59 protein-coding genes and 1 other RNA gene (2 of these 60 cut by a window edge) are annotated in these 57,671 nt (G+C 50.5%); 21 read left to right on the top strand and 39 right to left on the bottom strand.

Annotation, left to right across the window (positions count from 1 at the left end):
- A protein-coding gene (gene secA / locus DU002_RS09695; RefSeq protein WP_114338180.1) for a preprotein translocase subunit SecA crosses the window boundary here: on the bottom strand, positions 1-1,449 show its 5' portion. Its footprint begins 1,275 nt before the window's first position; only the first 1,449 of its 2,724 coding nucleotides appear in the window; the start codon lies at positions 1,447-1,449; its stop codon lies beyond the left edge, outside the window.
- A 115-nt stretch (positions 1,450-1,564) separates the two neighbouring features.
- Positions 1,565-2,410 carry a M23 family metallopeptidase gene (locus DU002_RS09690; protein ID WP_233496465.1) on the bottom strand — a complete coding sequence of 282 codons (846 nt, stop codon included), beginning with the start codon at positions 2,408-2,410 and terminating at the stop codon, positions 1,565-1,567.
- A gap of 161 nt (positions 2,411-2,571) precedes the next feature.
- Between DU002_RS09690 and DU002_RS09685 the strand changes: the two genes are divergently transcribed.
- Positions 2,572-3,021 carry a DUF721 domain-containing protein gene (locus DU002_RS09685; RefSeq protein ID WP_114338178.1) on the top strand — a complete coding sequence of 150 codons (450 nt, stop codon included), beginning with the start codon at positions 2,572-2,574 and terminating at the stop codon, positions 3,019-3,021.
- Positions 3,022-3,096: 75 nt separating this feature from the next.
- On the opposite strand, the gene lpxC is transcribed toward DU002_RS09685, so the two are convergent.
- From lpxC to rsmI, 18 genes are all read right to left on the bottom strand, one after another.
- Entirely contained in the window at positions 3,097-4,008 is a 912-nt protein-coding gene (gene lpxC / locus DU002_RS09680) for a UDP-3-O-acyl-N-acetylglucosamine deacetylase (protein ID WP_114338177.1), read from the bottom strand.
- 103 nt (positions 4,009-4,111) lie between these two features.
- Positions 4,112-5,278, bottom strand: a complete 1,167-nt coding sequence (gene ftsZ / locus DU002_RS09675) for a cell division protein FtsZ (RefSeq protein ID WP_114338176.1) — start codon at positions 5,276-5,278, stop codon at positions 4,112-4,114.
- A 40-nt stretch (positions 5,279-5,318) separates the two neighbouring features.
- Entirely contained in the window at positions 5,319-6,554 is a 1,236-nt protein-coding gene (gene ftsA / locus DU002_RS09670) for a cell division protein FtsA (protein WP_114338175.1), read from the bottom strand.
- A 17-nt stretch (positions 6,555-6,571) separates the two neighbouring features.
- Positions 6,572-7,339 carry a cell division protein FtsQ/DivIB gene (locus tag DU002_RS09665; protein WP_114338174.1) on the bottom strand — a complete coding sequence of 256 codons (768 nt, stop codon included), beginning with the start codon at positions 7,337-7,339 and terminating at the stop codon, positions 6,572-6,574.
- The gene (locus DU002_RS09660; protein ID WP_114338173.1) at positions 7,340-8,263 is read right to left on the bottom strand and encodes a D-alanine--D-alanine ligase; all 924 of its coding nucleotides are present in this window, start codon (positions 8,261-8,263) and stop codon (positions 7,340-7,342) included.
- A complete protein-coding gene (murC, locus tag DU002_RS09655) occupies positions 8,253-9,734 on the bottom strand; it encodes a UDP-N-acetylmuramate--L-alanine ligase (RefSeq protein ID WP_114338172.1) in 1,482 nt (493 codons plus the stop codon). The genes DU002_RS09660 and murC overlap by 11 nt, the downstream gene beginning before the upstream one ends.
- 3 nt (positions 9,735-9,737) lie before the next feature.
- Positions 9,738-10,814, bottom strand: a complete 1,077-nt coding sequence (gene murG, locus DU002_RS09650; protein ID WP_114338171.1) for an undecaprenyldiphospho-muramoylpentapeptide beta-N-acetylglucosaminyltransferase — start codon at positions 10,812-10,814, stop codon at positions 9,738-9,740.
- Positions 10,814-12,025: a cell division protein FtsW gene (gene ftsW, locus DU002_RS09645; RefSeq protein WP_233496476.1), complete on the bottom strand. Its 1,212-nt coding sequence runs from the start codon at positions 12,023-12,025 to the stop codon at positions 10,814-10,816. The genes murG and ftsW overlap by 1 nt, the downstream gene beginning before the upstream one ends.
- 17 nt (positions 12,026-12,042) lie before the next feature.
- Positions 12,043-13,380: a UDP-N-acetylmuramoyl-L-alanine--D-glutamate ligase gene (murD, locus tag DU002_RS09640; RefSeq protein WP_114338169.1), complete on the bottom strand. Its 1,338-nt coding sequence runs from the start codon at positions 13,378-13,380 to the stop codon at positions 12,043-12,045.
- On the bottom strand, positions 13,380-14,462 hold the full coding sequence (mraY, locus tag DU002_RS09635) for a phospho-N-acetylmuramoyl-pentapeptide-transferase (RefSeq protein ID WP_114338168.1): 1,083 nt from the start codon (positions 14,460-14,462) through the stop codon (positions 13,380-13,382). Before mraY ends, murD begins: the two co-directional genes overlap by 1 nt.
- Entirely contained in the window at positions 14,456-15,847 is a 1,392-nt protein-coding gene (locus tag DU002_RS09630) for a UDP-N-acetylmuramoyl-tripeptide--D-alanyl-D-alanine ligase (RefSeq protein WP_114338167.1), read from the bottom strand. The genes mraY and DU002_RS09630 overlap by 7 nt, the downstream gene beginning before the upstream one ends.
- Positions 15,844-17,337 carry a UDP-N-acetylmuramoyl-L-alanyl-D-glutamate--2,6-diaminopimelate ligase gene (gene murE / locus DU002_RS09625; RefSeq protein ID WP_158538018.1) on the bottom strand — a complete coding sequence of 498 codons (1,494 nt, stop codon included), beginning with the start codon at positions 17,335-17,337 and terminating at the stop codon, positions 15,844-15,846. Before murE ends, DU002_RS09630 begins: the two co-directional genes overlap by 4 nt.
- Positions 17,321-19,069, bottom strand: coding sequence for a penicillin-binding transpeptidase domain-containing protein (locus tag DU002_RS09620; RefSeq protein WP_114338165.1), 1,749 nt, complete (start codon positions 19,067-19,069; stop codon positions 17,321-17,323). Before DU002_RS09620 ends, murE begins: the two co-directional genes overlap by 17 nt.
- Positions 19,066-19,380, bottom strand: coding sequence for a cell division protein FtsL (gene ftsL / locus DU002_RS09615; protein WP_114338164.1), 315 nt, complete (start codon positions 19,378-19,380; stop codon positions 19,066-19,068). The genes DU002_RS09620 and ftsL overlap by 4 nt, the downstream gene beginning before the upstream one ends.
- Positions 19,377-20,315, bottom strand: coding sequence for a 16S rRNA (cytosine(1402)-N(4))-methyltransferase RsmH (gene rsmH, locus DU002_RS09610; protein ID WP_114338163.1), 939 nt, complete (start codon positions 20,313-20,315; stop codon positions 19,377-19,379). The genes ftsL and rsmH overlap by 4 nt, the downstream gene beginning before the upstream one ends.
- 9 nt (positions 20,316-20,324) lie before the next feature.
- Positions 20,325-20,783 (bottom strand): division/cell wall cluster transcriptional repressor MraZ, encoded by a 459-nt coding sequence (mraZ, locus tag DU002_RS09605; RefSeq protein WP_114338162.1) that lies wholly within the window; start codon positions 20,781-20,783, stop codon positions 20,325-20,327.
- A 307-nt stretch (positions 20,784-21,090) separates the two neighbouring features.
- Positions 21,091-21,455: RNase P RNA component class A (gene rnpB, locus DU002_RS09600), an RNA gene on the bottom strand.
- A 34-nt stretch (positions 21,456-21,489) separates the two neighbouring features.
- Positions 21,490-22,335, bottom strand: a complete 846-nt coding sequence (gene rsmI, locus DU002_RS09595; RefSeq protein ID WP_114338161.1) for a 16S rRNA (cytidine(1402)-2'-O)-methyltransferase — start codon at positions 22,333-22,335, stop codon at positions 21,490-21,492.
- Between the two features lie 101 nt (positions 22,336-22,436).
- Between rsmI and DU002_RS09590 the strand changes: the two genes are divergently transcribed.
- The 4 genes from DU002_RS09590 to dolP are packed head-to-tail and all read left to right on the top strand — an operon-like array spanning position 22,437 to position 25,865.
- Positions 22,437-24,332 carry a penicillin-binding protein activator gene (locus DU002_RS09590; RefSeq protein WP_114338160.1) on the top strand — a complete coding sequence of 632 codons (1,896 nt, stop codon included), beginning with the start codon at positions 22,437-22,439 and terminating at the stop codon, positions 24,330-24,332.
- Entirely contained in the window at positions 24,310-24,666 is a 357-nt protein-coding gene (locus DU002_RS09585) for a YraN family protein (protein WP_114338159.1), read from the top strand. The genes DU002_RS09590 and DU002_RS09585 overlap by 23 nt, the downstream gene beginning before the upstream one ends.
- A gap of 22 nt (positions 24,667-24,688) precedes the next feature.
- Positions 24,689-25,279: a phosphoheptose isomerase gene (locus DU002_RS09580; RefSeq protein WP_114338158.1), complete on the top strand. Its 591-nt coding sequence runs from the start codon at positions 24,689-24,691 to the stop codon at positions 25,277-25,279.
- 4 nt (positions 25,280-25,283) lie between these two features.
- Complete coding sequence (gene dolP, locus DU002_RS09575) at positions 25,284-25,865, top strand: division/outer membrane stress-associated lipid-binding lipoprotein (RefSeq protein WP_233496464.1); 582 nt, start codon at positions 25,284-25,286, stop codon at positions 25,863-25,865.
- A 71-nt stretch (positions 25,866-25,936) separates the two neighbouring features.
- On the opposite strand, the gene DU002_RS09570 is transcribed toward dolP, so the two are convergent.
- The 8 genes from DU002_RS09570 to zapE all read right to left on the bottom strand — a co-directional run bounded on the left by DU002_RS09570 (position 25,937) and on the right by zapE (position 32,027).
- Positions 25,937-26,359, bottom strand: coding sequence for a ClpXP protease specificity-enhancing factor (locus DU002_RS09570; protein WP_114338157.1), 423 nt, complete (start codon positions 26,357-26,359; stop codon positions 25,937-25,939).
- A gap of 3 nt (positions 26,360-26,362) precedes the next feature.
- A complete protein-coding gene (sspA, locus tag DU002_RS09565) occupies positions 26,363-26,992 on the bottom strand; it encodes a stringent starvation protein SspA (RefSeq protein ID WP_114338156.1) in 630 nt (209 codons plus the stop codon).
- A gap of 84 nt (positions 26,993-27,076) precedes the next feature.
- Positions 27,077-27,814 carry a cytochrome c1 gene (locus DU002_RS09560; RefSeq protein WP_114338155.1) on the bottom strand — a complete coding sequence of 246 codons (738 nt, stop codon included), beginning with the start codon at positions 27,812-27,814 and terminating at the stop codon, positions 27,077-27,079.
- Positions 27,814-29,076, bottom strand: a complete 1,263-nt coding sequence (locus tag DU002_RS09555) for a cytochrome b (RefSeq protein WP_114338154.1) — start codon at positions 29,074-29,076, stop codon at positions 27,814-27,816. Before DU002_RS09555 ends, DU002_RS09560 begins: the two co-directional genes overlap by 1 nt.
- Positions 29,076-29,669, bottom strand: a complete 594-nt coding sequence (gene petA / locus DU002_RS09550) for a ubiquinol-cytochrome c reductase iron-sulfur subunit (RefSeq protein WP_114338153.1) — start codon at positions 29,667-29,669, stop codon at positions 29,076-29,078. The genes DU002_RS09555 and petA overlap by 1 nt, the downstream gene beginning before the upstream one ends.
- A gap of 241 nt (positions 29,670-29,910) precedes the next feature.
- Positions 29,911-30,303 carry a 30S ribosomal protein S9 gene (gene rpsI, locus DU002_RS09545; RefSeq protein ID WP_114338366.1) on the bottom strand — a complete coding sequence of 131 codons (393 nt, stop codon included), beginning with the start codon at positions 30,301-30,303 and terminating at the stop codon, positions 29,911-29,913.
- Between the two features lie 18 nt (positions 30,304-30,321).
- Complete coding sequence (gene rplM, locus DU002_RS09540) at positions 30,322-30,750, bottom strand: 50S ribosomal protein L13 (RefSeq protein ID WP_114338152.1); 429 nt, start codon at positions 30,748-30,750, stop codon at positions 30,322-30,324.
- A 191-nt stretch (positions 30,751-30,941) separates the two neighbouring features.
- Positions 30,942-32,027, bottom strand: coding sequence for a cell division protein ZapE (gene zapE, locus DU002_RS09535; RefSeq protein ID WP_114338151.1), 1,086 nt, complete (start codon positions 32,025-32,027; stop codon positions 30,942-30,944).
- A 117-nt stretch (positions 32,028-32,144) separates the two neighbouring features.
- Here zapE and DU002_RS09530 point away from each other — a divergent pair, with 117 nt between their 5' ends.
- From DU002_RS09530 to degS, 3 genes are all read left to right on the top strand, one after another.
- Complete coding sequence (locus DU002_RS09530) at positions 32,145-32,567, top strand: YhcB family protein (protein ID WP_114338150.1); 423 nt, start codon at positions 32,145-32,147, stop codon at positions 32,565-32,567.
- An 85-nt stretch (positions 32,568-32,652) separates the two neighbouring features.
- Positions 32,653-34,008, top strand: a complete 1,356-nt coding sequence (locus DU002_RS09525) for a Do family serine endopeptidase (protein ID WP_114338149.1) — start codon at positions 32,653-32,655, stop codon at positions 34,006-34,008.
- Between the two features lie 113 nt (positions 34,009-34,121).
- Positions 34,122-35,219: an outer membrane-stress sensor serine endopeptidase DegS gene (gene degS, locus DU002_RS09520; protein WP_114338148.1), complete on the top strand. Its 1,098-nt coding sequence runs from the start codon at positions 34,122-34,124 to the stop codon at positions 35,217-35,219.
- A gap of 85 nt (positions 35,220-35,304) precedes the next feature.
- Here the strand turns inward: degS and murA are convergent, their stop codons facing one another.
- From murA to mlaF, 7 genes are read right to left on the bottom strand one after another with little or no spacing between them, the layout of a single operon-like run.
- The gene (gene murA, locus DU002_RS09515) at positions 35,305-36,570 is read right to left on the bottom strand and encodes a UDP-N-acetylglucosamine 1-carboxyvinyltransferase (protein WP_114338147.1); all 1,266 of its coding nucleotides are present in this window, start codon (positions 36,568-36,570) and stop codon (positions 35,305-35,307) included.
- Positions 36,571-36,583: 13 nt separating this feature from the next.
- Positions 36,584-36,841, bottom strand: coding sequence for a BolA family iron metabolism protein IbaG (ibaG, locus tag DU002_RS09510; protein WP_114338146.1), 258 nt, complete (start codon positions 36,839-36,841; stop codon positions 36,584-36,586).
- A gap of 18 nt (positions 36,842-36,859) precedes the next feature.
- On the bottom strand, positions 36,860-37,171 hold the full coding sequence (locus tag DU002_RS09505; protein ID WP_114338145.1) for an STAS domain-containing protein: 312 nt from the start codon (positions 37,169-37,171) through the stop codon (positions 36,860-36,862).
- Positions 37,168-37,827 carry an MlaC/ttg2D family ABC transporter substrate-binding protein gene (locus DU002_RS09500; RefSeq protein ID WP_158538017.1) on the bottom strand — a complete coding sequence of 220 codons (660 nt, stop codon included), beginning with the start codon at positions 37,825-37,827 and terminating at the stop codon, positions 37,168-37,170. The genes DU002_RS09505 and DU002_RS09500 overlap by 4 nt, the downstream gene beginning before the upstream one ends.
- 27 nt (positions 37,828-37,854) lie before the next feature.
- Positions 37,855-38,343, bottom strand: coding sequence for an outer membrane lipid asymmetry maintenance protein MlaD (gene mlaD, locus DU002_RS09495; RefSeq protein ID WP_114338143.1), 489 nt, complete (start codon positions 38,341-38,343; stop codon positions 37,855-37,857).
- Between the two features lie 4 nt (positions 38,344-38,347).
- Complete coding sequence (gene mlaE, locus DU002_RS09490) at positions 38,348-39,124, bottom strand: lipid asymmetry maintenance ABC transporter permease subunit MlaE (RefSeq protein ID WP_114338142.1); 777 nt, start codon at positions 39,122-39,124, stop codon at positions 38,348-38,350.
- A complete protein-coding gene (gene mlaF / locus DU002_RS09485) occupies positions 39,121-39,930 on the bottom strand; it encodes a phospholipid ABC transporter ATP-binding protein MlaF (RefSeq protein WP_114338141.1) in 810 nt (269 codons plus the stop codon). Before mlaF ends, mlaE begins: the two co-directional genes overlap by 4 nt.
- 222 nt (positions 39,931-40,152) lie before the next feature.
- On the opposite strand from mlaF, the gene DU002_RS09480 reads away from it, so the two are divergent.
- The 11 genes from DU002_RS09480 (at position 40,153) to mgtE (ending at position 48,497) form a co-directional block, all read left to right on the top strand.
- Positions 40,153-41,121, top strand: coding sequence for a calcium/sodium antiporter (locus DU002_RS09480; protein ID WP_114338140.1), 969 nt, complete (start codon positions 40,153-40,155; stop codon positions 41,119-41,121).
- A 41-nt stretch (positions 41,122-41,162) separates the two neighbouring features.
- On the top strand, positions 41,163-41,720 hold the full coding sequence (gene kdsC, locus DU002_RS09475) for a 3-deoxy-manno-octulosonate-8-phosphatase KdsC (RefSeq protein WP_114338365.1): 558 nt from the start codon (positions 41,163-41,165) through the stop codon (positions 41,718-41,720).
- Positions 41,717-42,277, top strand: coding sequence for an LPS export ABC transporter periplasmic protein LptC (gene lptC / locus DU002_RS09470; RefSeq protein WP_114338139.1), 561 nt, complete (start codon positions 41,717-41,719; stop codon positions 42,275-42,277). The genes kdsC and lptC overlap by 4 nt, the downstream gene beginning before the upstream one ends.
- On the top strand, positions 42,267-42,797 hold the full coding sequence (gene lptA, locus DU002_RS09465; protein WP_114338138.1) for a lipopolysaccharide transport periplasmic protein LptA: 531 nt from the start codon (positions 42,267-42,269) through the stop codon (positions 42,795-42,797). Before lptC ends, lptA begins: the two co-directional genes overlap by 11 nt.
- 3 nt (positions 42,798-42,800) lie before the next feature.
- The gene (lptB, locus tag DU002_RS09460) at positions 42,801-43,526 is read left to right on the top strand and encodes an LPS export ABC transporter ATP-binding protein (protein WP_114338137.1); all 726 of its coding nucleotides are present in this window, start codon (positions 42,801-42,803) and stop codon (positions 43,524-43,526) included.
- An 89-nt stretch (positions 43,527-43,615) separates the two neighbouring features.
- Positions 43,616-45,112, top strand: a complete 1,497-nt coding sequence (locus DU002_RS09455) for an RNA polymerase factor sigma-54 (RefSeq protein WP_114338136.1) — start codon at positions 43,616-43,618, stop codon at positions 45,110-45,112.
- 31 nt (positions 45,113-45,143) lie between these two features.
- A complete protein-coding gene (hpf, locus tag DU002_RS09450; protein WP_114338135.1) occupies positions 45,144-45,431 on the top strand; it encodes a ribosome hibernation promoting factor in 288 nt (95 codons plus the stop codon).
- An 8-nt stretch (positions 45,432-45,439) separates the two neighbouring features.
- A complete protein-coding gene (gene ptsN / locus DU002_RS09445) occupies positions 45,440-45,889 on the top strand; it encodes a PTS IIA-like nitrogen regulatory protein PtsN (RefSeq protein WP_114338364.1) in 450 nt (149 codons plus the stop codon).
- Positions 45,886-46,758 (top strand): RNase adapter RapZ, encoded by an 873-nt coding sequence (gene rapZ / locus DU002_RS09440; protein WP_114338134.1) that lies wholly within the window; start codon positions 45,886-45,888, stop codon positions 46,756-46,758. The genes ptsN and rapZ overlap by 4 nt, the downstream gene beginning before the upstream one ends.
- Positions 46,759-46,763: 5 nt before the next feature.
- Positions 46,764-47,042 carry an HPr family phosphocarrier protein gene (locus DU002_RS09435; RefSeq protein WP_114338133.1) on the top strand — a complete coding sequence of 93 codons (279 nt, stop codon included), beginning with the start codon at positions 46,764-46,766 and terminating at the stop codon, positions 47,040-47,042.
- Positions 47,043-47,138: 96 nt separating this feature from the next.
- Positions 47,139-48,497, top strand: coding sequence for a magnesium transporter (gene mgtE / locus DU002_RS09430; protein ID WP_114338132.1), 1,359 nt, complete (start codon positions 47,139-47,141; stop codon positions 48,495-48,497).
- 61 nt (positions 48,498-48,558) lie between these two features.
- Here mgtE and pmbA read toward each other — a convergent pair whose 3' ends face one another.
- Complete coding sequence (gene pmbA, locus DU002_RS09425; protein ID WP_407642931.1) at positions 48,559-49,944, bottom strand: metalloprotease PmbA; 1,386 nt, start codon at positions 49,942-49,944, stop codon at positions 48,559-48,561.
- Between the two features lie 92 nt (positions 49,945-50,036).
- On the opposite strand from pmbA, the gene yjgA reads away from it, so the two are divergent.
- Positions 50,037-50,564, top strand: coding sequence for a ribosome biogenesis factor YjgA (yjgA, locus tag DU002_RS09420; protein WP_114338131.1), 528 nt, complete (start codon positions 50,037-50,039; stop codon positions 50,562-50,564).
- Between the two features lie 23 nt (positions 50,565-50,587).
- Entirely contained in the window at positions 50,588-53,431 is a 2,844-nt protein-coding gene (locus DU002_RS09415) for an Ig-like domain-containing protein (protein WP_114338130.1), read from the top strand.
- 122 nt (positions 53,432-53,553) lie between these two features.
- On the opposite strand, the gene tldD is transcribed toward DU002_RS09415, so the two are convergent.
- The 3 genes in view from tldD to DU002_RS09400 are tightly spaced (each overlapping or abutting the next) and all read right to left on the bottom strand, a layout consistent with a single transcriptional unit that may run on beyond the window.
- Positions 53,554-55,002 carry a metalloprotease TldD gene (tldD, locus tag DU002_RS09410; protein ID WP_114338129.1) on the bottom strand — a complete coding sequence of 483 codons (1,449 nt, stop codon included), beginning with the start codon at positions 55,000-55,002 and terminating at the stop codon, positions 53,554-53,556.
- Positions 55,002-55,829 carry a carbon-nitrogen hydrolase family protein gene (locus DU002_RS09405; RefSeq protein WP_199405211.1) on the bottom strand — a complete coding sequence of 276 codons (828 nt, stop codon included), beginning with the start codon at positions 55,827-55,829 and terminating at the stop codon, positions 55,002-55,004. The genes tldD and DU002_RS09405 overlap by 1 nt, the downstream gene beginning before the upstream one ends.
- On the bottom strand, positions 55,826-57,671 hold the final stretch of the coding sequence (locus DU002_RS09400; protein WP_114338128.1) for a YhdP family protein. Its footprint extends 2,243 nt past the window's final position; only the last 1,846 of its 4,089 coding nucleotides appear in the window; the start codon falls outside the window, past its right edge; its stop codon occupies positions 55,826-55,828. The genes DU002_RS09405 and DU002_RS09400 overlap by 4 nt, the downstream gene beginning before the upstream one ends.

Here is a 57,671-nt window from a genome sequence, read left to right as displayed (position 1 = left end):
GAACTTGGCATTAAGCACCTGATGCTTAATCTTGGCCTTGTTTAATAAGCCAGAAAGATACTCAGAGATCTCAATAGAGACGGTACCCACTAATACGGGCTGACCACGCTTCACACAGTCCTGAATATCTTCAATGATGGCGTCAAATTTCTCACCAGCAGTCAGGTAAACCAGATCAGGGCGATCATCACGCACCATAGGTAAGTTGGTCGGAATAACGATGGTTTCTAGGCCGTAAATGCTCTGGAATTCAAAGGCCTCAGTATCAGCCGTACCCGTCATACCCGATAGCGTGTTGTACATACGGAAGAAGTTCTGGAACGTAATCGAAGCCAGCGTCTGGTTCTCATTACGAATATCCACGCCCTCTTTTGCTTCTACCGCTTGATGCAGACCTTCAGACCAACGGCGACCTGGCATTGTTCGACCGGTGTGCTCATCAACAATCACCACTTCGCCGTCCTGAACGATGTAATCAACGTCGCGATGGAACAGCACACTGGCACGCAACCCAGCATTAATGTGATGCATCAATGAGATGTTGCCCGCCGAATAAAGCGAGTCATCCTCTGCCAGCAGACCTTTCTCTTTCAATAACTCTTCAACGCGTTCCTGGCCCTGTTCGGTCAAGAAAACTTGCTTACCCTTCTCATCTACCGTGTAATCACCTACGGCACGAGCTTCTTCACTATCATCCTCAGCTGCTTTTTCTAGCAGCGGGATCAACTTGTTGATCTGACGATACATTTCCGAGCTATCTTCTGCTGCACCGGAAATAATTAACGGCGTACGCGCTTCATCAATAAGGATTGAATCCACCTCATCGACAACCGCAAAATTCAAACCGTGCTGAACACGATCGTCAGGCGCGAAGGCCATGTTGTCGCGAAGGTAGTCAAAACCAAATTCGTTGTTGGTACCGTAAGTCACGTCCGAAGCATACGCCTCACGCTTAGCGGCACTATCCATCTGTGACAGGTTACAACCAACGGTCATCCCCAAAAACTCAAACAACGGACGATTCCAGTCTCCATCACGGCGAGCCAGATAATCGTTCACCGTAATTACGTGCACACCGTTGCCGGTAAGCGCATGCAGATAAGCAGGCAATGTGGCAGTCAGCGTTTTACCTTCACCGGTGCGCATCTCAGCAATTTTGCCTTCGTGTAACACCATGCCACCGATCAGCTGAACGTCGAAATGGCGCATACCAAATACCCGGCGGCTGGCTTCTCGAACCGTTGCAAACGCTTCCGGCAACAACTGTTCTAACGTTGCACCATCAGCGAGGCGTTGACGATATTCTTCTGTTTTCGCCTTCAGGGCGTCGTCAGATAGTGCTTCGACATCGGCTTCAAGGGCATTGATTTGATTAACAACTTTGCGATAACGCTTGAGCACGCGCTCATTCCGGCTACCGAATAATTTGGTAAGTGCTTTTACGAACATGGGTGTGATTACTAATAGTTATAGCGTTCAAACCAGAAGGCGACGCCGGGTTATCCCTAATAAAATAAAAAGCCATGGCAGCCTAGCAACCATGACTAGCGCATTATTATTCTAATTACTTAGCCTTTCGATAGACGTATTTTATCGGGTCTATCTGACGACCATGTTTGAGTACTTCATAGTGCACGTGAGGCCCTGTAGAGCGTCCTGTGCTGCCCATGCGAGCAATCACTTGCCCTTTGGTCACCACATCACCCACATTCACTAGCAGTGTCTGATTGTGACCATAACGCGTGGACAATCCCGCGCCATGATTGATCTCAACCAGCTCACCATAACCCCCACGATGTGCAGACCATGTGACAATGCCAGCACCCGTCGCAACAACGTCACCGCCCTCTTTGCCCGCGAAATCGATCCCTTTATGGTGGGCTGGTTTACGGGTGAACGGATCGGTACGTGTGCCAAAATACGATGATAACCATCCATCGCTGATTGGGCGACCAGAAACATAGCTCTCGTCAGAGATCTGGTGATTCAGTAATAGATTTTCAAGTAGTGCAAGCTGACGAGTACGATTATTTAACTGAGATGAGAGTTCATCGATTTTGGTCAACAGCTCCCCGAGCTGCTCTCCAGGCTCAATCACCTCATCCGCAGTATCAATATTGATTGGACCACCAACAGGGGGCTCCGCCGCAAAATCAAACTCGGTTGAATCCAACTCGTGAAGATCGGTCAATCGGCTACCCAGCGCTTCCAAGCGTTGGGTATGAGCTTGTAATAGCCCGACACGACCAGCTAACTGTTGCAACTGACGTGCGGTCGCTTGACGCAACTCATCCAATTGCACAACTTGAGACTCGTTTTCGATACGCTTTTCAGCAACTTTCAAACGGATTGGGTCCAGCTGGTTAAGCTGGGTGCTCACAAACGTGGCAGCAAGCAACACTACAGCCACAAAAAATCCACCTATGTGCCAGGCACCTAGATTTAAGTGGTACTCGCGATTTCGCGTTTTTAAGGATACTGATACACTCATAACGACTACTTCTATCTATACCTTGTAAATCGGCAAATGCCCGATAAACCATTGGTAACTAGGCAGGTACCTTTATTGTGATGCGCCCTAAACGCCCCAAAGAGCTGGCACAGCTGATAAACCTTAACACAGGTGCGCTGGCGAAACTTCAACACGGCGCACAACAAATCACTCAAATAAACCAAGCTGTGCGAGCCTTGCTGCCTGAGCTAATTAGCAAACAAGTCACTGTCGCCAATTATCGTGAAGGCATTCTTATACTTACCGTTCCCTCTGCCGGGTGGGCTCAACGACTGCGTTTTGCCCAAAGTATGTTGCTCAGCCAGTTACGCAAGCAACATCTGCCGGGGCTTAGCACCATCAATGTGCAAATAGTGCCAAACAAGTCGATAGTTCCTAAAAGAACGCAAGTTACGGGCCAATCGAGAATGATCTCACCATCAACAGCCGAACAGTTGCGCGCGCTCGCCGATCACGCACCAGCAGAGCTAAAAAAACAATTACTCAAGTTAGCCAAGCGCGAAAAGTAGCTTTCGCCAAAAACTATGCTGCTAAAACAACAAAACCAGCCTTACGGCTGGTTTTAATATTAACTCTCTGATTTATCAGGCTAAACTTGGCATCATATATGATACAGGCGCTTCTTCTGTGTCTTCGAAAGTCACAAACTCCCACGCCTCCTGCTGCTTCAACAACGCTTGTATCAACATGTTGTTAAGCGCATGGCCTGATTTATATGCTGTCACTTCACCAATGATGGAATAGCCGCCAAGGAAGAGATCGCCGATCGCATCAAGGATCTTATGTTTCACGAACTCATCATCATAGCGCAGACCGTCTTCATTCAGGATCCGATATTCGTCGAGCACGATAGCATTTTCAAAACTACCACCCAGAGCAAGATTATTGGCTCGTAGGTACTCAATATCCTTCATGAATCCGAAGGTACGAGCCCGACTGATCTCTTTGGCAAATGAGCATGCGCTTAAGTCCATAGACAAACGCTGCTTCTCACCGTCAATCGCCGGGTGTTCGAAGTCGATGGCAAAATTCACGCGGAAGCCATTATGGGGTGAGAACTCGGCCCACTTATCGCCATCTTCCACACGTACCGTCTGCTTAATACGGATAAACTTCTTCGCTGCACCTTGCTCTTCGATACCCGCTGTTTGCAGCAGATATACGAAAGGGCTGGCACTGCCGTCCATGATCGGAATTTCCGGCGCATCCACTTCGACAATCACGTTATCAATGCCGAGACCTGCCAACGCTGAACATAGATGCTCAACGGTAGAAAGTTTAACGCCATCATCCGTGATCAAGCAGGTACACAGCATGGTGTCTCGCACCAAGGCTGGGTCTGCTGGAATGTCTACTACTGGGTCAAGGTCAACACGACGAAATATCACGCCGGTATTCACAGGCGCAGGGCGCAAAGTCAGTGAGACTTTGTTACCTGAGTGCAATCCAACACCAGTAGAACTGACACTCTGTTTTAGAGTTCGCTGTCTGATCATACAGTTACCCGCTATAGCTATCCTTCAAAGTATAGAACAGCCGCTTAAAATGGCCGCATATTTTATCGATATGCTGACTAAATTTCAAGCTTTTACTCTAATCCTAGTCTGCCTGCTTGCGTAAGAAGGCTGGAATATCTAAGTAATCCAACTCTCCCTGACCGCCTGTGGCTGGGCCATTTACAACCTTTTTCTCTGGCATCACCTGATCTGAGACCATGTTTGCAGACAGAGGTTCAATGGTCGGTGCAGGCTTGCTGACCGGTTCCACTGCTGGTGTCGGACGGCTCACCAAAGTGATATCCGGCTTACGCTCTGCACCGATACCAGTAGCAACAACGGTCACACGCAGCTCTTCACTCATCTCTGGGTCAATAACAGCACCAACAACCACAGTGGCGTTTTCAGAGGCAAAGCCTTTAACCGCATTACCGACAGTTTCAAACTCTTCGATACTGATATCTAGGCCAGCAGTGATATTTACCAGAATACCGCGTGCCCCCGCCAAATCAACATCTTCGAGCAGCGGGCTAGAGATTGCCGCTTCAGCAGCTTCTTCTGCACGATCTTCACCGGACGCAATACCGGTACCCATCATGGCGGTACCCATTTCTGACATCACGGTTTTGACATCGGCAAAATCGACGTTAATCAAGCCTGGGCGGGTGATCAACTCGGCGATCCCTTGTACGGCACCATTCAAAACATCGTTGGCAGCTTTAAAAGCATCCAACAGACTGGTACGCGGCCCAAGTACCTTCATTAACTTGTCGTTAGGGATAGTGATCAACGAGTCAACATGGTCACGCAACGCTTCAATACCCGCATCGGCATATTCCATGCGCTTCTTGCCTTCAAATGGAAACGGCTTAGTCACCACGGCGACGGTAAGGATCCCCATCTCACGCGCGACTTCAGCCACTACCGGTGCAGCGCCAGTACCGGTACCACCACCCATGCCTGCGGCAACAAAGATCATGTCAGCGCCTTCAAGGGCTTTCTTGATATTTTCACGATCTTCCAATGCTGACTGACGACCAACTTCAGGATTGGCACCTGCACCCAAACCTTTAGTGATCGCGCCACCAAGCTGAATTTTGTGCTCAGCCGCATTGCTGCGCAACGCTTGCGCGTCTGTATTGGCAGCGTAAAAATCTACGCCTTCAATGGTGTTTTCAACCATATGCTGGATAGCATTACCGCCACCGCCCCCAACACCTACGACCTTAATAACAGCGTCATTACTATGACTTTCCATGAACTCAAACATGATGCGATCTCCGATTTATTTTGTTCTCACCCAGAACGTTTTAAAACTCACCCTTAAACCAACTATGCACTCGCGACCACAGGCCTGAAACACCTTCGCTTGCGCGCTTTTCCCGGCGCTGTCCCAGCAAATCATCTTTGCCGTAATGCAACAAGCCAACAGCTGTGGCATATACCGGGTCATCTACATAATCTGTTAATCCCTTAATTTCGAGCGGTGTTCCCAGCCGCACGGGCATCTGAAACACATCCTCAGCAAACTCGACAGTTCCCTCCATCTTCGCTGTACCTCCGGTCAATACGACCCCCGCAGCAATCTGGTCTTCCATACCACTGCGCTTCAACTCTTCCTTTACCAAATCAAACAACTCGTGGTAACGGGGCTCTACAACTTCAGCCAATGTGTGACGGCTCATAGTACGAGACGGTCGCCCCCCCACACTGGGTACTTCAATACTGTCTTCCAAACTCACTAACTGGCGCAGCGCACAGGCATACTGCACTTTGATCTCTTCGGCATGGGACAGTGGCGTTCTAAAGATCTTAGCGATATCGCTGGTGACCTGATTCCCAGCCACAGGGATCACTGCGGTATGACGGAGCGCACCGGCAGTAAACACCGAGATATCCATGGTACCGCCACCAATATCTACCAGGCAGACTCCCAGCTCTTTCTCGTCATCGGTCAACACCGAATAGCTGGATGCCAACGCCGCGAAAATCAGTTTATCGACCTTCAAGCCACATCGTTCAACACACTTCACAATGTTTTTCGCCATATCGTTGGCACAAGTGATGATATGAACCGTGGCTTCCAAACGCATGCCCGACATGCCTATCGGGCTCTTTATCCCTTCCTGCCAGTCGATAGCAAATTCCTGTGGCAACACGTGTAAAATGCGTCGTTCATCGGAAATAGGCACAGACTTAGCTGTATGGATAACCGCATCGACATCCTCTTGTGTCACCTCTTCCTGATTAATTGACACCATGCCATTTTCATTCTGACATTCGATATGGCGGCCACTGATACTCAGAAACACAGAAGCGATCTGGCATCCGGCCATCAGCTCAGCTTCATCTAACGCTCGCTGCACAGCGCGGGCGACAGAATCAAGATCATTCACACCGCCCTTATCCATGCCCCGAGATTGATGACTACCCAGCCCGATGACACTTATTTCACCATCGGCCATTACTTCACCTACCACGGCGGTCACTTTCGACGTGCCGATATCTAGGCCAACAATCAATCTCGCATCGGTGGTTTTACTCATTCCCACACACTCGCCATCTATTCCGTATCATTTTCGGTAAGCCAACCTACCGCCATGCCTGTGTCGTAACGCGCATCGACATAAGCGATTTTGTTTTTCGCCTCTGCAGGCAATGCCTGATAGAGATCTATAAATCTTTGTAAACGGGCAATCTCATCTTCTCGCCCTAAACGCAATTCCAGGTTGGGTGCTAAAAGCAGTTTCCATGCCTGTCGTGTACTCATGGTTAACTCAAGCAACTCAAGCTGGTGATAAGCCAGCAACGAATCGAAGCGCTTAAAATAATCCAACACCCGTTGCTCGGTACCATCCGGCCCCTGCAACAAGGGCAAAGGCTCCGCCAAAGCCGGCTCTGGCACAGTAAATAGCTCACCCCGTTGATTCAGCAAGCGACCTTCATCCCATTGCGCCAACGGTTGCTGCTCGGTAATAAACAACGTCAAACCATCGGGCCAAGACTTTCTCACCTGCACAGCATCCACCCACGGCAACTCCACAACGCGACGCTGAACATGGGCGACATCTTGCATCATCAACGAATCCAGCCCTGCACCCGATTCGAGCGCGCCGCGGATCTCCTGATCGGTGGTAAAGCGCCGCTCACCAATAATTTTAAGCTGCGCGATCGGTAGCACTTCACGATCTGCCACCGCCTCACTCAATTGATAGATGCCATAGCCCAACGCCAACAGAGTGAGAATAAAAAACACCAAGCCGCCCCAGTGCTTACTGGCCGCCTCATGTTCTGGTGTCATCTCTGGCTCTGTCGTCATCGCTATCGCCATTTAGTCCGCCGTTTGCAATATTCGCAACGTCAATTCGGGAAAGCCAATACCTGCAGCCTTTGCTGCCATCGGCACCAAGCTCTTTTCCGTCATGCCCGGTACGGTATTCACTTCCAGTAGAAACACTTCACCGGCGTCATCAATCATCAGATCAACTCGACCCCAGCCTGATGCAGCCACCGCATCAAATGCCCGAACCGCAATCTCCCCAAGTTCAGCTTCAAACTGCTCATCTAAACCGCAAGGGCAATGGTACTGAGTCGTATCACTCTGATACTTCGCCTGATAATCATAAAAGGTGTTGGGCGTCTCCATCCGGATCATTGGCAGCGCTCTACCCTCCAGGATCGCCACGGTGTACTCTTTGCCAACAACATACTGCTCCAACAGAACCTCGTTGTCGTACGCAAAAGCCGCAGCAACTGCATCTGTCAGTGCATCTGCCGTATCAACCTTGGCCATACCGATGCTGGATCCCTCATTGGCAGGCTTAACCATGACACACCCACCCAACTCAGTAAGATAGGCCGCAAGTAGCTCAGGGCTGCACTGATCTTTTATCGCAACGCGGTAGCCCGCCGTCGGTAGCCCCAAGCTCTGCCATACCTGCTTGGTTCTCACTTTATCCATCGCCAATGCGGAACCCAATACACCACTGCCGGTATAGGGCAGCTGCAACAGCTCGAGCAAACCCTGCATGGTGCCATCTTCACCACCGCGCCCATGCAAAGCGATAAACACCTGGTCGAAACCATGCTTATGTAAGCTGCTAACTGGCTGATGTTTTGGATCAACACCGTGGGCATCGATTCCCGCAGCGTGCAGGCCTTTTAGCACGGCCTCACCTGACTTGAGCGACACCTCACGCTCTGCCGAAGTTCCGCCATAAAGCACGGCCACTTTTCCAAACTGCTTAGAGGCCATCACCGCCCTCCCCGGTTGCCTTCATTGCGGCAATATCCAACTTTAATTCTGCTAAACGCTTGGCGACGGCACCAACGTTTCCTGCACCCTGAGTCAACACCAGATCACCGTCCTGCAGCAGCTCACCAAGTTGTGCTGGTAGCTGTTCCGGCGTCGCCACAAACACCGGGTCGATGTTGCCGCGCTGGCGAATTGATCGACAAAGTGCACGTCCATCAGCTCCTGGGATCGGCTTCTCTCCTGCCGGATAAACATCTAACAACAGCAACAGGTCGACTTGCGACAGCACATCAGCAAAGTCTTCGTAAAGGTCTCTCGTCCGGGTATAGCGATGAGGCTGAAATGCCAATACCAAGCGCCGTTCAGGCCAACCTGCACGAGCCGCCTTGATCGTCATCTGTACTTCAGATGGATGGTGACCATAGTCATCAACGAGCATCGCTTTACCATTGCCTGTATCGAACTCACCATAGTGCTCAAAACGGCGGCCAATTCCTTCGAATGCGCCAAGTGCACGAACAATGGCATCGTCAGCCACACCATCTTCGGTCGCCACAGCAATAGCCGCCAACGCATTCAGCACATTGTGTTGCCCGGGCAAATTCAGGGTCACTTTTAAGCTGCTATGCCCTTTTCTGTTAACCGTGAATTCAGAGCAATGGCCCCGTTGTACAAAATCTACGGCTCGCACATCTGCGTCGTCACTAAACCCATATGTTGTGATATGACGACTAACCCGAGGCAGTAATTCGCGTACCACCTCATCGTCAATACAAAGCACGGCCAGTCCGTAAAATGGCAAATTATGTAAGAACTCAACAAAAGTACTTTTTAATTGTTCGAAATCGCCGCCATAGGTATCCATATGATCAGCTTCAATATTGGTGATCACCGCCACCATAGGTTGCAGATGGAGAAATGACGCATCACTCTCATCGGCTTCCGCGATCAAATAACGGCTACTGCCCAGTCTGGCATTGGTTCCAGCACTGTTAAGCAGGCCACCGATGACAAAGGTCGGGTCAAGCCCTCCTTCGGCAAACAACGTGGCGGTCAAACTGGTGGTGGTCGTTTTGCCGTGGGTACCGGCTATCGCCACGCCGTGACGATAACGCATCAATTCAGCGAGCATTTCGGCGCGCCTTACCACGGGGATCCGCGCAGCATTAGCTGCCAACACTTCTGGGTTATCCGCCGCAATCGCCGTAGAGACAACCACCACACTTGCACCGTCGATCTGTGCAGCGTTATGGCCAATAAACACCTCAGCACCCAAACCAATTAGTCGTTGAGCTGATTGGTTAAGGCCGATATCCGACCCCGTGACTTTATAGCCCTCATTCACCAATACCTCGGCAATCCCGGCCATTCCGGCACCGCCAATCCCAACAAAATGGATGCGACTAACGCGACGCATCTCCGGCACCCATTGCCTAATCTGGCTAATCTGTTGTTCGTTTAATACTGCCATCGCCTAATGTCTCCTAGCCCGTTCGCTGATGATATTTGCCACATCAGCGGTCGCGTTTGGCGTGGCAGCACTTTTTGCTGATTCACCCATTTCAACCAACACTTCCGGTTTATCCAACAACGCAGTTAACTGCTCGTTTAAACTCACTGCATCAAATTGTTTTTGCGGCATCAAAATGGCCGCCTTCGCCGCCACCAAATACTGTGCGTTTTTAGTCTGATGGTCATCAACCGCATGGGGTAAAGGCACAAAGATACTGGCGACACCGGCCATGGCTATTTCTGACACCGTCAGCGCTCCTGCGCGGCAGATCACAAGATCAGCCCAACCGTAAGTCGCAACCATATCGTCAATAAATTCGCTTACCTCTACTTGGGCCTGCGCTGCCGCACGGTAGCGTTCTAACACTTCAGCATGCTGGCCCTTACCTGTCTGATGCTTGATCACCAGTGGACGGTCCAAATTAACCACAGCAGCTGGCACTACTTCATTCAGCACTCGCGCTCCCAAACTGCCACCTACGACCACTATCTGCACTGGACGCTTTGTGATATCCGCTTTACGCTCTCGTGGTGAGGCTAACTCTGCAAACGCAGCTCTCACCGGGTTGCCTACCACCTGCTCAATCCCAGGAAATGCACCGTTGAAAGCAACGAGCAGATCGCTGGCGAAACGGGCGAGCAAACGATTGGTCATTCCGGCGGCGGCATTCTGCTCATGCACCACCAACTTCTTACCCGTGAGCCACGCGGCGATGCCACCGGGGCCGCTGGCGTATCCGCCCATCCCCAAAACCACGTCAGGTTGGCGTTGCTTTATTACCCGGCGCGCTTGGTAAATCGCTTTACCGATCTTAAATGGCGCCGCCAGCAACCGAACGAGGCCATTGCCTCTCACACCCTGAACATCGATATAATCAATGGCATACCCATATTTCGGCACTAATTGCTCTTCCAAACGGCCACGGGTACCCAGCCAACTTATTTGCCAGCCCCGCGCTGCGAGGTAGTCAGCCACAGCCAATGCTGGAAATACGTGACCGCCAGTGCCACCAGCCATAATTAGGAGTCGGCTAGCCATCAGCTTTCCTCCGCTGGGACAGCATCTGCTTTTTTTGCGGGCTTGGCTTTGTTCGGCACGCGCTTGGTTTGGCGCAGTTCCATCCTGACTTCATGCTCAATCCGCACCAAAATCCCGACAGTCACGGCTAAGGTCAGCAAACTACTGCCGCCGTAACTGATCAGTGGCAAAGTCAGTCCTTTGGTCGGGAAAAGCCCCGAGCTCGCGCCAATATTGACCGCACCTTGAAACGCCATCCAAATCGCAATGCCGTAGGCAAAATAGCCCTCAAAGGTACGATCTAAATGCAATGCCTGACGACCAATCAGCAACGCCTTAACCACTAACGCCAACAACAGGCCAAGTACCAGTGCTACGCCAACAAAGCCGAGCTCTTCGGCCAATACAGCAATTACGAAGTCGGTATGGGCTTCCGGCAAATATTCAAGTTTTTGGATACTGTTACCCAGGCCTTCACCAAACCAACTGCCGCGCCCAAATGCCATCAAAGATTGGGTGAGCTGATAACCACTACCAAACGGATCTGCCCACGGATCCATAAATGAAGTAATACGGCGCAATCGATACTCTGACGTCACAGCCAGTACGCCGATGGCCAATATGCCCATCAGCGCTAAGGAGAAGAATTGCCACAATTTAGCGCCCGCCAAAAACAGCATGCCGACCGTGGTCATAAACATCACCACCACGGTGCCAAGATCCGGTTCAAACAACAGCAATACCGCAATAACAAAGAACACTGCCAGAGGTTTAATAAAGCCTTTAAGGTTCTCCCGCACCTCATCACGGCGGCGTACCAAATACCCCGCCAAGTAGCAGAAGAAAAACAGTTTGGCTGGCTCTGCGGCTTGAATAGTGATCGGCCCCAATGCAAGCCAACGGGAGCTCCCGTTCACCTTACGCCCCACGATCAAAACCGCCACCAGCAGCACGATAGCCACCAGCAGCAACATCATGTTGGCCTGCTGCCAGCGTTCCATCGGGATACGAATGATGGCAAACAGCGCTGCCACACTCAGCACCACATACACCAGATGACGCAACAGGAAATGAAATGGCTGACCATACATCCTTTCTGAAATGGGCATAGATGCCGATGCCACCATCACTAAGCCTAATGACATCAAACTGAAAATCAGTACCAACAATGTCCGATCATAGGGCGCATCATCATTGCGGTCGCTTTCAAGCCAGATCAAAGGTAAGCGCATTTGGGCAAGCCACTGACTCATACGGTGGCCTCCTGTACCAACTGGGCAAAACGCTGCCCACGATGCTCAAAACTTTGGAACTGATCGAAGCTGGCACAAGCGGGAGACAATAAAACAACATCACCCGGCTGGGCTATGTGACACGCTTTGGCGACGGCTTGCTCCAACACGGCCACTTCGTGACTATCAGGCTTTAACGCTGCGATCTTTTCACCATCACGGCCAAAGGTGATCAGGCAATCCACCTGCGCCAGTGCCGCTTGCAGCGGGGCGAAGTCTGCACCTTTTCCATCACCACCAGCCAATAGAATTAATTGACCATCAATGCTATCAACTAAACCGGAGATCGCCGCTTCCGTTGCTCCCACATTCGTCGCTTTCGAATCGTTGACGTAAATAACACCATTGCGTTCACACACAAACTCGCAACGATGGGCAAGCCCTTTAAACGAGCGCACAGCTTCTTTCATCGCCGACAACGGGATCCCGGCGAGGGTTGCCAACGCCATTGCCGCAGCCACGTTGGCGAGATTATGGGCTCCCAGCAATTTAAGCTCTGAGACGGCTATCAATGGCTTATCGCCACGCATCAGCCATCGCGCCCCTTGATGCTCAGCAATACCAATGGATTCACTATCTCGTGGCGCGTCCAAACCATAGCTGAAGCGGCAACCATGGGTGAGGAACCGGCTACACCAGGTCTGACTATCGGCACGGTTAAATACGATATTTTCGGCATGGGCATAGACACGTTGTTTCGCCAGGCTGTAGCTGGCCAAATCATCATATCTGTCCATATGATCTTCTGAAACATTGAGCACGGTGGCGGCAATACAGTTCAAACTGGACGTGGTTTCCAACTGGAAACTCGACAGTTCAAGCACATACAGCTCTATTTCAGGCGAAATTTGGTCCAACGCTGGGATACCAATATTTCCTGCGATGGCAACTTTCAAGCGTGCTGCATGGGCCATCTCACCGAGCAATGTGGTCACGGTAGACTTGCCATTGGAGCCGGTAATGGCCACGACAGGTGCAGTCACTTCTCTGGCAAACAGCTCAATATCACCCACCACATCGATACCAGCCGACATGGCTTTACTTAATGCAGGCAGTTTCAGTGACAACCCTGGACTGACAACGATCAGCTCGGCACTCAACAACATATCTTCATTAAGACCGCCAAAGCAAGTAGGTAAGCCTTGCAGATCGGGGGCATTAACGTAAGCGGCAGGCATTTCACGTGTGTCCATTAACAGCGGACAGGCACCGCGCGCGCGCAAAAAGCGGGCACAAGAGACCCCGCTCTGCCCGAGCCCTACGATGACTATCTGTTGTCCGCCGTAATCGATCATTAACGTACCTTCAATGTTGCCAAACCAACCAGAACGAGGATCAACGAGATGATCCAAAAACGCACAATAACGCGAGGCTCTGGCCAGCCTTTTAATTCATAGTGGTGATGTATCGGAGCCATGCGGAAAATACGTTGCCCCCGCAGCTTAAATGAGCCCACCTGCAGGATCACCGACACCGTTTCCATCACGAACACCCCGCCCATGATGATCAACACCAACTCTTGACGCACCATCACAGCAACGGCGCCTAAAGCGGCACCCAAGGTTAACGAGCCAACATCACCCATAAACACCTGTGCTGGATAGGTATTGAACCAAAGAAAACCGATACCGGCCCCAGCAATGGCCGCACAGACCACCACCAGTTCACTGGTATAGGGGATATATGGGATCTGCAAATAAGCGGAGAAGTTAACGTTACCTGTGAGGTAAGCAATGAAGGCCAGCGCAGACGCCACCATGATCGTGGGGACAATCGCCAAGCCATCTAACCCATCAGTCAAGTTCACCGCATTACTGGTACCGACAATCGCAAAGTAAGCGACCACCAGATAGAACAGCCCTAGCTGCGGCAGCACATCCTTAAAGAAGGGTACGACCAATACCGTTTCAGCATCTAACTGCGCGTTATAATAGAGAAATCCCGCAATGGTCAGTGCCGCGACCGACTGCCAGAAATACTTCCAACGGGCGATCAAACCCTTGGGGTCTTTGCGAACCACTTTACGATAATCATCAATCAAGCCGATCAGGCCAAATGACACAATCACAAACAGCATCACCCAGACATAGTGATTGGACAGATCGGCCCATAACAAAACACTGGTCAGTACTGAGCCTAAGATCATCAACCCACCCATGGTCGGCGTGCCCGATTTTGACAAGTGGCTCTGCGGACCATCATCGCGCACGGTCTGACCGATCTGCAGTAACTGCAGTTTTCTGATCACCCAGGGCCCCATCATCAGTGACATTACCAGTGCCGTCAGTACACCTAAAATCGACCGCATCGTTAGATACGAGAAGACATTAAAGCCCGTGTAGTATTGGGTCAGGTACTCCGCCAGCCAAACTAGCATCCTGCAACTCCTATCATCTCTTTTTCTTGTTCCAGTCGTTGCAGAAGATCCGCAACCACTTTATCCATATTTGAGCTGCGAGATCCTTTCACCAGCACAGTCGTCGGACGACCTTGATTGAGCAGCTCCCTCAGCGCATCAACCAAACGCGCTTTATCGTTAAAATGGTGGCCGTTACTGTGACGACCAGCGGCACAACCACTAAGTTCGCCCACAGCGTAAAGCGCACTAATCCCCTGTTGCTGAGCAAATACACCAACGCCTTCGTGTAACTCTTTCGCTTGCGCCCCCAGCTCTTTCATATCGCCGAGCACCAATACCTTTTCACCGGGGTAGCGTGCGAGCAACTTGATCGCCGCTTTGACCGACGCTTCATTGGCGTTATAAGTGTCATCAATCAGGCGGATATCATCGCTGGGGTGATACACATTGAGTCGACCTTTTACCGAGGTCATATGGCCCAAGCCATTGGCGATCGTCTGCGCATCGATACCTAGGCCATAGCAAGCGGCAGCCGCAGCCATAGCGTTACTAACATTGTGCTCACCAGGTACCGTCAAGTGCACCTGTGCCTGCTGCGCTGGCAGATTCAATATAAAGCTGGCACGCCCCTCATTATCAAAATCGATATCGGTGGCAAAAACAGTGGCATCAGGCTTGTCGATGGAGAATCCGAGAACAGGGTGCTCGCCACAGCGCCCCTGCCAATAGGCCAGATCCGGTGAATCGAAATTCAACACGGCATTACCGCCCTGCTCAATACCATTCAGTATTTCGCCCTTTGCTCTAACCACACCATGCAAACTACCAAAGCCTTCCAGATGAGAGGCTCCGGCATTGGTTATCACGGCGACATCTGGCGCCGTTAGCCCAACGGTATAGGCGATTTCGCCAATATGATTGGCACCGAGTTCGATCACTGCGAACTGATCATCTTCAGTCAGGCGTAACAGGGTAAGCGGCACACCAATATCGTTATTAAAGTTGCCCTGGGTCGCCAACACTTGGCCTTGCTCTGCCAAGATCGCCGCGGTCATCTCCTTGACCGTTGTTTTACCTGTACTACCGGTAATAGCGACTACCTGCGGATTAACCGAACGGCGCACCAAAGCACCCAAATCACCCAAAGCGATGCGGGTATCTGTCACCACAATTTGTGGCACAGGCAGATCTAATTCGTGATCCACGACCAAGGCCACAGCACCATCACTCACCGCCTGTCCGGCAAATTCATGGGCATCAAAACGCAACCCTTTCAGGGCAACAAACAGATCGCCTTTGCCAATGGCACGGGTATCGGTACTCACATTATCAATGGTGAGCTCATCACCGACTAAACGCCCATTTAGCGAATTGGCGATCTGGCTCAATTTCAGGGAGATCATAACGCCTCCTCCATTAAGCGGCGGGCAACCAAACCATCATCATGATGCAAGGTTTGCTTACCAACCAATTGGTAATCTTCATGGCCTTTACCGGCAATCAATATCAGATCAGCCATCGCCGCTTGACTAAAGGCTTGTACGATTGCCTGGCTGCGGTCTTCCACGACAGAGATCTGCTCAGGGAAAGCAAATCCAGCCAGTATATCTTGGGTAATTTGGTGCTGCGGTTCGCTACGGGGATTGTCCGCGGTAACCACCACATGATCAGCCAACTGCTCGGCCACTTTCGCCATCAATGGACGTTTGCCAACGTCACGATCTCCACCACAGCCAAATACGCACCATAGTTGCCCATGGCAATGATGACGACAGGCGGCCAAGGCTTTTTCCAACGCATCTGGTGTGTGTGCATAATCAACCACCAGGCCAGGATGCCCCGGTTTGTGTATCAGTTCCATACGGCCAGCGGCAGGTTGTAGCTTTGCCGCCATAGCCACCAGCTGCTGGAAGTCATAACCTTCAACGCACAAAGCCGCGAGAGCGCAAAGAAAATTACGAAGATTAAAATCACCGATCAATGGCAGATATAAACTCGCCTCGCCCCAGTGGCTCGATAACTCACAGCGCATACCATCAGAAAAGTGAGACAGCTCTTGATAAGCGATGAACTGGGCACAACCCAGTTCGGACAACGCGGCGACATCTCCCACCACACAACAGTCCAGCGTCTCGCGCAATTCAGCAAAGAGAACGCGCCCTTCGCTATCTTCCACGTTGATCACCGCCCGCTTTACACTCGGCAGTGAAAATAGGCGCTTCTTAGCGGCAAAATAACTCGCCATATCTTCATGGTAATCAAGGTGATCACGAGACAGATTGGTAAAAATTGCCGTGCTGAAAGGTACAGCATCTGCGCGCCCTTGCATTAAGCCATGGGAAGAAACTTCCATTGCCACCAATGACATCTGTTCGTTTCGCATCGCCGCTAGCATCTGTTGCACAGAAACGCAGTCGGGAGTCGTATTTGCTGTTTGCTGCAACTGATCTACCGCGCCCCATCCCAGCGTACCGACCACGCCACCCTGTTCATCACACAGTTGTGCCAACTGTGCACACATGGAACAAACAGACGATTTACCATTGGTACCTGTGACACCAATCACTTTCATCTGCTGACCTGGCTCACCGTAAAACTGGGCAGCGATCTGTGGCAACCGACGTGCTAAATCAGGCACGCGGATCTCTGGCACCGCACCCGCATCTTTTGCCTGGTGCCAAACCAATGCTTCTTCGTCGCCCGCGGCCAGAATAGCGGCAGCTCCAGCCGTCAAAGCACTCGCAATATATTCACGGCCATCAACCAGATGCCCAGGGATAGCAGCAAACAGATCACCAGGACGAATTTGTCGACTGTCCAGATGCATCTGTGCCAGCGATATCGCTGGCAACGTAATAGAGTAATTTGGGAGCAGTTCAGCGAGCTGAGCCATCAGGCTTTCCTCCACTGAGCACCGCAATGCGGCTATCCCCCACCGCATCAGGGCTAATATTGAGCGCCCTCAATGCGCCCGCCATCACTTTACCAAACACCGGCGCGGCAACATCACCGCCATAATATCTATCTCCGGCGGGCTCATTGACGACCACCACGATCGCTAATCGCGGGTTATCCAAAGGTGCCACTCCGGCAAATGACGCAACATAGTCATCGCCATACCCCCCGGCCACCGCTTTTCTTGAGGTACCCGTCTTACCCGATACGCGATAACCGGCAACTTGTGCGGCAATACCTGTACCGCCCTCTTCGGTCACGGCATTCATCATAGTGAGAACACTGCGGGCAACCTGCTGATCCAGCACACGTTTGGCGGGCAGTGGCTCATCGGTTTTGATAATCGAAAGTGGACGCAATAAACCGCCGCTTCCTAATACCGCGTAGGCTTGGGCTAGCTGCAACGTGGTCACCGTCAATCCATAGCCAAAACTCAGGGTTGCCACTTCAAATTCCGACCAGCGACGGCGCTCATGGATCACACCACTGCTTTCACCCGGCAGCCCCAAGCCGGTATCACTACCGAAACCTAAGCTGTAAAAAGTGCCAAGCAGCTGTTCCACAGGCACAGAAAGAGCCAGTTTGCTAACGCCAACATTGCTAGATTTTTGCAGGATCCCTGCCAAATCCAGCTCACCATAATCACGGGAGTCTCGTACCTGACGACCTCCAATACGCATCCAACCAGGCGACGTATCAACCACAGTATCTGACTGCACTGAACCAGCATCCAAGGCACTGATAACGGCCAGCGGTTTAACTGACGAGCCCGGTTCAAACGTATCTGTCACGGCTCGGTTACGGGTACGGTGATTCTTCAAGCCTTTGCGGTTATTAGGGTTATATGAAGGGGTATTAACCATTGCCAACACTTCACCGGTCCGCACATCCAATACCACCACCGATCCCGATGTTGCGCGATGATATTCCGTGGCTTTCTTCAACTCTTGATAAGCCAGCGCTTGAATCCGCTGATCAATGCTAAGCACGAGATCGTGGGGCGTTTCCGCTTGCTCCAGCACTTCCAAAGATTCGATCACCCGTCCGCCACGGTCCTTACGAACTTTTCGCTTACCGTCGGTACCCGTTAACCACTCATCATAACTGCGCTCAAGCCCTTCAAGGCCCCTGTCATCAATGTCGGTAAAACCAATCAAGTGAGCACTGACTTCGCCTGTAGGATAGAAACGGCGTGACTCGGACTTCAGGTAAACCCCCGGGATCTTGAGATTCTCGACATAGCCAGACATTGCAGGTGACAGCTGACGCTGCAGATAAACAAAACGTTTACCTTTACTCCCCTGCATCCTCGCCATCACTTTATCGAAATCGAGGTCTAACACATCACACAATGCTTGCCAGCGACGGGTCATCGACAAGCCATCTTTTTCAAACAGAATTTTTGGATCTACCCAGACCGCTTCTACCGGCACGCTCACCGCAAGTTCGATGCCATTACGATCTGTGATCAAGCTGCGCTGAACAATTTCAGTCTTGGTGCGCAATGAGCGATTATCACCCTCCATACGCAAGCGATCCGGATCCAGTACCTGGATATAGGCAGCGCGAGACAAAAGCGCAACGAACAACAAAGACACTGCACCCAAAACGCAATAGAAGCGCCAGGCGAAGTGTTGATGTCCCTTATTGGCTTTTGCCTGTTTACTCATGGCAGTCTCACCACTTTTTCAGACTCAGGGCTTGGCCTGATCATCTGTAATCGGCTGCTTGCAAGGCGCTCAATGCGACTATGCTCGGCCAACGAATTCTCTTCCAGCAACAGATGGCGGTACTCGACCTTCAGCTGATCCTGACGCTCCAGTAGCTGCTCCAAAACGATGTTGCCTTGACGGGCGTGGTGCACGGTTAGGATCACCGCAAACGCACAACACAGGTTAATCAGCGCCATGCTGAATAACCCTTTATGCCGCCATAGGTCCTGAAAGACCAATAGGCTGAGGCTGCGCTGGCTATCTGTCATAGCGGCACCTCAAGGCGCTCGGCAATGCGTAGCACTGAACTGCGTGAGCGAGGGTTAGCCTCAACCTCTGCAGCACTGGGCTTGATCGCCTTACCTAATGTTTTCAATTTACAGCGCCCCGCCAGCTGGGCTTCTGTCAGGGGCAATCCCCGAGGGATCGGCTCCCCTTTACTCTGCAAGCGCATAAACTGCTTAACGATGCGATCTTCCAGCGAGTGGAAGCTGATCACCGACAACCTGCCGCAGGGGGCTAACACTTCCATCGCTCCAGCAAGCACTTCGTGGATCTGTTTGAGTTCTTGATTGATCTCAATACGGATCGCCTGAAAGCTGCGGGTTGCAGGGTGTTTATGCTTTTCGCGATTCGGCGTAATACGCTCAATCAAAGAGGCTAGTTGTGATGTCCGTAAAAACGGTTTTTCATCGCGGTCATGGACAATGGCGCGAGCAATTTTGCGAGCAAAGCGCTCTTCGCCATACTCTTTCAACACTCGAACGATCTCGTCTGCTTCCGCGACAGCCAGCCACTCTGCTGCTGTTTGGCCACTGCTGTTGTCCATCCGCATATCCAGCGGACCATCATTGATAAAGCTAAAACCGCGTTCACTGTCATCGAGTTGCGGAGATGACACGCCGAGATCCAGCAGCACACCATCGATTTTACCGCTCAGATCTCGTTCATCCATATAGGCCGCAATTTGGGAGAAAGTGCCGTGGATAATCTCGAAACGGGGGTCATCGAACTGCTCAGCCACAGCGATCGCGGTGGGGTCACGATCGATAGCAAGCAGGCGGCCTTGGGGGCCAAGCTGTGAAAGAATGGCACGGGAATGTCCGCCACGGCCAAATGTGCCGTCAACGTAGATCCCATCAGGTTTAATTGCCAGTCCGTCTACCGCTTCGCGCAGTAATACGGTTTCATGCACCAATGCCATTGCCTCTAGTTAGAGAGAGAAATCCTGCAGTCGTTCACTGAATGGTTCAGTGCCCGACAGCTCGAGTTCTTTATCCGCTTCAACCTGATCTGCCCAGGTCTGTTCATCCCAGATCTCAAATTTATTGAGCTGGCCCACCAGCATCAGCTTTTTATCCAAATTGGCGTGCTGACGCAGTGGTGCGGAGAGTAGTAAACGGCCATTTTTGTCCATTTCTACTTCGGTGGCGTAACCAAGCAGCAAGCGCTGCATGCGCCTTTCGGCGGGGTGCATACTGGAGAGTTGTTGCAACTTGAGCTCAATCGCTTCCCAAGCCGGCAACGGATAGAGCAATAGACAAGGATCTTTGATATCGATAGTGCAAACCAGTTGTCCCTGACAGCGTTGCATAAGGGTCTCACGATACCGAGTTGGCATCGCAAGGCGACCTTTGCTGTCAAGATTGATGGCATTAGCACCGCGAAACATGATCAGATTGGCTCCCTGTTATATTGCCTTTAGATCCACAATTATCCACTTTCCCCCACGGTGCTAAAGTGTAGGGGGGGTAAACAACCCTTGTCAAGCAGTCACTACCATGCTGTGAGGCCAGTCACCATGGGGTTTTTGTAGCAAAATCGAAAGCCGTTGATAAAGTGGATAAAAGTGGTGGTGAAATGCCGTTCCAGCCCAAAAATTATTTTTCCAGTGCTGAAATCAGAGAGAAGAGAGAGGCATCAGGCAAAAAGTGGTTATTTTGCGCCATCACTCGCCCCTGATGGGGCGAGAGAAAAGTTGGGGGAGTTGGCCGATAAGCCGGGTTCTGTCGTGGATGATCATTCCTCTAGGCCTGCAATCGCTCACAGGCTCAAGCAACCTACCCGCTTCCGATATGGGCCATACCGTAAGGAAGCCTATTTGGTCTTGCTCCGGGTGGAGTTTACCGTGCCACGAACTGTTACCAGCCGCGCGGTGCGCTCTTACCGCACCCTTTCACCCTTACCTGTGCGATTATCCGAAGATAAAAGCCATCGGCGGTATACTCTCTGCTGCACTAGTCGTCGGCTTGCGCCGCCCAGGCGTTACCTGGCACCCTGCCCTGTGGAGCCCGGACTTTCCTCCCCCGCTATAAATAACGGCGGCGATCATCTGGCCAACTCCGGCGGCGGAGTCTAGCAGAGTTGCGCGGTTTCAGCTAGCGACCCTGCAACTTCAAACCCAGGTCATAAACCAGCTTCTTCTTCACATCGTACATTTCAGCGACCAAAGCGGCTGCTTTCTTCAATGGTAACTCAGCGATAAGAAGCGCTAACCAACGCTCAGCTTCCGCAGGCAAGCCCTCCCCCTCTGGCACCTGATAGCCCCCAATCACCAAAACAAACTCGCCCTGCTGACGCTCTGGCTCAGCCTCTAACCAGTCAATTAAGCCAGCTAAAGTCGATTGGACAACCGATTCAAAGCGCTTGGTTAGCTCTTTTGCCAATGTCGCCTCACGCTCGGCACCAAAATGCTCAATCATCGCGGTCAAGGTCACTAGCACCCGTCGTGGTGACTCATAAAACACCATGGTGCGAGGCTCTTTTGCCAATCCATCGAGGCGACTGTTCAGTGCACCAGATTTGGCAGGCAAAAAGCCTTCAAAACTAAATCTGTCGGTTGGCAAACCGGCTGCACTTAACGCCGTAATTGCTGCACATGGCCCAGGCAAAGGGATCACATTGACACCAGCATCACGACAAGCACGCAACAAAGGATAACCGGGGTCACTAATCAGGGGTGTGCCAGCGTCAGATATCAGCGCGACAATTTGCCCAGCCTGCACCCTTTCGATAATCGCAGCACTGCGCGCCCGTTCATTGTGCTCATGCAACGACCAAAGATGGCCACTGATGCTGTAAGCATCCAATAAACGTCGGCTATGGCGGGTGTCCTCAGCGGCAATCAGATCCGCTGCTGTCAGCACTTCAATGGCCCGCTGTGTCATGTCTCCTAGGTTACCTATGGGAGTAGGGACAATATAGAGTGCACTCGCTAAGCTCATTGGGCTGTTTTCCGTTGTTTGTTAAGATGAAAGGGTAAAGGTACACTAAGCCCACTTAAATTAAAGTTACGCCTACTAGACGAGACCGGTAACCTAACCTGATGAGTATTCTACCACGCCTAAGCTGGCCACTTGCCATTCTCTTCACCATTGCGGCCTGTGCTCCGACACCAAAACCGGATCCTAAACCCGAAGAGGTTGCCATCGTTGCCGTAGGGGTGCCAACGGCACCCGCTGCCGACTATTTACTCAAAGCACAAGAGACATCAGGAGCGGCTCGCCAAGCCTATCAACTGTTGGCATCACGCGCCCACTTGCTTGAAGGTCAACTGGAGTTAGCCCGCTCAGTCTATGGCAACATTGAGATCCCACTTTCGCGCGATGATCAACGACTGGAGTACACACTGTTAGGTGCCGAGTTCGCTATCTATCGCGGCGCACCAGATCAAGCCATTGAGATCCTAGGCTCAATCAAGAAAGATAAGCTGAGTAGCGAAGATAAGTTGCGCACCTATCAACTGCTAGCTCGCGCTCAATTGGCCCGTGGCAACCGGGTCGAAGCCGCCAGATCACTGGTGCAACTCGATCCTTCATTGGATCCAGAACAGCAGGTGGAAAACCACAGTTATATCTGGAGCTATCTCAAGCCTCTGACCCCCTTCTCGCTACAAACTTTTGAGCAAGCGCCGCCACCAGACGCCTTTACTGGCTGGTTACGACTAATGGCGTTGACCAAAACCATGTCAACCCACCCGGCTGCGATGATCGATGCCCTAGAGCAGTGGCGCATAGAGTTCCCCAATCACCCCGCAGCAGCCAGCCTGCCGTTGGAACTGCAAACCGCACTAGAAACCCGTCCATTCACGCCAAAACGGATTGGCGTTTTGCTGCCACTCACTGGACGCTTTAAGAGCCAAGGTGAGGCGATACGTGATGGCATGGTATTTGGCTACCTGAAGACAGCCATGCCAGACCTAACAGTGACATTTTATGATACGGCAGCGGAAGGCGCACTGCAGGCGCTGGAACAGGCCCAACTCGCTGCAAGCGACTTTATTATCGGCCCGTTGCTAAAAGGTAACGTTGAGACATTGCTCAGCGAAGCCACATTAACCACTCCGCTACTCGCACTAAACCGTATCGACGGTGCAGTGGACAACGCATCGCTATTTTTCTTCCCGTTGGCACCAGAGGATGAAGCCGTACAGGCTGCCCAACGAATGTGGAATGACGGCCACCGTTACCCCTTACTATTACTGCCTAAGGGCGGTTTAGGTAGTCGCATTGCTGCTGCGTTTGAAGAGAGCTGGATGCAGTTAGTCAGCAGCAATCAGCTTGATCCAAATGATGACACCAAGCAGAGTGTTGAGGTGCGTTATTACAGTGACCGCAAAGCGATGCAGAAAATGGTCGAACAAGCGCTCGGGGTTAACGAGAGTCAGGCTCGGATCCGACATATGAAAGGGCTATTCGGCTCTAAGTTGGAAGTTGAGCCGCGCAGTCGCCGAGACTTAGATGCCGTCTACCTGTTCTCCAACCCAATAGAGACACGCCTACTCAAGCCTTTTGTCGATGTCACCGTCAGTCCGTTTGCGGACCAACTGCCGATCTATGCCAGCTCTCGCAGCCATGAAAAAAGCTTGGCACAAGGTCAGGCACGGGAATTAACTGGCGTGATGTTCAGTGAGATCCCCCTGTTACTGCCAGCCTCCGAAGAGCAATCAAGTACCCGTGACGCCAGTAAGGCTCTGTGGCCTCAGCGCAGCGCCTCTGAGCAGCGCCTATTCGCCCTTGGACTCGACGCCTACCAACTGATCGGTCAGTTGGCCCAGATGCGCGCATTCCCAGGTTTTAGCGTGGAAGGTATGACAGGTAGACTGCAAGTCTCAGAAGATGGCCAGATAAAACGGGAATTGAACTGGGCAAAAATGCGCAATGGTAGCGCAGAGCTTATGCCAAGGCAGGCAACAGAAGATGAAATGGTTACTCAGCCATAGGGCGATTGGTGAGGCCTATGAGCAGCGGGCCAGAGCCTATCTAGAGCGCCATCAGTTGAAGTTTGTCACCGCAAACTTCCATTGCCGTGGTGGTGAGATAGATCTGGTGATGCGAGAAGACAACACTTGGGTGTTTGTTGAGGTAAAGTATCGAAAATCTGGCAGTCACGGAGGCGCTTTAGCCGCAATCGATGAAAAGAAAATTCATCGATTAAGGCATACAGTGCAACTTTTTCTGCAACAAAAGGGGTTAGACGAGAGTCTGACCCCATGTCGAATTGATGTGGTTGCCATTACCGGCGACCAGTATGAATGGATCCGTAACGCGATCTAAGTCCAAAGATAAGGGCCAAACAATGTTGAGTCGCATTGAAGAAAGCTTTAAAGAAAGCATACAAACCAAAATAGCAGCGGCAGAAGCGATGCCTCCAGCCATAGAAAAAGCTGCACAGATGATGGTGCAGTGTCTGCTATCAGGAAACAAGATCCTAACCTGTGGTAACGGCGGCTCTGCTGGCGACGCACAGCATTTCTCCTCTGAGTTATTAAACCGGTTTGAGCAGGAACGCCCTAGCCTTCCTGCCATCGCCCTAACCACCGATAGCTCGACCATCACCTCCATCGCTAACGACTACAGCTATGACGAGATCTTTTCTAAGCAGGTTCGTGCATTGGGTAACAGTGGCGATATTCTGCTAGCGATTTCAACCAGTGGTCAAAGTCGTAATGTGATTAAAGCGATGGAAGCGGCGCTGTCACGAGATATGACAATTGTTGCCTTAACCGGTAAAGACGGCGGGGAGATGGCTGGGCTTTTGGGTCCAAACGATGCTGAAGTACGTGTACCATCTACCCGCACGGCACGAATTCAAGAGGTTCACCTGCTGGCTATTCACTGCCTCTGTGATCTCATCGACCGCACTTTGTTCCCGCAAGATGAGGAGTAATCTTATGATGCCACATCGTCGCCTGCTGGGTGTCGTTTTGGCCGGCACTCTCGCCCTCCAAGGGTGTGCAGCAGTGATCATAGCGGGCGCCGCGGGAACCGCAGCAGCCATCGATGACCGTCGAACCTTGGGCTCTCAGATTGATGACAATGCCATTGAAATCAAAGCAGTAGGTCGTCTACGGGAGCGCAAAGATATCTGGGATCACAGTCGTATCAGCATCAGCAGCGTGAATGGCACCTTGCTATTGGTAGGACAAGCCCCGACCGCACACCTGCGAAACGAAATAAGCCGTGTGGTTGAAGGTATACCCAGCGTCAAAACAGTGCACAATGAAGTTAAAGTAGGTACACCGATTAGTCTTACTACCCAAAGTAATGACGCCTGGATAACCACCAAGGTCAAAGCTGATCTCATTGGTGATAAAGAGGTAAACGGCAACCAGGTCAAAGTGGTTACCGAGAATAGTGAGGTTTACCTGCTCGGATTATTAACCAAACAGGAAGCAAGTAAAGCCACCGAAATAGCTCGTAATGTCACTGGGGTTAAGCAAGTGGTGCGCGTGTTTGAGTACACCAGCAAATAGCCTGAACAGCTTTCCTCAAAATACAAAAAAGGAGCCTAACGGCTCCTTTTTTATATCAAGTTCTAACGTGACTACTTCACCACGCGCAAGCTAGGGCGCCCACCAGAAGGTGGTGTCGGCTTATCGTCATCCGTCACCGGGGATGTCACCAGTGTTGGTTGCTCTTCCAGATCAGCCTCTGGTGCAATATCATCTGCAAAAACGGTTCCTGCGCCATTTTCTCTGGCATAAATCGCCGTCACCGACTCAATAGGCAGATAAACAGACATAGGCGTCCCCCCAAAACGAGCACTAAACGATACCGCATCATTGCCCAACTCTAGCTGCCCTACTGCATGGGGCGCTAAGTTCAATACAATCTGGCCATGTTTGACGAACTGCGTAGGTACCTTTACTGCATCTACCGTCGCATCCACGACAACGTGGGGCGTCAAGTTGTTATCAACTAGCCACTCATAGAATGCACGCAACAGATAGGGACGGCTTGGGGTCATCGTTTAAAAACCTACTCGCTGTTCTCTTTCCGACTCAGTCAAAGAAGCCTGAAAGGAGTCGCGTTCAAAAACGCGCTGCATATAGGTTTTGATCTCTTTAGAACCACGCCCTGTCAGCTCAATACCTAAACTAGGTAAGCGCCACAACAGCGGGGCAATGTAGCAATCAACCAAACTAAATTCTTCACTCAGAAAATAGGGTGATTCTGCAAACACGGGCGCCAGTGCAATCAAGCTCTCTGTCAGCTCTTTACGTGCTGCATCAGCATTGTTGCCACTGATGATGTTATCAACCAAAACATACCAGTCATTCTCGATGCGGTGCATCATGAGGCGACTGTTACCGCGCGCAACTGGGTATACAGGCATGAGAGGCGGATGAGGAAAACGCTCATCAAGGTATTCCATGATGATGCGAGCGTTATAGAGTACTAACTCGCGATCAACCAAGGTAGGTACCGTGTTGTACGGGTTATACTCGATCAACTCTTCTGGAAGGTTGCTCGGATCAACCTGATTGATCTCTACACTTACCCCTTTCTCAGCCAGCACGATACGTACTTGATGGCTGTACAGATCGTTCGCACCTGAAAACAGGGTCATCACAGAACGTTTATTGGCAGCAACGGCCATGGGGCCTCCATATTATCTTTTAGCAAAAACAGGAGACAGGGTAACCCCTGTCTCCCGACAAACATTATCTTATCAACAACCTAACTAGTGTAGATCGCGAAAGAACTCTTTCTTCAGCAAGTACGCCAGGATAGTGAAAATCACCAAAAACCCTAACACCCACCAGCCCATAGAGCGTCGCTCAAGGGTCACTGGCTCAGCTGAGTAAACAAGGAAATTGACCAAATCGAGTACGGCATGGTCATACTCATCTGTGCTCATTTCACCAGAACCATCAGCTCTTATACCGACATAAACATCTTGCTGTTCACCGTCAATCAGCCGAGATTCATAGGTTTTACGTGGCACCCCTTGTAGCTCTTGCAGTACATGGGGCATACCCACGTCTTTAAAAACCACATTGTTCACGCCAAATGGGCGAGTCGGGTCTTCATAGAAGCTACGCAAATAGGTGTATAACCAATCAGCGCCACGAACTCTGGCAACCAAGGTTAAGTCTGGCGGTGTTGCGCCAAACCACTTAGCACCCAATTCATCTGACATTGCATTTTCCATCAAGGCACCAATTTTGGTTCCCTCAATAAACATCAGATTTTCCTGCATCAAAGCTGCTGAAATACCCAAATCACGCGCAACACGTTCGTAACGCTGATACTTAGTTGAGTGGCAACCTGAACAGTAGTTCATAAAAAGCTTCGCACCTGTTTGCAGCGACGCCTTATCGGTCAAATCATAATTTGCTTTATCAAGGTGGACGTTACCACCCGCAGCCATTACCAAGCTTGGTAGAAGCGCCACCAGCGCTATGATCATCCTTTTCATCAGGTCAGCCTCTCTGGTAGCGGTTTAGTATTTTCATTTTTGCTATAGAACCAAAGCAGTACGAAAAAACCGAAATACAAGAAGGTAAATATCCGCGCATACATAGTGTAGGTTTCAGTCGCTGGCAGAGCACCTAAAATGCCCAATGCCACAAAACTCACAGAGAATTGAGCAATGTTTAGCTTGTGCAAGCCACTACGGTAGCGAATTGAACGAACCTTACAACGATCAAGCCAAGGCAACAGTGCCAACACGACGATCGCCAGCCCCATGAAAACAACCCCGCCGAGCTTATGTGGGATAGCACGAAGTACGGCATAGAACGGCGTGAAATACCAGACTGGTGCAATATGCTCAGGTGTCTTCAGTGGGTTAGCCGCCTCAAAGTTAGGTGGCTCAAGGAAATACCCGCCCATCTCTGGGTTAAAGAAGATGACATAAGCAAAAAAGAATAAAAACACACCGATACCGATGAGATCTTTCACCACAAAATAGGGGAAGAAAGGCGCCGCATCGATAATATCTTTTTTACTGGTGTAGTACTCGTGGAACTTGAACTTAGGCTTATCAGCGTCAGCAACAGACCCTTTTGGCCGTTTAATTTCGACACCGTCAGGGTTGTTAGAGCCCACTTCGTGGAGTGCGACCAGATGCAAGAAGACCAACACCACCAGTACCAGTGGTAATGCGATCACATGCAGGGCAAAGAATCGATTCAGTGTTGCACCGGAGACAACGTAATCGCCACGGATCCAAAGGGTTAAATCGTCACCGATGACAGGTATCGCGCCAAAGAGCGAGATAATCACCTGTGCGCCCCAATAGGACATCTGACCCCAAGGCAGCAGGTAGCCCATGAAGGCCTCAGCCATCAGGGCAATAAAGATAAACATACCAAACAACCACAGCAGTTCACGTGGTTTTTGGTATGAGCCGTAGATCAACCCACGGAACATATGCAGGTAGACAACGACAAAGAATGCCGACGCGCCGGTGGAGTGCATATAACGCAGCAACCAGCCATATTCGACATCTCGCATAATGTATTCAATTGATGCAAACGCGCCTTCAGCCGAGGGCGTGTAATTCATCGTCAACCAAATCCCAGTCAGGATCTGGTTCACCAATACCAACATCGCCAAAGAGCCGAAGAAATACCAGAAGTTAAAATTCTTAGGCGTCGGGTACTGAGCAAGGTGCATATTCCATACACGTTGCATAGGTATCCGGTATTCAATCCATTCGAGTAATGAGCGGAACATTACACAGTCCCTCCGTCAACGCCGACCAAGATGGTTGTATCGTCTTTAAAATGGTACGGGGGAATAACCAAGTTTAACGGTGCTGGTACGTCTTTATAAACCCGACCAGCCATATCAAACTTAGAACCATGACACGGACAGAAGAAGCCGTAGTTAACGCCTTCAACCTGTTCTCCAAAAGAACCAGGAAGGTAAGTTGGCGAACAACCTAAATGAGTACATAAGCCGACCGCAACAAATAGTTCAGGCTTCACTGAACGGAATTCATTTTTAGCGTACTCAGGTTGCTGATCAACTTCGCTGGACTGAGGGTCCTTAAGTTTATCTTCGTTGGCTTTCATCTCTTGTAATACAGAATCAGGACGCAGCACCACCCAAACAGGCTTGCCACGCCATTCAACACGTATTAGCTGTCCCGGTTCCAATTTACTGATATCCACTTCCACCGGAGCACCAGCGGCCTTGGCTTTCTCACTTGGATTCCAAGATTTTATAAATGGGACAGCAGCAGCTACTGCTCCCACACCACCTACGACAGCTGTCGCGGCAGTTAGAAAGCGACGACGGCTGTTATTGACAGGCGCATTGCTCATCCAGTTATCTCCCACATACCATCCGCTTTTATCTGCGGCTTTGGAGCGCGACGAACCGCCTCATCAGGAGAATTCCCGAAAAAGAAAACGGTACGCTGCAAAAAAGAGTCAAGATTGTAAAAAAAACACCCTGCGCTGGCAAGGATACTCGTCATACAACCCTAATCTAAAAAGGAAAAAAAAGCCCCGAAAAACGGGGCTTTTTTTGCAAAGACGTTGACGAACGCCCAGTACCAGCGAATTAACGCTTGGAGAACTGAGGACGCTTACGTGCTTTGTGAAGACCAACTTTCTTACGCTCAACACGACGTGCATCACGAGTAACGAAGCCAGCTTTACGCAGGTCGCTACGCAGAGTCTCATCGTATTCCATCAGTGCACGGGTGATACCGTGACGGATAGCGCCTGCTTGACCGGTAGTACCACCGCCCTTCACAGTTACGTTGATGTCCAGCTTGCCAACCAGTTCGGTTAACTCGAGCGGCTGACGAACAACCATACGAGCCGTTTCGCGGCTGAAGTAAACATCCAAAGGACGTGCATTGACGGTAATAGCGCCACTGCCCGCTTTGATGAATACGCGTGCTGTTGAGCTCTTGCGGCGGCCAGTACCGTAGTATTGATTATCTGCCATGATGGACTGAACCCCCAATTAAAGTTCTAAAGCTTGAGGCTGTTGAGCAGCATGACCATGCTCAGCACCTGCGTAGACTTTCAGCTTACGGAACATTGCGCGACCCAGAGGACCTTTTGGCAACATACCTTTCACTGCTTTCTCAAGAACACGCTCAGGCGCTCTCTGGATAAGCTTTTCAAAGCTCATCTCTTTCAGACCGCCCGGGAAACCGGTGTGACTGTAATAGATTTTGCCTTTCGCTTTGTTACCAGTTACCTGGATCTTCTCAGCATTCACGATGATGATGTAATCACCAGTATCAACGTGAGGAGTATATTCTGGCTTATGCTTGCCACGCAGGCGAAGCGCTACTTCTGTCGCCAGACGACCCAGAGTTTTACCATCTGCATCAACAACGAACCAATCGCGTTTTACAGACTCTGGCTTTGCGGTAAATGTTTTCATTTATCCAAACCTAAAAAATTCGTTTACACCACGTCTCAACGCATTGAGACATCACAAAAATCACCGCATGGTATCCCTTCGAATACACCTGTCGGTCTATGTCAGCACTGCCGATATGGCAGCTGGCAACGTGGGCGGAGCGGGATTATAGACAAAGCGTGGACAAAGATCACCCACTTTCTCACTTATATTTAAGGAATATGTGGGCGCTTGAGGTACTCATGGGACTGCATTTCCAACAAACGGCTCTGGCAACGCTTAAACTCGAAGCTCAATCGCCCATCGTCGTAGAGTTTCTCCATCTCTCTTTCAGCTGAAATAATCAACTTCACATTGCGTTCATAGAACTCATCAACCAAGGCGATAAAACGCCTAGCGACGTCGTCATTGTGTACGCCCATCTGCTTGACGCCATGTAGGAGTAAAGTATGAAACTCTTTTGACAGCTCAATGTAGTCAATCTGGCTGCGGGCGCTTTCACATAACACCGCAAAATCAAACATCACCACACCATCTGCCAACCATCGCGTGACTAACTGACGATTGTTCACTTCAATTGTCGCCCCAGCCTTACCCGGTTCAGGCGCTAACGCGGCAAAGTACTGTTCGAGATTGACTAGCGCGGCGGCGTCTAAAGGATGGTGATAAATCTCTGCGCGTTCCAGTGTTCGCAAACGATAGTCGATACCAGAATCAACATTGACGATGTCGCAATGTTGGTTCAACAAAGCAATGGCGGGTAGAAAACGTGCCCGTTGCAAACCATTGCGATATAGCTCGTCTGGGGGGATATTAGACGTAGTCACAAGCGTCACTCCCCGCAGGAAGAGACCTTTCAGCAAATTACCTAAGATCATCGCGTCGGTGATATCCGACACAAAGAACTCATCCAGGCAGATCACCCTGGCCTCTGCAGCTAACTGCTCTGCGACACTGTCCAAAGGATCTGATTGGCCAGACAACGCCTGCATCATCTGATGAACCCGATGCATAAACCGGTGAAAGTGCAGCCTTAACTTATTCTCTGCCGGCAGGCATTCGAAAAAAGTATCCACTAAGTAGGTTTTACCGCGCCCAACCCCGCCCCAAAAATAAAGCCCTTTCGCCGTTGATGTCGGTGCTTTTGTTAAACGTTGCCAGAATGAACGTTGCGGCGGCTGACTGAGACGCTGATACAGCTCTTGAAGATGGTTAACCGCATTCGCTTGTGCGCTGTCCCTCACAAAACCACTCTGTTCCAGCGCTTTTTCATAACGCGCCAGCGGCGTATCTGACATCTTCTGCCCACCTTTGACAAATAATTGTTTACACTTGCAATGGTACCATGGTGATTCTGACCGAGGTATATTGTGATCTTGGGCATAGCCTACTGAACGAAACGGAGTACGCGCTGAATGATCTGGTTAGTTGGAATTTTATCTATAGTCGTAGGCTTCTTGGCGGGTTGGTATTTTTCACGCTCCACCAATGAAGGTTCCGGTAAAGCTTCGGTTGAAAAAGCACTGGAAGCGACCCAATTTGAATTAGAGCAATATAAGCAAGAAGTGTCGGATCATTTCGCCGCGACGGCTGAATTGCTTGAACAGGCCAATGACAATTACCGCAAATTATGTGGTCAGTTGACCGAGAGTGCTCATGCCCTGCTTGATGAAAAGAGCCGGGCCGAGTTACCTGAGCTAGAAGCGCTGGAGCAACAAAATAAAGCGTTAACGGCAGAAGATGACGAAGAGTGGCAGCAGCCTCGAGATTACTCTGGTTCACCGTCAGGCCTGATCAGTGGTACGGAAAAAGACAAACAGAAAGAGCCTGTAAGTTAACCAAAGCGGGGAACTTATCCCCGCTTCCCTCTGTCTGTTTGTGATGTAGCAACAATCAAACACCATTAGGGAGAATGAAATCAGTATGAAACGTTTGCTGTCTCTTGCCTCGTTGGCGCTATGCGCCACGCTTATCGTTACCCCAACAGAAGCCGCAGCTTCTCTTCCCCTCTCCGTCGAAGGGCAACCAGTTCCTAGCCTTGCTCCTATGCTGGAAAAAGTCACTCCAGCCGTCGTCGACATTTCCGTATCTGGAACTCATACGGCGAAACAAAGGGTTCCGGATATCTATCAATACTTCTTCGGAGCCCCGCGCGAGCAGGTACAAGAGCGACCATTTCGCGGACTCGGCTCTGGGGTCATTATTGACAGTGACAAAGGCTACATAGTCACCAATCACCATGTTATCGACAGCGCAGATAAGATCATGGTGACGTTGCAAGATGGGCGAGAGCTCGATGCCCGCGTTATTGGTTCAGATGAAGAATCCGATATCGCACTGTTACAGGTAGACCAAGATAATTTAGTCGCGCTGCCCCGCGCCAATGCAAGTCAGTTGCGTGTTGGCGACTTTGTGGTGGCCGTGGGCAACCCTTTTGGCTTAGGACAAACAGCTACCTCAGGGATCATCAGCGCCCTAGGTCGCTCTAACCTTAACATCGGCCAATATGAAAACTTTATCCAAACCGATGCAGCCATCAACTCGGGTAACTCTGGCGGCGCATTAGTTAATCTCAATGGTGAACTGGTCGGGATCAATACAGCGATCGTTGCCCCTAACGGCGGCAATGTTGGCATCGGCTTCGCCATCCCGATCGATATGGTGAATGACTTGGTCTCACAATTTATCGAGTTCGGTGAAGTTAGACGCGGTGTACTCGGCGTATCTGGTGGCGAACTCACCCCAGACTTAGCAGAAGCGTTTGGCTACGACACCAAACACGGAGCCTTTGTTAATCAGGTGTTTGAAGGATCGGCCGCAGAGGCTGCAGGGATAAAAGCTGGTGATATCGTGGTCAGTGTTGACGGTAGTATGATCAAAAGCTTTGGCGAACTGCGAGCCAAAATAGCTACCCGCGGCGCTGGCAGCCAGGTTACGCTGGGTGTGATCCGCGATGGTAAATTGACTGACTTTAAAGTCACCCTGAAAGAGGCAGAGGAAGCACGAGTGCAAGCACAGGCGCTCCATCCCGCTTTCGAAGGTGCGGTACTGCGAAACAGTGAAGATAGCGATAAACAACCAGGAGTGATCGTAGAAAAGGTCGCCCCCCGGTCGCCAGCATCACAAATCGGCTTTAAAGAGGGCGACATCATTCTCGGCCTCAATAAACAGCCAGTAACCAACCTGAAGGGGCTACGCCAAATTCTGGAGCAGCAGCCATCCGTATTGGCCCTGAACATTCAACGGAACGGCCAACGTATGTACTTAGTTGTCCGGTAACACCCGATAATCAACTAAGATCTGTTAAGACACGCTCCACCAGAGCGTGTCTTACTCCCTTTTCTTTAGTGGCAGTGCTATCCTGCGATTGTACCTAAAGGAATTTCATATCCATGATCTCTCGATTTGCCTCTTTCGCCTCCTATTTGGGCAAAAGCATCGTTTTTGGCCTCGCCATTGCGGCAATCTTATTGCTGCTACTACCAAACCTGCGTGAGCAGGGAAGCGGCGGGAGTCTGCTGATCAGCAGTCAACCTGCAGCAATATCTTTTGCTGAAGGGGTTAGGCGAGCGGCGCCTGCGGTCGTCAATGTCTATACCCGCAGCCTACGATCGGTCACCGACTCGCAACCAGCACAACTCCGCCCGCAAGGCTTAGGCTCTGGCGTATTGATGAGCAAAAAGGGCTATATACTCACCAATTACCATGTAATTGCCGATGCCGATCAAATTATTGTGGCGCTGCAGGATGGGCGAATATTTACCGCCGAGCTCATTGGCAGTGATATCTATACCGATCTTGCCGTGCTCTATATTGAATCTGACGATCTTCCTGTGATCCCACAAAATAGAGACACAGTGGCCATGGTCGGTGATGTGGTATTGGCCATCGGTAACCCATACAACCTGGGTCAGACGATCACCCAAGGGATCGTCAGTGCCACAGGGCGCAGTGGTATGGCTTCCACCAGCTATCAAGACTTTCTGCAAACCGATGCTGCAATTAATCGCGGTAACTCTGGCGGTGCGCTGGTCAATAGCCTGGGTGAGCTTGTCGGCATCAACACGGCAGCCTATTACACCAGCCCCAATGTTGAGAGCCAAGGGATCAGCTTCGCCATTCCCTATGCGTTAGCCCATAAGATCATGAACAAATTAATTTCCGATGGGCGCGTCATACGAGGTTATTTGGGGATCACTGGGCAACAAGTTAACCCTGTACACGCTAAGCAGTTAAAGCTAGGTACATTAACCGGCGTTGTAATTGACAACATGGAGCCGGACGGCCCAGCAGCAAGAGCGGGACTGCTCCGTAATGACGTAATGATCAAGATGGACGATATAGCTGTCGCTGGTGTCCATGATGCAATGGATCGGATTGCAGAAACCAGACCTGGTGCCACGGTAAATATCACTGTGGTCAGGCGTGGCGAGCGCCTCAACATCCCGGTTCAAGTGCATGAGCCACCAGCACTGGCGCGCAACAACTAGCCACTTTTGCTCAATTGAATGTGGATAAATAAAAAAGCTGCCATTGAGGGCAGCTTTTTTATTGGTATATCAAGACGAGAATCTATCAGGCTTTGACGCGAGTGATTGTCGCGCCTAAGCCGCCCAACTTCTTCTCTATCGCCTCGTACCCGCGATCTAAATGATAGATACGGTCGACAACCGTTTGCCCAGCGGCCATCATACCGGCTATCACCAAGCAAGCTGACGCTCGAAGATCGGTGGCCATCACTTCTGCACCTGTCAATTCGTCAGTGTGATGACAAATAGCAGTGTTGCCTTCCAGTTCAATGTCAGCACCCATGCGGCATAGTTCCGGCACATGCATAAAACGATTCTCAAAAATCGTTTCTGTCACTTTGCCACTGCCATCCGCCAGAATATTAAGCACAGTAAACTGTGCCTGCATATCCGTAGGGAAGCCAGGGTGTGGTGCTGTACGTATGCTTACAGCCTTGAGTTGGCGAGCACGCATATCTAATCGGATCCAGTCATCAGCAAAAGTGACCTTTGCCCCTGCTTCTTGCAGTTTAGCGATAACAGGTTCCAATAAACGCGCATCGGTATTGCGGCAAGTGACATCACCGCCGGAGACAGCCGCTGCCACCAAAAAGGTGCCAGTCTCTATGCGATCAGGTAACACCGCATAACTTCCACCGTGTAGCGCTTTTACGCCTTCAATCTCTATTCTATCTGTCCCGGCACCACTGATCTTCGCCCCAAGTGAGTTTAGGAAGTTGGCTAAATCTGTCACTTCCGGCTCACGAGCCGCGTTTTCAATTATCGTTTTACCGTTGGCAAGGACGGCGGCAGCCATCAAGTTTTCTGTACCTGTCACACTGACGGTATCGAGAAAAATAGTCGCCCCACGCAAGCCACCTTCAGGTGCGGTGGCATTGATATAACCGCCCTCCACCTGAATATCAGCGCCCATCAACTCTAGCCCATGAATATGCAAATTCACTGGACGCGCACCAATAGCACAGCCACCCGGTAACGAAACCCGCGCCTTACCGCCACGAGCGACCAAAGGCCCCAACGCCAGAATAGATGCGCGCATGGTTTTCACCAGATCATAAGGCGCTTCATGGCTGGTCAAACTCGAGGCATCGATAGTAACTTGATTGTCACCACTCCAGTTCGCATCAACCCCCATACGGCCAAGCAGAGCCAACGTAGTATTGATATCTCGCAAGCGAGGTACGTTGTTAACAACCAGCGGCTCACCGCATAGCAGGGTGGCAAATAAAATAGGCAGAGCGGCGTTCTTAGCCCCAGAGATGGTCACATCACCATGCAGAGGACCGCTTTTTTCAACTAACAATCTATCCATTACATACGACTTACTATGAGGGCATCATCAACTTACGTTCCCGTTGCCATTCATCAACGGTAAACGCTTTAATCGAAACTGCGTGCATGTCACCGGCAGCGATCGTAGCCATCAAAGGGCCATAAACCGTCTGCTGACGCTTCACTGATCGCATACCTTCAAAACAGGCACCGACAGCAATAATTTCATAATGACTACCGTCGCTTTTTACATGTACTTCATCCAGCGACAGTGCATCAGTCAGTAATGACTGAATTTCAGTGTTATCCATTACAACCTCTTGGAAAGATCAGGCGGCTTTAGCCGCTTCAATCGGAAGGATATCGTTAAGATCAGAAACTTCGACTAAACGCATCAATTGTTCTGGCGCATTAACAAAATTAAGCACGCGCCCATGACGGCTTTGACAGGCAAATAACTCGAAAAGAAAGGCCATACCAGCACTATCACAGTGCTCAAGCCCTGACAGGTCGACATAGGTAATGCCTTCGCCACAGCAGAGGCTTTCACGTTTGTCCCAAAGGGTAGGAACCGATAGGCGATCTAGCTTACCGCTAATCTGAAAATGGCTGGCCTTAACCCGCTCAAAGGTTGCACTCATTTGGCCTCCTCCGACTCAGATTGAAACTCGATCTTGGTCTGGTTCTTCTCTATCAGCAAATCGGTGACCGCATCCAACCCTTGCTGTCTGATAAGACCTCGCAATTCAGCCTCTTTCTGGCTCAACATACTGAGATTTTCAGCCACCATGTCATAAGCTAGCCATTGACCTGTTTTTTTGTTGCGGCGCATTTTGAAGTCAACGCTGATATCTGGCCTTCCAGGCTCTTGGATCAGTGTCTTAACCGTGGCGTAGTTTTCATCTGATAACGCGCCAGGTAAAAAAGCAACCTTCTGGCCATTGTACTCAGTAAAAAGCTGAGCATAGGTAACTATAAGGTTCTCTTTAAATGCTTCCACAAAGCGATCGCGCTGCTCTTTGGATGATTTTTTCAATTCACTCTGACCGATCACTTTATATGCGGCAAAACGATAGTCGGCATAAGGGATGAGCTCTTCGCGCACAATCTCCTTAAGCAATTCAGGCTGTGCAAGCAGCTGTTCCTGTTCAGTATTAATACGCCCAAAGGTTCGCTTCGACACTGCTTGCGCGAGCTTAAAAGGATCATCCCTCAGTTCCGTTGGCAGCGGTTCAGCGACAGCAGCAGTAACCAGCAGTAACCATGCTGATAAAAAGGAAGTAAGTTTAAATATCATTGAATACACTGTTGCCATGCTCGCTATCTACTTGGATTGACTATAGAGAAACTGCCCAATGAGGTCTTCCAATACCAGTGCCGACTTGGTATCTGGGATCTTATCGCCATCGGCTAAGTAGATACTCTCTTCTTCAAACTCTTCAAAGCCTGGCTGCAGGCCAATGTACTGCTCGCCGAGCAGTCCAGATGTCAAAATCGATGCGGATGTAGAATCGGTAAAGCGGTTATAGTCAGCATCTAAACGCATCTCCACCACAGGCACCCAATCTGTTGGATCAAGGGCAATGGAAGCCACCCGACCAATAACAACGCCACCAACTTTAATCGGCGCACGTACTTTCAAACCACCAATATTGTCGAACTTAGCAAACAGCGTGTACGAGTTCGTGCTGGTACTTAACTCAGAGGTTGCCACTTTCAGTGACAACATAAGTAGCGCCAGAAAACTGGTCAGAACGAAAAAGCCAACCAATATCTCGATTTTACGCTGATCAAAACGCTTACTATTTTGCATCCATTTACCCGAACATAAGCGCGGTAAGGACAAAGTCGAGTCCTAGCACCGCTAACGAAGAATGAACAACGGTTTCAGTGGTTGCCCTACTTATCCCTTCAGAAGTAGGCACTGCATCATATCCCTTGAAAACCGCAATCCAGGTCACTACCAGCGCAAACGCTGCGCTCTTGATAATTCCATTGCCAATGTCTTCCCGCCATTCAACGGAAGAGTTCATCACCGACCAAAATGTGCCACTATCAACTCCCAGCCACTCTACACCAACAAGGTAGCCGCCAAAAATACCCACGCTACTAAACATCAATGCCAATAACGGCATGCTAATGATGCCAGACCAAAAGCGAGGAGCGACGATCCGCTTCAACGGGTCGACAGCCATCATCTCCAAACTAGAGAGCTGCTCAGTGGCTTTCATTAAACCGATTTCAGCGGTCATGGCCGAACCCGCTCTACCGGCAAACAGCAGTGCGGTAACCACAGGGCCAAGTTCCCTTAAAAGGGCTAGAGCAACCATAGGTCCAATGCTGGCTTCTGCACTGTAGTCCACCAATACATTATAGGCTTGCAATCCCAGTACCATGCCAATAAACAGCCCTGATACTAAGACAATCAACATCGACAAAACGCCGGTGATATAAATCTGCTTAATCAGCAGTGGAAAGCCACGGCGTATAGAAAAACGCCCGAACAGCACAGCGGTCAACAATAAAGTAGCCCTGCCTGCGCCCGCCAAACTATCCAATACGCCGACGCCTAAGAGACGAATTCTCTCAATCACTTCGGATCAACTCCCTTAAGATCCTCTGCAAAACTATTCGCAGGAAAATGAAATGGCACAGGACCATCATGGGCACCATCTAAAAACTGGCGTACCAGCGGCGACTCTGATTGTCGAATCCGTTCTGGTGTGCCCTGACCAATCACCTTTTGGTCAGCAATAATATAAACGTAGTCGGCGATACTCATCACTTCCGGCACATCATGGGTTACCACAATGGACGTCATATTTAATGCACTATTAAGTGACCGGATTAACTTAACCAATATTCCCAGAGAAATTGGATCCTGGCCAGCAAACGGTTCATCGTACATGATCAGGTCAGGATCTAATGCAATTGCCCGAGCGAGTGCGGCTCGGCGCGCCATGCCACCAGAGAGCTCACTCGGCATCAAATCCCTAGCCCCTCTTAACCCCACAGCTTCAAGCTTCATTAATACGATAGAACGAATCAACTCTTCTGGTAGGGCAGTGTGTTCGCGAATAGGAAACGCCACATTGTCAAAAACGTCCTGCTCGGTAAACAAAGCGCCGCTTTGAAAAAGCATGCTCATCCGCTTCCGAGCCTCATAAAGCTGGTGTCGGCTCATGCTTGGAATGTCGTCACCGTCGAACAACACCTCGCCTTTAGTCGGTGTTAGTTGGCCACCAATCAGACGCAAGAGGGTCGTTTTGCCGATACCACTAGGCCCCATAATGGCAACCACTTTGCCACGGGGAATGGTCAAATTCAGATCTTTATAGATAAATCTCTGGCCACGACGAAATGTAAGATTGCGTATATCAACAACGTTTTCAGTTGCCATGCTCCATAACCTCTACCGACTCTCGGGGCCAGTTGGCCGCATTGTCCCTTTAGCGGGCCGCTGATTGTATCCTTTTTACGTCTCGCGACCAAATCGAAAACTATTCAAAAAACTGTTTCTGATTATTGCTATGTTCGACATATCATTAAAAAAATGTCACTCTCTGCCACCAAAATGGCGCTTTCCTTGCATCTTTTATCAACGGTCAAAGATTAAAACCTTATGCTAATTCCGGCTCTCATTGTCATAGTTTCCCTCATAGTGCTGGTTTGGAGCGCAGACAAATTTGTCTATGGCGCAGCCGGGCTGGCTCGAAACCTTGGAATATCCCCCCTTGTCATTGGCTTAACTGTTGTCGCTTTCGGCTCTTCTGCGCCAGAAATGCTCGTGGCGGCATCGGCCTCCCTGAATGGCAACCCCGACACGGCGGTGGGTAACGCATTAGGTTCCAACATTACTAATATAGCCATGGTATTGGGAATTACCGCCTTAGTACGCCCGTTGAAAGTATCCTCTGCCACTCTCAAACGTGAGTTCCCGCTCTTGCTGCTAATCACGTTTGGTGTCAGTGCGATGTTTCTCGATCTCAACCTCAGCATCATTGATGGTTGTTTGTTAGTTGCCGGTCTGATTGCATTTACTGGTTTGATGATGCGTATATCGATGCAGGAAGCCAAGGCTGGAGATCCCCTGATTACGGAGGCTGAAGCAGAGATCCCAAGCGATCTTCCCACAGCCAAAGCCATCTTGTGGCTGGCCATTGGACTTCTACTGTTATTAGGCAGCAGTGAGCTACTCGTCACAAACGCGGTTGAACTGGCCCACTATTTTGGTGTCAGTGATCTAGTCATTGGCTTAACGATCATCGCCATTGGCACCAGCTTGCCGGAGTTAGCCGCCAGTGTGGCCGGCGCCCTGCGAAATGAAGGCGATTTGGCACTGGGTAATATTATCGGTTCAAATATCTTCAATTTGTTTGCTGTACTTGCCATGCCAGCGCTATTGGCACCAGGTAAAATAGACGAGCAAGCCTTGTATCGCGATATACCGATAATGATTGGGTTAACGGTGTTGCTGTTCATTTTTTGTTATGGCTGGCGTGGTAAACGGATATTGGCCAAATGGGAAGGCGGCCTATTAGCTGCCTGCTTTATCGGTTACCAGATCCTTTTATTCAGTAACTTACGCTAAGCTTGGCTATAGCGCACCAAAGAAGCATGTTGAGAGAAGTGATGACAGAAACCGTTCAGACACTTTATGGCCATGTTAAAGCCGACATCTTGGCAAAAGCAGCGCGAATTCGACTACTGATTTGCGATGTTGACGGCGTGTTCTCCGATGGCCGAATTTATCTTGGCAACGATGGCGAAGAACTGAAAGCTTTCCACACTCGAGATGGGTATGGCATTAAAGCACTGCAATCCTCAGACGTCGCGGTTGCCGTCATCACAGGTAGACAATCGAATATCGTTGAACAGCGCATGACCGCTTTGGGTGTTGCTCATATTTTCCAAGGCCAAGATAACAAAGTGCAAGCATTCTCCAGCCTTCTTACCACGACCAACTTAACGCCAGAGCAGTGCGCTTATATTGGCGATGATCTGGTTGATGCCCCGGTGATGCAACAGGTCGGACTCGCCATCAGCGTGCAAGATGCTCACCCCATGCTCCATCGCTTTAGCCACTATAAAACCGTGATCCCCGGTGGACGAGGAGCAGTGAGAGAGGTGTGCGATCTAATTTTGCAAGCACAAGACAAATTAGAGACAAGCCAAGGTTTGAGCATATGAACCGGGTTATTCTTTTTACCGTCATACTGTTTGGGGCTGCCATAGGGCTCTACTACTATCAGAGTTTGCTAAAGTCCGAGATCGATATTAATGCGGAGAATCAGGGACAACAGCGGCCTGACTATACGGCCAAAACACTGCGCAGCAGGATTTACAACCAAGAGGGTCAGCTAGAGAATCAAATCTGGGCCAGCAACATGAAGTATTACAATGGTTCGATGACTCTCACGCAATTTGATGCGCCCAAGTTAGTCGTCTACCCAAGCGGTAAGCGTTCTGGTTGGACCTTAAACGCAAGCCATGGTGAATTAGAGCAAAACAACCTACTGCGTTTATCAGAAGATGTTGTGATCACCATGCTAACAGCACAGAATCAAACCAATACCTTACTGACAGATTATGTTGACATAGACCTGACAACCAATGATGTCAGCAGTGATCAACCAGTCACAGTAAAAGGGCCTGGCTACCGACTCGATGGAGTTGGATTAAAGGGCAACGTCGAACAAGAGCACATCGAAGTGCTAAATGATGTAAAAGCGACCTATGAACCTTAAAAATAGATTCACCTTCAGCTTAGTCGGCTTATTGCTGACCACATCGGCTTCCCTAAGCGCCGTTGAAAGTGACTTTAATAAAGAAGTCCGCGTGGATGCAAAACGCCAAAGTATCGATATTCAAAAAGGCATTATTTCCTTCTTTGACGACGTCACGGTAAATCAAGGCACATTACAGATCTTTGCCGACACTTTGCAGGTTGAGCAATCCGCGGGCGCAGGAAAAGAGGTGCTCATCGCAGTCGGTAAACCAGCGAAGTTCAGTCAGGTCTTGGAAAGTGGTCAAAAAATGCATGCCGAAGCTGCAGAGATCCGTTACCGATTAGCAGATAACACTATCCAATTAACTGGTGCAGCGGTACTGACGCAGCAAGACAGCGTCGTGAAAGGCGAAACTATTCATTACGATATCGCCAAACAAAAAATGGTCGCAGAAAGTGGCACAGATAAAGATGATCGCGTGACAACCATTTTTCTCCCCGAACAGCTGCAACAACAGCTCGGCGAAAGTAAGGAATAAACCATGGCGACATTGAAAGCCAGTCAATTAGCCAAGAGCTACAAAGATAGACAGGTAGTTAAGAATGTCTCTTTAGCGCTGAATGATGGCCAAATAGTTGGCTTATTGGGACCGAATGGGGCCGGTAAAACAACCACCTTCTATATGGTGGTTGGACTGGTACCCAACGATAAAGGGCGCATCACGATTGACGATGAAGATGTGACCCTTTCACCCATGCATATCAGAGCGCGCAAGGGGATCGGTTACCTGCCACAGGAGTCCTCCATCTTTCGTAAACTCAGTGTCGCTGACAACATCATGGCAGTACTGCAAACCCGTCCAGAGTTAAGCCGGTTACAGCGCACGGAAACCTTGGAACATCTGCTAGAAGAGTTTAGCATCACTCACATAAGAGATAGCTTAGGTATGTCACTGTCAGGTGGTGAACGCCGTCGAGTAGAGATAGCCAGAGCGCTGGCTGTGGAACCTAGGTTCGTGCTGCTGGATGAGCCTTTCGCTGGCGTAGACCCTATCTCAGTCACAGATATAAAAAAGATTATTCAACACCTAAGAGACCGTGGTCTCGGTGTATTGATCACTGATCATAACGTGCGAGAAACACTCGATGTGTGCGAATATGCTTATATCGTTAGCCACGGAGAGTTAATCGCCGAAGGAAAACCGGAACAAGTGTTAGCCGACCAAAAGGTACGAGACGTATATCTCGGGGAACAATTCCGGCTATAGTGTAAGTAACCAGCGTTGATACATCGGGCTCTTTTGAGTGCCGATTAACGATGACAGCAACAGCATTATTTTAAATGTCACGGAAGTAGATGAAACCGTCATTACAGTTACGTTTAGGTCAGCAACTCACCATGACGCCGCAATTGCAGCAAGCAATCCGGCTATTGCAATTGTCGACGCTCGACCTTCAGCAAGAGATCCAAGAAGCGCTGGATAATAATCCGCTACTCGAGCAAAACGAAGCGGAAGAAACCAGTGAGCAAGTTAATGGTGAAAGCCATACCGCGACTGACAAGCTGGAACAAACCACGGCTAATGCTGAAAATAATCAGTCGGAAGAGCGCGAAGATGCAGCCATGGAAACATCTGAGGCGCTCAACCAACAACAAATCAATGAAGAACTGCCTACCGATACAACCTGGGATGACCACCTTTCAGCAGCGCCCGTTTCAGGTTCCTCGTTCAGTGATGACGCCGACTTTACCTATCAAGGCGAAACCACAGAGTCGTTGCAAGATCATCTGGAATGGCAGATGCAATTAACCCCGTTCACAGATGTCGACAGAGCCATTGCGACATCGATAATCGATGGGATTGATGAATCGGGTTACCTGACGGTCACCGCCGACGATATTCTTGCTTCTTTAGGGCAGGAAGATATCGAACTTGATGAAATAGAAGCGGTCATTAAGCGAGTACAACTGTTCGACCCTATTGGCGTAGGTGCCCGCACATTGCAGGAGTGCCTGCTGGTACAACTCAATCAGTTTGCCAAAGAGACACCTTGGCTAAAAGAGTGCCGCCAGGTTATTGGTCAGTATATTGACCTGCTAGCCAGCCGGGATTATCGCCAATTGATGCGCAAGACCAAACTGAAAGAAGACCAGCTACGTGAAGTTCTGCGGGTGATCCAGTCGTTGAATCCGCGCCCCGGCAGCGCAGTGATCAGCGGTGATGAGCAATATGTAATCCCCGATGTGTCGGTAATGAAAAAAGCTGGACGTTGGGTGGTTGAGCTAAACCCTGACTCGGTACCCAAGCTGAAAGTAAATCAGCAATACGCAGCGATGAGCCGGACGGTAAAGAACACTACTGACAGTCAATATATACGCTCTCATCTGCAGGAAGCGAAGTGGTTCATCAAAAGTCTGGAAAGTCGTAACGACACCCTACTCAAGGTCGCCAACTGTATCGTACAGTTCCAACGCGACTTCTTTGAGTACGGCGATGAAGCGATGAAGCCAATGGTACTCAATGATATTGCCTTAGCGGTTGATATGCACGAGTCCACCATCTCTCGGGTAACCACACAAAAATATATGCATACCCCGCGGGGTATTTTCGAACTCAAGTATTTCTTCTCCAGTCATGTCAGTACTGAAAGTGGCGGAGAATGTTCTTCAACGGCAATTAGAGCGTTAATCAAGAAACTTGTGGCGGCAGAAATCCCTAATAAGCCTTTGTCAGATAGCAAGATTGCTGACCTACTGGCAGATCAGGGAATTCAGATAGCGCGGAGAACCATTGCGAAGTATCGGGAATCCTTGTCTATTCCACCGTCAAATCAGCGAAAAAGCCTGCTATAGCAGGCAATAAAACTAAATAAGGATGAGGTCTATGCAAATCAATCTTACCGGCCATCATGTAGAAGTAACAGACTCTCTGCGAGAGTATGTCGACGGAAAATTTAGTAAATTAGAGCGCCACTTTGACCACATCAACAATGTCCACGTGATCCTCAATGTTGAGAAATTAACCCAAAAAGCCGAAGCCACACTGCACCTAAATGGTGGAGAGATCTTTGCGAATGCAGAGCATCGTGATATGTATGCAGCTATTGACTCGTTGATCGATAAACTCGATCGGCAAGTAATAAAACACAAAGAAAAGCTAAATGCTCACTAGAGATGTCTATGGATATATCATCCATACTTAGCCTGGACTGCACCCGAAGTGCAGTCCATGGTTCAAGTAAGAAACGAATATTAGAAATGGCCAGTGAATTGGCAGCCAAACACTTGCCAGAACATGGCCACAAAGCCATTTTCGAAAGTATTCTAGAACGTGAAAAGAAAGGCAGTACCGGTATAGGTAACGGCATTGCCATTCCCCACGGTAGGATCACTAACGCCAATAAAGCAGTCGCCGTGTTATTGCAGTGCGATGAGCCTATCGCCTTTGATGCAATTGATAACAAACCGGTGGATCTGATTTTCGCCCTCTTGGTTCCAGAACAGAGTTGTCAGGAACATCTGAAGACCTTGTCGGCTATCGCCGCCAAATTGTCAGATAAACAAGTCCTCAAACAGCTCCGTTGTGCCGCTAACGATCAACAATTATACGAAATTATCACCGATTCATGACCAGCACTGACGTGGCCGCAAAACCCAAACTAACGATTGTCAGTGGCCGCTCAGGCTCAGGCAAAAGTGTTGCGCTTCGCGTATTGGAGGATTTAGGTCACTACTGTGTCGACAACCTGCCGGTAGCCATGCTACCGACACTGGTTGCTCAAGTAAGTGGGCACTATAGCGATATCGCCGTCAGCATTGACGTCAGAAACCTGCCCGAAGACCCTCATACGCTGGAAACAATTCTCGACCTTTTATGTCAGCAATGCCGCTGTACGGTTCTGTTTATGGATGCGCAGCAAAGTGCATTGATCCAGCGCTTTAGCGAAACTCGACGGCTCCACCCACTCTCCAAACATGGTGTATCTCTGGAGCAAGCGATTGAAGCAGAGCAGCGCTTACTTGAACCGCTTATCTCCCGTGCCGATCTTCAGATAGACAGCTCTCAGTTGTCGATACATCAGCTCAGCGATCTGGTGCGAGAACGGTTACTAGGCAATGCTGATCGCCATCTGGTTTTAGTATTTGAGTCCTTTGGCTTTAAATACGGTATTCCGCAAGACGCTGATTATGTGTTTGATGCACGATTCTTGCCCAACCCCCATTGGGAACCAGAACTACGCCCCATGACCGGATTAGATGCCCCTGTTGAGCAGTTTTTTAGCCGCCAACCTATCGTGGCCAAATTCATCTGGCAGATAAACAACTTACTCAATACCTGGTTGCCACATCTGGAACTGAACAATCGAAGCTATGTAACCGTCGCTATCGGTTGCACCGGTGGACAACACCGTTCTGTGTTCATTGCCGAAACATTGGCAAAACAGTTCAAAGAGTTACGTAACGAAATTCAGATCCGTCACCGAGAACTAGGTCATTAGTCTTTATGACACAACGCATTGAAAAGAAACTACTGATAAAAAACAAACTGGGTTTGCATGCCCGCGCAGCAACCAAGTTAGTCATGCTGGTCAACAAATTTGATGCCGAAGTGATGATTGAGCATCAAGGAAAATCCGCTTCCGCCGCCAGTGTCATGGGACTGCTGATGATGGAAACCTGTATGGGGCAAGAGATCCAGGTCGTTGCCGAAGGGGATGAAGCACAGCAGGCATTGGATGCTGTTGAGTCCCTGATCAATGACAGATTCGACGAAAACGAATAATCCTCACCTGTTAAAGAAAAATTCTCTCTATTTTTCTGGTTGTTACGATACAATTCCGCTATCGAACTTTTTTAATCGATTGGAGGGCTTAAGGCGATGGCTGAAACTTTAGAGCAAGACCTTACCCAACAAAAATTAAAAGAGGTAAAAAGTGCCCTAGATAGCGGCATGTTTATCCATGTTCGCCGCATTTTGCAGGAGATGGATCCTTCTGATGTCGCCCTTCTGTTTGAGTCAACCCCCACTAAGGGCCGTGCGGTCCTATGGCAGCTGGTCGATCCTGATCTGCATGGCGAGATCCTCGAAGAGCTGTCGGAAGATGTAAAAGACAGCATTATCCGCTTAATGGACCCGGAACTGGTCGCTGCGGCCACCGAAGGGATGGATACCGATGACTTAGCCAACCTGTTACGGGGTCTCCCAGACAGCGTCTATCGCGAAATTTTGGCACAAATGGACGCGCAGGACAGGCACAGGGTTGAAGCCGCCCTCTCCTATCCTGAAGAGACCGCTGGCGCGATCATGAATACGGATACCGTCACTCTGCGCCCTGATGTCACTGTCGATGTGATATTGCGTTACCTGCGTTTGAAAGGCGAACTGCCAGAAGCCACCGATAACCTCTATGTGGTTAATCTTCGAGACGAGTTACTTGGGCAAGTTTCACTCACCACCTTAGTTACCGCCAACCCCAGCGCCACCATTGCCGATGTGATGGACACGGGGGCAGAAAAGATCCCTGCAGACATGGAGGAAACGGAGGTTGCCCAGATGTTTGAACGTTACAACTGGATCTCCGCGCCCGTGGTTGATGACCGAGGTGTCCTGCTGGGCCGTATCACTATTGATGATGTCGTCGACATTATCCGCGAGGATGCAGAACACTCAATGATGAGCATGGCGGGTCTGGATGATGAAGAAGATACCTTTGCTCCAGTCCTCAAAAGTACCAAACGACGTACAGTATGGCTGGGGATCAACCTCCTGACCGCACTCATGGCGGCCTTTGTCAGTAACCTGTTTGAAGACACCTTAGCGCAGATGGCCACATTGGCCGTATTGATGACCATCGTTCCCAGCATGGGCGGGATCGCCGGCAGTCAGACCCTAACACTGGTGATCCGCGGCATGGCATTAGGCCACATTGGTGACAGCAACTCGCGCTGGCTGCTAGGCAAAGAAGCATTAATCGGGCTGTTAAATGGTCTGATCTGGGCACTATTGATCGCCGCAGTAGTCGCAGTATGGAAACAGGATATTAGAGTCGGGGCGGTGATCGCGTTTGCCATGTTGGTGAATATGGTTTGTGCTGGAGCCAGTGGTGTAATGATCCCACTGCTAATGAAGCGAATGAATATCGATCCTGCACTGGCCGGTGGCGTGGTGCTCACCACCATTACCGATGTCGTCGGTCTGTTCGCTTTCTTGGGTGTTGCCACCTGGTTATTGCTCTAGCCGCTAGAGGCAGCGTTACCGACAAAGGCTGCTGCCAACAGCCTTTGTCATGCATAGCCGATTAGTTACCCGCTACCCGCATGTTCTCCAGCAGAATAGAGCCTGAGTGCATCGCGCCGCGATAATCGACATCGTTACCCACTGCGACGATCTGTTGGAACATATCTTTAAGATTTCCAGCGATAGTGATCTCTTCCACCGGGAACTGGATCTCACCATTTTCGACCCAAAAGCCAGCGGCACCACGGGAGTAATCACCAGTCACTATGTTGACGCCCTGCCCCATCACTTCTGTCACCAACAAGCCTTTGCCCATCTTTTGCAACAACGCTTTTTGATCACCATCGGTACTGGCCACTTGCCAATTGTGGATCCCGCCAGCATGGCCGGTCGACGCCATTCCCATTTTGCGAGCCGCATAGCTGGTCAACAGATAGCTCTGCAATACACCATCACTGATAATATCGCGTTCAACAGTGGCAACCCCCTCCGAATCAAATGGACTGCTACCAAGTGCCCTTGGCAAATGCGGACGTTCGGTGATATTGAAAAACTCAGGGAATATCTTCTCGCCCAGCTGATCCAGCAGGAAGCTGGATTGACGATAAAGGTTACTGCCAGATATAGCGGCTACCAGATGACTGACAAAGCCACCCGCCATCTCGGGCGAAAACAATACAGGCACACTGCAGGTATCCAGTTTGCGGCCACCAAGGCGCTCGACGGTCTTGCGGGCGGCTTCCTCGCCAACCTTTTCTGCACTCCATAACGCTGCCGGATCTCGGGCGACAGAATAACCATAATCTCGCTGCATCTGTTCGCCTTCAGAGCCGATCACCACACAGCTCAAGCTATGTCGCGAGCTTCGATAGCCATGCAGAAAGCCATGGCTATTTCCGTAAACCCGGGTGCCATTGTGCGTACCAAAAGTGGCACCATCACTATTGACGATGCGAGGGTCATGGGCCAGAGCAACCGCTTCTGCACGGCTTGCCACCGCAATCGCATGTTCCACATCCATCGCTTGTGGGTGATAGAGATCCAGATCCGGTACCTCTGTCGCTAACCAGCTTTTATCAGCAGGACCATTACAGGGGTCTTCAGACGTATGACTTGCGATATGTACGGCTGCTTTCACCGCCTGAGACAACGCCTCTTTACTGAGATCAGAGGTAGATGCAGATCCTTTCTGATGCCCCATATAGACACTGATCCCGAGCGCACCATCCTGGTTAAACTCCAGCGTATCGACCTCACCTTTGCGCATCGACACCGACAACCCCTGTTGACGGCTGATAGCCACTTCGGCACCACTCACGCCTTCAGACTTAGCCAACGCCAAAGCATCTTCCACGGCTTGCTTTAATATGGGTAACTGCTGTTCAAATTCGTCCTGCTGCACAAAAATTCCGCCATCTGAGGTATCGTTAACCTCATAATACTGCAATCGGCCTCAACTCTCAGCTTCTGACTGGATAGATCAGTGATCCATGTGGTATAGGTTACTCATCTTCCTTAAAAAAACAGTTCAATATCTTCATGGGTAAGACCTCAGACAAAAATCAGCCAGACGAAGAGCTGATCTCAAAATCTCAGCAGAAGCGAGAAATGCTTGCTTTACAAAAACTGGGAGAACAGTTGACCACGTTAAAGCCAGCTGATTTAGCCAAAATCCCATTAGAAGAGTCACTGGCTGATGCAGTGAAACTGGCTGTACGGATCCGCAACACTCGAGAGGGCTATCGCCGCCAGCTGCAACTGATTGGTAAGCTGATGCGCCATGCCGATGCCGACGCGATCCGCCAAGCGATCGAACAACTGAACAGTGTCCATCAGCAGGGAAATGCGCTCTTTCATCGCCTGGAAAAGTGGCGTGACGAGTTAATTTCCGGTAGCGATGAAACCATTAACCAATGGATGGCTGACTATCCACTCAGCGATCGGCAACGACTGCGCCAGTTCGTTAGACAAGCAAAGAAAGAACAACAACAAAATAAACCACCGAAATCAGCCAGAGAACTCTTCCGCTATCTGCGGGAGCTGGCCGAAGCGAGTGAAGATAAATAACAATCAAATAAGGCCCGGGCAATATGATAAGCAAAGCACTTTCCCGTTACCTGTTTACTCTGTGTACCCTACTTTCTTTAGTCGCCTGCAATGGCAGCTCCGGCGATGGCGACTTTAACGAATTCAACCAGCTTGAGTTAACCCTCAGGAACAGTGAAGGTGATAGCACAAATACTCTGACCGCTGGCGAAACCGCTTGGCTTGAAGCGAAAGTGGTCGATGTGTATGGCGAAGGGATCGACGGCCAGATCGTCGATTTCAGCAGTTCGTTAGGCTCTCTCAGCGCCAGCTCAGCCCTCACCGACGGTGGCGGAAAAGCCAGGGTGCAATTGCTAACCACCGGCGTCACCGGGGCCGGCACTCTCACCGCGAGCACCACACTGGAGTCCGTTGATGGCAGCAGCGAAGAGACCCTTACTGCATCAAGTAATTTTCAGGTCAACGCCAGTGGCGGTACAAACGAAGCATTACAACTCACCATCCTTGCCGATGACTGCCTGTCACCGACCTCACCAAGTTTTGTCGCTGGTAGCAGCTTTTGTTTGCAAGCCAGCCTAAGTAACGATGATGGTCCCGTTGTCGATACTATCGTCAGTTTCAGCGCCCCTTTGGGAACCTTGGCCAGCGATTCTCGCCTGACCGACGCCAATGGTATCGCCAACGTTTTAGTAAGCAGTGATGACACCAGCGTTGGTGCAGCAACCGCAACGGCAACGACTGGTGAGCTTAGTGAGCAAGCTGTTTATGAATTCACTTCCACTGGTGATATCGGCGGCGGTGAGAGTCCTAGCCTAGCAATAGTGATGCTGGATAGCGGCACGCCGGTGAATAGATTTAATGCCGGCAGCAACGTACAGCTACGGGCAACCTTGTTAGATGGCGAGAGCCAACCGCTGGAAAATCAGGTGATCAGCTTCACTGCAGGCTTAGGGACTTTAACCCCCTTCACCGCCCTAACCGCAGCGAACGGTCAGGCGGAAGTGACGCTAACCGGAACGGACACCGATCTCGGTGCAGATCAAGCGATAGCCACAGTATCAGTCGACGACTTAACGCTATCTGCCAGCCTCAGCTATGAGATCCTTGCTCGTGACGCTATCGGCGACGGCGACACCATATTGCTAGGATACTGGCCTGACAAAGCCGATCCGGCCAGTTTTCAAAATGGCGTGGTTGGTATAGCCACTGACAGCATCAGTGCAGGCGGTACCGTGGGTCTCACCGTAGATTTAGTTGAAATGGCGGACGATGGTAGCCTTAGCGCCCTATTGGAACCTGCGACAGTCAGTTTTACTTCCGGCTGCTCAGCAGATGGTAAAGCCAGCTTAGATGCCACCGCACAAACCATCGCAGGACGGGCACAAGCGACTTTTCAGGATCAAAGCTGTGCCAGTGGCGGCGAAATCAGTGACAGCTTACTTGCCACTGTCAGTAATAGTTCAAGCACGCTGAACGCTCTGGCAACCCTCACCATTGAAGCAGAAGCCCTGGGCTCAATTGAGTTTGTCTCCGCTGAGCCCGAGCAGATCGTACTCAAAGGTACCGGTGGACAAGGCAATCAGGAAAGCTCAACCGTCACTTTTTTAGTCAAAGGCAGTCAGGGCTCGTTACTACCACAGCGTCTAGTCTGCTTCAGTCTGGATACTCAGGTTGGGGGCTTAAGCCTAAGCCAACAGTCAGGACTGACTAACTCAGAAGGTCTGGTTACCACAAAAGTGCAATCAGGGAATGTGCCGACGCCGGTAAGGGTCACCGCCCAAACACAACAGGATGCCACCGCTTGTCCACTCACAGGCAATGACATCATACAGAGCCAATCAGATCTATTGACCATAAACACCGGGCTGGCAGAACAAAGCAGCTTCACTCTGTCCCCTGACATTCTCAACCCAGAAGCATGGCGCCATAACGGCGAAACAGTGACCTTAACTGTCTGGTTGGCTGACAGTTTCAATAATCCGGCCCCAGATGGCACAACGGTTAACTTTACCGCAGAAGCAGGTCAGATCACCCCAAGCTGCCAAACGCTATCTGGCAGTTGCCAAGCCACCTGGACCAGTACTGATCCACGCCCAACCGACCATCGCGTTACCATTCTGGCATCAGCCGTGGGTCACGAGACTTTCTTCGATAACAACGGCAACGGCATATTTGATGAGGCTGACGGCACCGCAATTGCCGCTGGCGCCTCGGTCAACGCAGGCTTTAGCCAGCCCGGCGTAGTCACAGGGTTTGTCGATATGAGCGAGGCTTGGCGAGATGATGACGAAAGCTTCATCAGAGAAACTGACGAGCCTTTCTTAGACTACGCAAATAGTGGCGGCTTCAACCTTGCCGATGGCCTGTTTAATGGCCCGCAGTGTTCCGGCAGCCTATGTGGCAGTGCCGACGCCGGCAACAATAAACTGCATATTCGCCGAGCGATCGTATTAATCATGTCGGACTCTGCAGCCAATTGGGAACTGGACTATCTCAATGGTAGTTTTGATGACTCAAGCACCCAACAGCAAGGGGCTGGCAACACTGGTGTAATTGGAGCAAGCGGCGTCACTTTGAACGCAGGCGCAGCGGCCAACTTGAGTTTTCACATCGGTGACAGTATGGATCAGATACTCCCTGAAGGAACAACCATCGTAGTCGCCAGTGACCAAGGCGACCTAACCGGCACCACCAACATCACCGTCGCCAACAGCCGTGGTACCGCCATTGGCTCAGCAGATAGCTATAGAGACACGGTCAGCTTTAGCCTGCTAAATACTCTCGCACCGGGTGATCCCACTGAGGTTGGCTTTATCACTGTCACCATCACCACACCAAAAGGACTGGGTATGGTGCTACAGGTGCCGCTAACGATGACGGGGCTCTAACCTTCACCCTGCGATAATCACAATAAAGCCCAGCAAATGCTGGGCTTTATGTTTAACGAGATAGCATCGATTGATGTCTTGCAATCGAATCTAACGATTCCTGTTCACTTAGCATCTGGTCACTAAGCTGTTCCGCCGACGGTCAGCTGATCCAGCTTAATAGTTGGCTGCCCGACGCCGACGGGAACACTTTGACCATCCTTACCGCAAACACCGACCCCTTTATCCAACGCCAAATCGTTTCCAACCATAGAGATCTGTTGCATCGCCTCTGCACCAACGCCTATTAATGTGGCACCTTTAATTGGCTTAGTCACTTGGCCGTTTTCGATCAAGTAGGCTTCGGACGCAGAAAACACAAAACGACCGGAAGTAATATCTACCTGACCACCGCCAAAGTTGGGGGCATAGATGCCACTCTCAACCGACGCGATAATCGCTTCCGGCGTATGCTCTCCCGGCAACATATAGGTATTTGTCATTCGCGGCATCGGCAGGTGGGCATAAGATTCCCGGCGACCATTCCCGGTAGGCTGCTCGCCCATTAAACGGGCATTGAGCTTATCTTGCATATAGCCTTTGAGCACACCCTCTTCAATCAAAGTGGTGTACTGTCCCGGTGTACCTTCATCATCAATAGATAATGAGCCCCGACGTCCTGCCATGGTGCCATCATCAACAACGGTGCATAGCGGACTGGCGACTAACTCGCCCACCTTACCAGCAAACGCTGAGGTACCTTTACGATTAAAGTCACCTTCCAGACCGTGCCCCACCGCTTCATGCAATAACACGCCGGGCCAGCCGGCACCAAGAACCACGGGCATGGTTCCCGCTGGCGCATCAATGGCGGCTAAATTCACAGTCGCTTGCCTTACCGCTTCTCTGGCATAGCCTAAGGCGACTTTTACAGCGTTGTCGGAGGCTAAGAACATCTCATAGCTACCGCGGCCACCACCGCCCGCCGAGCCACGTTCACGCCGCCCATCCTGTTCTGCCAGAACGGTACAATTAAGTCGAACTAAAGGGCGGTAATCTGCGGCTAAAGTGCCGTCAGAGGCCGCCACCAACACCTGTTCATAAACCCCAGAAATAGACGCAATCACCTGCTTGACCCGCGGGTCCATGCGTCGAGCTTCCGCTTCCATCTCATGCAGTAAAGCGATTTTGGTTTGTTCATCCCAACTATTAAGCGGGTCTTCAGCAGGGTAAAGCGGAGCCGCTGCCATCGCTTTAAGGGCAACACAGGGCTCTGCATGACTCGCGCTACGGGCGATGCCGCGTGCTGCAGTTGCTGCGGTTCGGATCGCTGAAGGGGTGATCTCATCGGCATAGGCGAAGCCGGTTTTCTCTCCTTGCACCGCTCGGACACCGACGCCACGTTCAATATTAAAGCTGCCCTCTTTAACAATGCCATCTTCTAACATCCAAGACTCATGGCGACTGGACTGAAAATAGAGATCGGAAAAATCCAGAGGCTGCTGATGAAGAAATGCGAGCGTTTCTTCCAATGTGGCGATGGTGATACCTGTCGGCTCAAGCAGATGTTGCTGCGCCAATGCAATAGACATTAAGACTCCTTACCCCAATGACAATGAAAGCGGGCATGTTGCGATACCGGCATGTTACTACGGATACGTGCCATTTTCTCACTATCCATGGCAACACTGATCACCCCTTCCCCTTTCTCCAGCTCGGCTACCACCTCGCCCCAGGGATCGACAATCATGCTGTGACCAAATGTCTCGCGCCCATCCGCATGCACGCCACCTTGATCGGCGGCCACCAAATAGCATTGGTTTTCAATAGCTCGAGCACGGATTAACGTATGCCAATGCGCCTCTCCTGTGACCTGCGTAAATGCCGCAGGTAACGAGATAACATCAGCGCCTTGCTGCCGCATCCAACGGAACTGTTCAGGAAAACGGAGATCGTAACAAACAGCCATCCCCAAATTGCCCAGAGGGGTTGGCACGACCGTCGGTGTGGCACCATGAAGATATTGGTCTGACTCGCGATAACGGCCAGTAGCATCATCCACATCGACATCAAACAAGTGGATCTTATCGTATTTGGCAATGGTTTCTCCGGCTGGAGAAAACAGCAAACTGCTGGCTGTCACTTGATCATCAGCGCGTAAAGGAAAGCTGCCTGCGACTAGCCAAAACTGAAACTGCTTAGCTAACGCCGCCAATTGACGCTGAATGGGACCATCGTTAGGTGACTCCGCAATGGTTTGCAGAGCCTGTGGATCTCCGCCAAAGCAAAGCACGTTTTCTGGCAACACCACCAACTGGGGGCGATGTTCCGGCAGCTTACTTAGCAATACGACTAGGCGAGCAAAATTATCTGCCGGTATCGGGCCACTGACCATTTGTACCGCGCTCAACCAGCTCATGCGGCCTCAGCCAATTTAGAGTCAGAAAGCTTACCCGTGGCATCAACGCTGCCTCCGTCAGCATCCTTTATCTCCTCAGACTCCTGCTTCTTCAACTCTTTCATCTTCACGTCTTTACTCTTGCGATCCAATTCATAGACTTTCGGCTCAGACATGGTGCCTTCAATTTTCATATTGACCTGATAGACCACTTCAACCACAGGGTCGATCACCTGAGTTAGCGCCAATACCGCCAATCCAGTGACAGGGGTAATAGCAAACGCGGTCAATACTGGCAGGCTCGCAGTGAGTTTAGGATAAAACACCACGTCATAGTCCAGCTCTTCTGTCACCAGTGAGGTGTGGCCAGCAATAGTCATGGTGCCTGAGGCGCCTACCATCTTCAGGTCTTTCGTAGACACAACACCACTCTCAATATCGTAATTGCCTTTGAAGGTATTGAAAGTGAGCCCCTTATCAAACATATCGCTAAAATCCAGGCGCAAACGCCGAAGCAGCGTATCCAGGCTAAGCATGCTGATGATCCCAACACCGCCACCGCCCGCATCAACAATGTAACCATCCTTCATATTGGTCGACATGGTGCCGTTGAAGTTCTTATGGGTATACTGTTCGGGGTAGCCCAACCAAGAAAAGTCAAAGGAGCTATCCATCGTGGCATCTCGGATCAGTGATGGCAAACCAACAAAATCAGCTGTTTCGCCAGTGTCCTTACTCACAAAAGTGCCCTTAACCTGAGTGACAATCTGCCCCTCTCTATTTTCGCGCCAGCCACCTTGCATCCGCAGTTTGCCATCTTTGGCATCAACGTTTAACGCTTCCAGCGACATCCCCTTTGCCCCGTCATGCCAAGGTTGTAGCTCAAAGACGACTTGCCCTAAGGTGTATTTGTCATAAACACATCGCTTACATTTTAACGAGATAGCTGGCAGCTTTCGGCTCTCTGTTGCCGCAAGTTCATCAAGCAAAGCCCCTTCTGCGTGTTCACTATCAACAGACGGTGCCCCCGCTCCAGAATCATGGTCAGCGCCAGCCCCATCCGTATGACTTTTTAATACAACACTCTCATCAGCACCATCGGCGGGGATCTCATCAGGCGGTTCTGCAACACTATCCGTCTCACCCTTATCGCTGCTATCTGTCGCCTCAAATTGGTGATCAAGCATTAATGTTAGATATTCAGCATTAATCACCGCTGAGTCATTGGCGTAGGTAAAATCCAGTTCCGCCTGATCACCACTGACCTGACCACTCAACACACCACTATTGGCAGTCACATCCAGATTAAACTGTTCAAACGCTAAACCAGACACCGTCAGTCGTCCAATATCAGCGCGTAACTTCCTAAACTCAACACGGTTAACGTTTTCTGGTGCAGACAGGGACACCCCATCCACTTTATCAGGGTGCAGCACTGACAGTTGGTCGAGCCAGGGGGACAGATCGAACTCAGGTAATTTTACGCCAACTTGTACATCACCATTTTTGGATGGCGGTAAGTCAGTATTGCCAATTGCCACACTGACGGAATCCAATAATAGATCATCACCATCGTCGGTCATTATCACCCGACTCCTATACCGCTCAGGAACTTCCGTATCGATACGCAAGGTCTGACCGTCATGGTTCAACCGCACCATCATCGGCCAAGAGGCTTCAGCAGGCTTATCAAAAGGCGCAGGTAAATCAACGCTCACCCCCTTTAGCCCGCTACTCACCGTAATATCGGTGAGGATTCTCTCGCCTATCGACCGGACAGCAACAGCCCCCTGCCAATCCGCCGAACCCTGTGCCAATGCCAAACGCGGATCATCCCATAGGGCACCAAGCGCAGACACGGGC

Origin of the sequence: Corallincola holothuriorum (assembly GCF_003336225.1) — a bacterium.
Classification (GTDB): Bacteria; Pseudomonadota; Gammaproteobacteria; order Enterobacterales; family Neiellaceae; genus Corallincola; species Corallincola holothuriorum.
Note: the sequence above shows the minus strand (reverse complement) of the source record. Positions and strands in the feature narration are given on the sequence as shown.

Bases quoted from the DNA above. Each gene is read 5' to 3' on its own strand.
- kdsC (WP_114338365.1), top strand. From the start codon at position 41,163: ATGACAGAAACCGTTCAGACACTTTATGGCCATGTTAAAGCCGACATC.
- DU002_RS09555 (WP_114338154.1), bottom strand. From the start codon at position 29,076: ATGTTCCGCTCATTACTCGAATGGATTGAATACCGGATACCTATGCAA.
- ibaG (WP_114338146.1), bottom strand. From the start codon at position 36,841: ATGGATAACACTGAAATTCAGTCATTACTGACTGATGCACTGTCGCTG.
- mraY (WP_114338168.1), bottom strand. From the start codon at position 14,462: ATGCTAGTTTGGCTGGCGGAGTACCTGACCCAATACTACACGGGCTTT.
- rapZ (WP_114338134.1), top strand. From the start codon at position 45,886: ATGACCAGCACTGACGTGGCCGCAAAACCCAAACTAACGATTGTCAGT.
- DU002_RS09630 (WP_114338167.1), bottom strand. From the start codon at position 15,847: ATGATCTCCCTGAAATTGAGCCAGATCGCCAATTCGCTAAATGGGCGT.
- ptsN (WP_114338364.1), top strand. From the start codon at position 45,440: ATGGATATATCATCCATACTTAGCCTGGACTGCACCCGAAGTGCAGTC.
- DU002_RS09620 (WP_114338165.1), bottom strand. From the start codon at position 19,069: ATGAGTAAACAGGCAAAAGCCAATAAGGGACATCAACACTTCGCCTGG.
- ftsW (WP_233496476.1), bottom strand. From the start codon at position 12,025: ATGCGCTTACCTTTGATCTGGCTTGAAAGCGACCGCAATGATGATGCG.
- ftsZ (WP_114338176.1), bottom strand. From the start codon at position 5,278: ATGTTTGAGTTCATGGAAAGTCATAGTAATGACGCTGTTATTAAGGTC.
- DU002_RS09530 (WP_114338150.1), top strand. From the start codon at position 32,145: ATGATCTGGTTAGTTGGAATTTTATCTATAGTCGTAGGCTTCTTGGCG.
- DU002_RS09405 (WP_199405211.1), bottom strand. From the start codon at position 55,829: ATGAGCTGGTTGAGCGCGGTACAAATGGTCAGTGGCCCGATACCGGCA.
- DU002_RS09570 (WP_114338157.1), bottom strand. From the start codon at position 26,359: ATGACCCCAAGCCGTCCCTATCTGTTGCGTGCATTCTATGAGTGGCTA.
- DU002_RS09580 (WP_114338158.1), top strand. From the start codon at position 24,689: ATGTTGAGTCGCATTGAAGAAAGCTTTAAAGAAAGCATACAAACCAAA.
- rsmH (WP_114338163.1), bottom strand. From the start codon at position 20,315: ATGGCATTGGTGCATGAAACCGTATTACTGCGCGAAGCGGTAGACGGA.
- lptA (WP_114338138.1), top strand. From the start codon at position 42,267: ATGAACCTTAAAAATAGATTCACCTTCAGCTTAGTCGGCTTATTGCTG.
- DU002_RS09590 (WP_114338160.1), top strand. From the start codon at position 22,437: ATGAGTATTCTACCACGCCTAAGCTGGCCACTTGCCATTCTCTTCACC.
- DU002_RS09525 (WP_114338149.1), top strand. From the start codon at position 32,653: ATGAAACGTTTGCTGTCTCTTGCCTCGTTGGCGCTATGCGCCACGCTT.
- rplM (WP_114338152.1), bottom strand. From the start codon at position 30,750: ATGAAAACATTTACCGCAAAGCCAGAGTCTGTAAAACGCGATTGGTTC.
- rsmI (WP_114338161.1), bottom strand. From the start codon at position 22,335: ATGAGCTTAGCGAGTGCACTCTATATTGTCCCTACTCCCATAGGTAAC.
- murG (WP_114338171.1), bottom strand. From the start codon at position 10,814: ATGGCTAGCCGACTCCTAATTATGGCTGGTGGCACTGGCGGTCACGTA.
- DU002_RS09685 (WP_114338178.1), top strand. From the start codon at position 2,572: ATGCGCCCTAAACGCCCCAAAGAGCTGGCACAGCTGATAAACCTTAAC.
- mraZ (WP_114338162.1), bottom strand. From the start codon at position 20,783: ATGTTTCGCGGTGCTAATGCCATCAATCTTGACAGCAAAGGTCGCCTT.
- DU002_RS09585 (WP_114338159.1), top strand. From the start codon at position 24,310: ATGAAATGGTTACTCAGCCATAGGGCGATTGGTGAGGCCTATGAGCAG.
- petA (WP_114338153.1), bottom strand. From the start codon at position 29,669: ATGAGCAATGCGCCTGTCAATAACAGCCGTCGTCGCTTTCTAACTGCC.
- mlaF (WP_114338141.1), bottom strand. From the start codon at position 39,930: ATGGCAACTGAAAACGTTGTTGATATACGCAATCTTACATTTCGTCGT.
- sspA (WP_114338156.1), bottom strand. From the start codon at position 26,992: ATGGCCGTTGCTGCCAATAAACGTTCTGTGATGACCCTGTTTTCAGGT.
- mlaD (WP_114338143.1), bottom strand. From the start codon at position 38,343: ATGCAAAATAGTAAGCGTTTTGATCAGCGTAAAATCGAGATATTGGTT.
- murE (WP_158538018.1), bottom strand. From the start codon at position 17,337: ATGGCTCAGCTCGCTGAACTGCTCCCAAATTACTCTATTACGTTGCCA.
- rpsI (WP_114338366.1), bottom strand. From the start codon at position 30,303: ATGGCAGATAATCAATACTACGGTACTGGCCGCCGCAAGAGCTCAACA.
- ftsA (WP_114338175.1), bottom strand. From the start codon at position 6,554: ATGAGTAAAACCACCGATGCGAGATTGATTGTTGGCCTAGATATCGGC.
- degS (WP_114338148.1), top strand. From the start codon at position 34,122: ATGATCTCTCGATTTGCCTCTTTCGCCTCCTATTTGGGCAAAAGCATC.
- zapE (WP_114338151.1), bottom strand. From the start codon at position 32,027: ATGTCAGATACGCCGCTGGCGCGTTATGAAAAAGCGCTGGAACAGAGT.
- DU002_RS09500 (WP_158538017.1), bottom strand. From the start codon at position 37,827: ATGATATTTAAACTTACTTCCTTTTTATCAGCATGGTTACTGCTGGTT.
- lptB (WP_114338137.1), top strand. From the start codon at position 42,801: ATGGCGACATTGAAAGCCAGTCAATTAGCCAAGAGCTACAAAGATAGA.
- DU002_RS09660 (WP_114338173.1), bottom strand. From the start codon at position 8,263: ATGGCCTCTAAGCAGTTTGGAAAAGTGGCCGTGCTTTATGGCGGAACT.
- tldD (WP_114338129.1), bottom strand. From the start codon at position 55,002: ATGTCTATTGCATTGGCGCAGCAACATCTGCTTGAGCCGACAGGTATC.
- yjgA (WP_114338131.1), top strand. From the start codon at position 50,037: ATGGGTAAGACCTCAGACAAAAATCAGCCAGACGAAGAGCTGATCTCA.
- mgtE (WP_114338132.1), top strand. From the start codon at position 47,139: ATGGCTGAAACTTTAGAGCAAGACCTTACCCAACAAAAATTAAAAGAG.
- DU002_RS09505 (WP_114338145.1), bottom strand. From the start codon at position 37,171: ATGAGTGCAACCTTTGAGCGGGTTAAGGCCAGCCATTTTCAGATTAGC.
- DU002_RS09665 (WP_114338174.1), bottom strand. From the start codon at position 7,339: ATGGCGATAGCGATGACGACAGAGCCAGAGATGACACCAGAACATGAG.
- lpxC (WP_114338177.1), bottom strand. From the start codon at position 4,008: ATGATCAGACAGCGAACTCTAAAACAGAGTGTCAGTTCTACTGGTGTT.
- DU002_RS09435 (WP_114338133.1), top strand. From the start codon at position 46,764: ATGACACAACGCATTGAAAAGAAACTACTGATAAAAAACAAACTGGGT.
- murD (WP_114338169.1), bottom strand. From the start codon at position 13,380: ATGATCGATTACGGCGGACAACAGATAGTCATCGTAGGGCTCGGGCAG.
- hpf (WP_114338135.1), top strand. From the start codon at position 45,144: ATGCAAATCAATCTTACCGGCCATCATGTAGAAGTAACAGACTCTCTG.
- murA (WP_114338147.1), bottom strand. From the start codon at position 36,570: ATGGATAGATTGTTAGTTGAAAAAAGCGGTCCTCTGCATGGTGATGTG.
- DU002_RS09480 (WP_114338140.1), top strand. From the start codon at position 40,153: ATGCTAATTCCGGCTCTCATTGTCATAGTTTCCCTCATAGTGCTGGTT.
- lptC (WP_114338139.1), top strand. From the start codon at position 41,717: ATGAACCGGGTTATTCTTTTTACCGTCATACTGTTTGGGGCTGCCATA.
- DU002_RS09560 (WP_114338155.1), bottom strand. From the start codon at position 27,814: ATGAAAAGGATGATCATAGCGCTGGTGGCGCTTCTACCAAGCTTGGTA.
- DU002_RS09415 (WP_114338130.1), top strand. From the start codon at position 50,588: ATGATAAGCAAAGCACTTTCCCGTTACCTGTTTACTCTGTGTACCCTA.
- murC (WP_114338172.1), bottom strand. From the start codon at position 9,734: ATGGCAGTATTAAACGAACAACAGATTAGCCAGATTAGGCAATGGGTG.
- ftsL (WP_114338164.1), bottom strand. From the start codon at position 19,380: ATGACAGATAGCCAGCGCAGCCTCAGCCTATTGGTCTTTCAGGACCTA.
- dolP (WP_233496464.1), top strand. From the start codon at position 25,284: ATGATGCCACATCGTCGCCTGCTGGGTGTCGTTTTGGCCGGCACTCTC.
- DU002_RS09455 (WP_114338136.1), top strand. From the start codon at position 43,616: ATGAAACCGTCATTACAGTTACGTTTAGGTCAGCAACTCACCATGACG.